General features: G+C 68.9%; 59 protein-coding genes and 2 tRNA genes (2 of these 61 only partly in view). 44 read left to right on the top strand and 17 right to left on the bottom strand.

Translation table 11 applies throughout. The features are described from left to right. Positions 1 to 836 carry the 3' portion of a ComEC/Rec2 family competence protein gene (locus D7I44_RS17325; RefSeq protein ID WP_120790627.1) on the top strand. The gene continues 1522 nt to the left of window position 1, outside the view, so 836 of the gene's 2358 nt are visible here — the last part of the coding sequence; its start codon lies beyond the left edge, outside the window; the stop codon is at positions 834 to 836. Further along, positions 805 to 1881, top strand: coding sequence for a DNA polymerase III subunit delta (gene holA / locus D7I44_RS17320; RefSeq protein ID WP_120790626.1), 1077 nt, complete (start codon positions 805 to 807; stop codon positions 1879 to 1881). Before D7I44_RS17325 ends, holA begins: the two co-directional genes overlap by 32 nt. A gap of 45 nt (positions 1882 to 1926) precedes the next feature. Here holA and rpsT read toward each other — a convergent pair whose 3' ends face one another. Further along, entirely contained in the window at positions 1927 to 2187 is a 261-nt protein-coding gene (gene rpsT / locus D7I44_RS17315) for a 30S ribosomal protein S20 (protein ID WP_120790625.1), read from the bottom strand. A gap of 148 nt (positions 2188 to 2335) precedes the next feature. On the opposite strand from rpsT, the gene D7I44_RS17310 reads away from it, so the two are divergent. Genes D7I44_RS17310 through hemW form a run of 4 tightly spaced genes read left to right on the top strand, consistent with a single transcriptional unit; the run spans position 2336 to position 7220 of the window. Further along, positions 2336 to 3478 carry a pyridoxal phosphate-dependent aminotransferase gene (locus D7I44_RS17310; protein WP_120790624.1) on the top strand — a complete coding sequence of 381 codons (1143 nt, stop codon included), beginning with the start codon at positions 2336 to 2338 and terminating at the stop codon, positions 3476 to 3478. A 16-nt stretch (positions 3479 to 3494) separates the two neighbouring features. After that, the gene (gene lepA / locus D7I44_RS17305; protein ID WP_120790623.1) at positions 3495 to 5348 is read left to right on the top strand and encodes a translation elongation factor 4; all 1854 of its coding nucleotides are present in this window, start codon (positions 3495 to 3497) and stop codon (positions 5346 to 5348) included. After that, positions 5345 to 6007 (top strand): DUF1990 domain-containing protein, encoded by a 663-nt coding sequence (locus D7I44_RS17300; RefSeq protein WP_245979784.1) that lies wholly within the window; start codon positions 5345 to 5347, stop codon positions 6005 to 6007. The genes lepA and D7I44_RS17300 overlap by 4 nt, the downstream gene beginning before the upstream one ends. Then, positions 5997 to 7220: a radical SAM family heme chaperone HemW gene (gene hemW, locus D7I44_RS17295; RefSeq protein ID WP_120790622.1), complete on the top strand. Its 1224-nt coding sequence runs from the start codon at positions 5997 to 5999 to the stop codon at positions 7218 to 7220. The genes D7I44_RS17300 and hemW overlap by 11 nt, the downstream gene beginning before the upstream one ends. On the opposite strand, the gene D7I44_RS17290 is transcribed toward hemW, so the two are convergent. From D7I44_RS17290 to D7I44_RS18345, 3 genes are all read right to left on the bottom strand, one after another. Then, positions 7213 to 7584, bottom strand: a complete 372-nt coding sequence (locus tag D7I44_RS17290; RefSeq protein ID WP_120790621.1) for a DUF4870 domain-containing protein — start codon at positions 7582 to 7584, stop codon at positions 7213 to 7215. The genes hemW and D7I44_RS17290 overlap by 8 nt on opposite strands. Before the next feature lie 94 nt (positions 7585 to 7678). Next, positions 7679 to 8155: a hypothetical protein gene (locus D7I44_RS18350; protein WP_162940349.1), complete on the bottom strand. Its 477-nt coding sequence runs from the start codon at positions 8153 to 8155 to the stop codon at positions 7679 to 7681. A gap of 11 nt (positions 8156 to 8166) precedes the next feature. Continuing rightward, the gene (locus D7I44_RS18345) at positions 8167 to 9222 is read right to left on the bottom strand and encodes a hypothetical protein (protein WP_162940348.1); all 1056 of its coding nucleotides are present in this window, start codon (positions 9220 to 9222) and stop codon (positions 8167 to 8169) included. A 905-nt stretch (positions 9223 to 10127) separates the two neighbouring features. On the opposite strand from D7I44_RS18345, the gene hrcA reads away from it, so the two are divergent. From hrcA to D7I44_RS17205, 17 genes are all read left to right on the top strand, one after another. After that, positions 10128 to 11171, top strand: a complete 1044-nt coding sequence (gene hrcA / locus D7I44_RS17285) for a heat-inducible transcriptional repressor HrcA (RefSeq protein ID WP_120790620.1) — start codon at positions 10128 to 10130, stop codon at positions 11169 to 11171. A gap of 23 nt (positions 11172 to 11194) precedes the next feature. After that, a complete protein-coding gene (gene dnaJ / locus D7I44_RS17280; RefSeq protein ID WP_120790619.1) occupies positions 11195 to 12304 on the top strand; it encodes a molecular chaperone DnaJ in 1110 nt (369 codons plus the stop codon). Between the two features lie 6 nt (positions 12305 to 12310). Beyond that, a complete protein-coding gene (locus D7I44_RS17275) occupies positions 12311 to 13039 on the top strand; it encodes a 16S rRNA (uracil(1498)-N(3))-methyltransferase (protein WP_120790618.1) in 729 nt (242 codons plus the stop codon). Between the two features lie 23 nt (positions 13040 to 13062). After that, on the top strand, positions 13063 to 13410 hold the full coding sequence (locus D7I44_RS17270) for a histidine triad nucleotide-binding protein (RefSeq protein ID WP_120790617.1): 348 nt from the start codon (positions 13063 to 13065) through the stop codon (positions 13408 to 13410). Between the two features lie 58 nt (positions 13411 to 13468). Further along, positions 13469 to 14476 carry a PhoH family protein gene (locus D7I44_RS17265; protein ID WP_120791045.1) on the top strand — a complete coding sequence of 336 codons (1008 nt, stop codon included), beginning with the start codon at positions 13469 to 13471 and terminating at the stop codon, positions 14474 to 14476. 7 nt (positions 14477 to 14483) lie between these two features. Beyond that, positions 14484 to 14945 carry an rRNA maturation RNase YbeY gene (ybeY, locus tag D7I44_RS17260; RefSeq protein WP_120790616.1) on the top strand — a complete coding sequence of 154 codons (462 nt, stop codon included), beginning with the start codon at positions 14484 to 14486 and terminating at the stop codon, positions 14943 to 14945. A gap of 6 nt (positions 14946 to 14951) precedes the next feature. Continuing rightward, positions 14952 to 16154, top strand: a complete 1203-nt coding sequence (locus tag D7I44_RS17255) for a hemolysin family protein (protein ID WP_120790615.1) — start codon at positions 14952 to 14954, stop codon at positions 16152 to 16154. Then, on the top strand, positions 16147 to 17070 hold the full coding sequence (gene era / locus D7I44_RS17250) for a GTPase Era (RefSeq protein ID WP_120790614.1): 924 nt from the start codon (positions 16147 to 16149) through the stop codon (positions 17068 to 17070). Before D7I44_RS17255 ends, era begins: the two co-directional genes overlap by 8 nt. Positions 17071 to 17144: 74 nt before the next feature. Next, complete coding sequence (locus D7I44_RS17245; protein ID WP_245979782.1) at positions 17145 to 18347, top strand: sensor histidine kinase; 1203 nt, start codon at positions 17145 to 17147, stop codon at positions 18345 to 18347. A 56-nt stretch (positions 18348 to 18403) separates the two neighbouring features. After that, positions 18404 to 19015: a LuxR C-terminal-related transcriptional regulator gene (locus tag D7I44_RS17240; RefSeq protein WP_425459336.1), complete on the top strand. Its 612-nt coding sequence runs from the start codon at positions 18404 to 18406 to the stop codon at positions 19013 to 19015. Between the two features lie 82 nt (positions 19016 to 19097). Continuing rightward, complete coding sequence (gene alr / locus D7I44_RS17235) at positions 19098 to 20222, top strand: alanine racemase (RefSeq protein ID WP_120790612.1); 1125 nt, start codon at positions 19098 to 19100, stop codon at positions 20220 to 20222. Beyond that, the gene (locus D7I44_RS17230) at positions 20219 to 21178 is read left to right on the top strand and encodes a D-alanine--D-alanine ligase family protein (protein ID WP_120790611.1); all 960 of its coding nucleotides are present in this window, start codon (positions 20219 to 20221) and stop codon (positions 21176 to 21178) included. The genes alr and D7I44_RS17230 overlap by 4 nt, the downstream gene beginning before the upstream one ends. Next, the gene (locus D7I44_RS17225) at positions 21175 to 21933 is read left to right on the top strand and encodes an ABC transporter ATP-binding protein (protein ID WP_120790610.1); all 759 of its coding nucleotides are present in this window, start codon (positions 21175 to 21177) and stop codon (positions 21931 to 21933) included. Before D7I44_RS17230 ends, D7I44_RS17225 begins: the two co-directional genes overlap by 4 nt. Further along, positions 21930 to 23327 (top strand): ABC transporter permease, encoded by a 1398-nt coding sequence (locus tag D7I44_RS17220; RefSeq protein ID WP_120790609.1) that lies wholly within the window; start codon positions 21930 to 21932, stop codon positions 23325 to 23327. Before D7I44_RS17225 ends, D7I44_RS17220 begins: the two co-directional genes overlap by 4 nt. A gap of 136 nt (positions 23328 to 23463) precedes the next feature. Next, positions 23464 to 25236, top strand: a complete 1773-nt coding sequence (gene leuA / locus D7I44_RS17215) for a 2-isopropylmalate synthase (RefSeq protein ID WP_120790608.1) — start codon at positions 23464 to 23466, stop codon at positions 25234 to 25236. A gap of 74 nt (positions 25237 to 25310) precedes the next feature. Further along, positions 25311 to 25943 carry a ClpP family protease gene (locus D7I44_RS17210; protein ID WP_120790607.1) on the top strand — a complete coding sequence of 211 codons (633 nt, stop codon included), beginning with the start codon at positions 25311 to 25313 and terminating at the stop codon, positions 25941 to 25943. Then, positions 25940 to 26527: a ClpP family protease gene (locus D7I44_RS17205; RefSeq protein ID WP_120790606.1), complete on the top strand. Its 588-nt coding sequence runs from the start codon at positions 25940 to 25942 to the stop codon at positions 26525 to 26527. Before D7I44_RS17210 ends, D7I44_RS17205 begins: the two co-directional genes overlap by 4 nt. 11 nt (positions 26528 to 26538) lie before the next feature. On the opposite strand, the gene D7I44_RS17200 is transcribed toward D7I44_RS17205, so the two are convergent. Then, positions 26539 to 26868, bottom strand: a complete 330-nt coding sequence (locus D7I44_RS17200; RefSeq protein WP_120790605.1) for a helix-turn-helix domain-containing protein — start codon at positions 26866 to 26868, stop codon at positions 26539 to 26541. A gap of 239 nt (positions 26869 to 27107) precedes the next feature. Here D7I44_RS17200 and D7I44_RS18665 point away from each other — a divergent pair, with 239 nt between their 5' ends. After that, positions 27108 to 28130: a glycoside hydrolase family 11 protein gene (locus tag D7I44_RS18665; RefSeq protein WP_120790604.1), complete on the top strand. Its 1023-nt coding sequence runs from the start codon at positions 27108 to 27110 to the stop codon at positions 28128 to 28130. A 45-nt stretch (positions 28131 to 28175) separates the two neighbouring features. Here D7I44_RS18665 and D7I44_RS17190 read toward each other — a convergent pair whose 3' ends face one another. Both D7I44_RS17190 and D7I44_RS17185 read right to left on the bottom strand, forming a co-directional pair. Further along, complete coding sequence (locus tag D7I44_RS17190) at positions 28176 to 28751, bottom strand: class I SAM-dependent methyltransferase (protein WP_120790603.1); 576 nt, start codon at positions 28749 to 28751, stop codon at positions 28176 to 28178. Then, the gene (locus tag D7I44_RS17185) at positions 28744 to 29517 is read right to left on the bottom strand and encodes a trimeric intracellular cation channel family protein (RefSeq protein WP_120790602.1); all 774 of its coding nucleotides are present in this window, start codon (positions 29515 to 29517) and stop codon (positions 28744 to 28746) included. The genes D7I44_RS17190 and D7I44_RS17185 overlap by 8 nt, the downstream gene beginning before the upstream one ends. Positions 29518 to 29564: 47 nt before the next feature. Here D7I44_RS17185 and recO point away from each other — a divergent pair, with 47 nt between their 5' ends. The 5 genes from recO to D7I44_RS17160 are packed head-to-tail and all read left to right on the top strand — an operon-like array spanning position 29565 to position 32828. After that, on the top strand, positions 29565 to 30305 hold the full coding sequence (gene recO, locus D7I44_RS17180) for a DNA repair protein RecO (RefSeq protein ID WP_120790601.1): 741 nt from the start codon (positions 29565 to 29567) through the stop codon (positions 30303 to 30305). After that, complete coding sequence (locus tag D7I44_RS17175; RefSeq protein ID WP_120790600.1) at positions 30302 to 31114, top strand: isoprenyl transferase; 813 nt, start codon at positions 30302 to 30304, stop codon at positions 31112 to 31114. Before recO ends, D7I44_RS17175 begins: the two co-directional genes overlap by 4 nt. Continuing rightward, positions 31111 to 31575: a DUF402 domain-containing protein gene (locus tag D7I44_RS17170; protein ID WP_120790599.1), complete on the top strand. Its 465-nt coding sequence runs from the start codon at positions 31111 to 31113 to the stop codon at positions 31573 to 31575. Before D7I44_RS17175 ends, D7I44_RS17170 begins: the two co-directional genes overlap by 4 nt. A 9-nt stretch (positions 31576 to 31584) precedes the next feature. Beyond that, complete coding sequence (locus D7I44_RS17165; protein ID WP_162940347.1) at positions 31585 to 32097, top strand: GNAT family N-acetyltransferase; 513 nt, start codon at positions 31585 to 31587, stop codon at positions 32095 to 32097. A gap of 38 nt (positions 32098 to 32135) precedes the next feature. Then, positions 32136 to 32828: a DsbA family oxidoreductase gene (locus D7I44_RS17160; RefSeq protein ID WP_120790597.1), complete on the top strand. Its 693-nt coding sequence runs from the start codon at positions 32136 to 32138 to the stop codon at positions 32826 to 32828. A 64-nt stretch (positions 32829 to 32892) separates the two neighbouring features. On the opposite strand, the gene D7I44_RS17155 is transcribed toward D7I44_RS17160, so the two are convergent. Continuing rightward, on the bottom strand, positions 32893 to 33381 hold the full coding sequence (locus tag D7I44_RS17155; RefSeq protein WP_120790596.1) for an aminoacyl-tRNA deacylase: 489 nt from the start codon (positions 33379 to 33381) through the stop codon (positions 32893 to 32895). Between the two features lie 94 nt (positions 33382 to 33475). Between D7I44_RS17155 and dusB the strand changes: the two genes are divergently transcribed. From dusB to D7I44_RS17115, 8 genes are all read left to right on the top strand, one after another. Then, positions 33476 to 34603: a tRNA dihydrouridine synthase DusB gene (gene dusB, locus D7I44_RS17150; protein WP_245979780.1), complete on the top strand. Its 1128-nt coding sequence runs from the start codon at positions 33476 to 33478 to the stop codon at positions 34601 to 34603. Continuing rightward, a complete protein-coding gene (locus tag D7I44_RS17145; RefSeq protein WP_181445583.1) occupies positions 34593 to 35864 on the top strand; it encodes a deoxyguanosinetriphosphate triphosphohydrolase in 1272 nt (423 codons plus the stop codon). The genes dusB and D7I44_RS17145 overlap by 11 nt, the downstream gene beginning before the upstream one ends. A gap of 62 nt (positions 35865 to 35926) precedes the next feature. Beyond that, positions 35927 to 37771, top strand: coding sequence for a DNA primase (gene dnaG / locus D7I44_RS17140; protein ID WP_120790593.1), 1845 nt, complete (start codon positions 35927 to 35929; stop codon positions 37769 to 37771). Between the two features lie 95 nt (positions 37772 to 37866). Further along, positions 37867 to 39513 (top strand): ABC transporter substrate-binding protein, encoded by a 1647-nt coding sequence (locus D7I44_RS17135; RefSeq protein ID WP_120790592.1) that lies wholly within the window; start codon positions 37867 to 37869, stop codon positions 39511 to 39513. A gap of 66 nt (positions 39514 to 39579) precedes the next feature. Beyond that, positions 39580 to 40680 (top strand): ABC transporter permease, encoded by a 1101-nt coding sequence (locus tag D7I44_RS17130; protein WP_120790591.1) that lies wholly within the window; start codon positions 39580 to 39582, stop codon positions 40678 to 40680. A 1-nt stretch (position 40681) separates the two neighbouring features. Next, positions 40682 to 41659, top strand: coding sequence for an ABC transporter permease (locus D7I44_RS17125; protein WP_120790590.1), 978 nt, complete (start codon positions 40682 to 40684; stop codon positions 41657 to 41659). Further along, positions 41656 to 43374 carry a dipeptide ABC transporter ATP-binding protein gene (locus D7I44_RS17120; RefSeq protein WP_120790589.1) on the top strand — a complete coding sequence of 573 codons (1719 nt, stop codon included), beginning with the start codon at positions 41656 to 41658 and terminating at the stop codon, positions 43372 to 43374. The genes D7I44_RS17125 and D7I44_RS17120 overlap by 4 nt, the downstream gene beginning before the upstream one ends. Positions 43375 to 43384: 10 nt before the next feature. Continuing rightward, on the top strand, positions 43385 to 44236 hold the full coding sequence (locus D7I44_RS17115; protein ID WP_342768619.1) for an ATP-binding cassette domain-containing protein: 852 nt from the start codon (positions 43385 to 43387) through the stop codon (positions 44234 to 44236). On the opposite strand, the gene D7I44_RS17110 is transcribed toward D7I44_RS17115, so the two are convergent. Both D7I44_RS17110 and def read right to left on the bottom strand, forming a co-directional pair. Next, positions 44198 to 44270 (bottom strand) — tRNA-Asn (locus tag D7I44_RS17110). The genes D7I44_RS17115 and D7I44_RS17110 overlap by 39 nt on opposite strands. Positions 44271 to 44344: 74 nt before the next feature. After that, positions 44345 to 44911 carry a peptide deformylase gene (gene def, locus D7I44_RS17105; RefSeq protein ID WP_120791042.1) on the bottom strand — a complete coding sequence of 189 codons (567 nt, stop codon included), beginning with the start codon at positions 44909 to 44911 and terminating at the stop codon, positions 44345 to 44347. Positions 44912 to 44951: 40 nt separating this feature from the next. On the opposite strand from def, the gene D7I44_RS17100 reads away from it, so the two are divergent. The 3 genes from D7I44_RS17100 (at position 44952) to D7I44_RS17090 (ending at position 47242) form a co-directional block, all read left to right on the top strand. Then, the gene (locus D7I44_RS17100; protein WP_245979779.1) at positions 44952 to 45869 is read left to right on the top strand and encodes a DMT family transporter; all 918 of its coding nucleotides are present in this window, start codon (positions 44952 to 44954) and stop codon (positions 45867 to 45869) included. 88 nt (positions 45870 to 45957) lie between these two features. Next, on the top strand, positions 45958 to 47178 hold the full coding sequence (locus tag D7I44_RS17095; protein WP_245979777.1) for a glycosyltransferase: 1221 nt from the start codon (positions 45958 to 45960) through the stop codon (positions 47176 to 47178). After that, positions 47169 to 47242: transfer RNA gene (locus D7I44_RS17090), tRNA-Ile, on the top strand. Before D7I44_RS17095 ends, D7I44_RS17090 begins: the two co-directional genes overlap by 10 nt. Positions 47243 to 47251: 9 nt before the next feature. Here D7I44_RS17090 and D7I44_RS17085 read toward each other — a convergent pair. Both D7I44_RS17085 and D7I44_RS17080 read right to left on the bottom strand, forming a co-directional pair. After that, positions 47252 to 47452 (bottom strand): PspC domain-containing protein, encoded by a 201-nt coding sequence (locus tag D7I44_RS17085; protein WP_120790588.1) that lies wholly within the window; start codon positions 47450 to 47452, stop codon positions 47252 to 47254. 76 nt (positions 47453 to 47528) lie between these two features. Beyond that, on the bottom strand, positions 47529 to 48437 hold the full coding sequence (locus tag D7I44_RS17080) for a LysM domain-containing protein (RefSeq protein WP_162940346.1): 909 nt from the start codon (positions 48435 to 48437) through the stop codon (positions 47529 to 47531). Positions 48438 to 48626: 189 nt separating this feature from the next. Between D7I44_RS17080 and D7I44_RS17075 the strand changes: the two genes are divergently transcribed. The 3 genes from D7I44_RS17075 to D7I44_RS17065 are packed head-to-tail and all read left to right on the top strand — an operon-like array spanning position 48627 to position 51702. Next, positions 48627 to 49139 (top strand): P-loop nucleotide/nucleoside kinase family protein, encoded by a 513-nt coding sequence (locus tag D7I44_RS17075; protein ID WP_245979776.1) that lies wholly within the window; start codon positions 48627 to 48629, stop codon positions 49137 to 49139. Positions 49140 to 49168: 29 nt separating this feature from the next. Then, the gene (locus D7I44_RS17070) at positions 49169 to 50836 is read left to right on the top strand and encodes a bifunctional 3'-5' exonuclease/DNA polymerase (protein WP_120790586.1); all 1668 of its coding nucleotides are present in this window, start codon (positions 49169 to 49171) and stop codon (positions 50834 to 50836) included. Positions 50837 to 50865: 29 nt separating this feature from the next. Further along, complete coding sequence (locus D7I44_RS17065) at positions 50866 to 51702, top strand: DUF1684 domain-containing protein (RefSeq protein ID WP_120790585.1); 837 nt, start codon at positions 50866 to 50868, stop codon at positions 51700 to 51702. A 129-nt stretch (positions 51703 to 51831) separates the two neighbouring features. On the opposite strand, the gene D7I44_RS17060 is transcribed toward D7I44_RS17065, so the two are convergent. After that, complete coding sequence (locus D7I44_RS17060) at positions 51832 to 52434, bottom strand: PadR family transcriptional regulator (protein WP_120790584.1); 603 nt, start codon at positions 52432 to 52434, stop codon at positions 51832 to 51834. A gap of 165 nt (positions 52435 to 52599) precedes the next feature. On the opposite strand from D7I44_RS17060, the gene D7I44_RS17055 reads away from it, so the two are divergent. Further along, entirely contained in the window at positions 52600 to 53112 is a 513-nt protein-coding gene (locus D7I44_RS17055; protein WP_120790583.1) for a DUF3145 domain-containing protein, read from the top strand. A gap of 10 nt (positions 53113 to 53122) precedes the next feature. On the opposite strand, the gene D7I44_RS17050 is transcribed toward D7I44_RS17055, so the two are convergent. The 4 genes from D7I44_RS17050 to D7I44_RS17035 all read right to left on the bottom strand — a co-directional run. Beyond that, positions 53123 to 54364, bottom strand: a complete 1242-nt coding sequence (locus D7I44_RS17050) for a beta-ketoacyl-[acyl-carrier-protein] synthase family protein (protein WP_120791038.1) — start codon at positions 54362 to 54364, stop codon at positions 53123 to 53125. 108 nt (positions 54365 to 54472) lie between these two features. Further along, entirely contained in the window at positions 54473 to 54721 is a 249-nt protein-coding gene (locus tag D7I44_RS17045) for an acyl carrier protein (protein ID WP_120790582.1), read from the bottom strand. A gap of 66 nt (positions 54722 to 54787) precedes the next feature. Beyond that, on the bottom strand, positions 54788 to 55786 hold the full coding sequence (locus D7I44_RS17040; protein WP_181445581.1) for a beta-ketoacyl-ACP synthase III: 999 nt from the start codon (positions 55784 to 55786) through the stop codon (positions 54788 to 54790). Continuing rightward, positions 55786 to 56382: the 3' portion of an ACP S-malonyltransferase gene (locus tag D7I44_RS17035; RefSeq protein WP_120791036.1), read on the bottom strand. The gene runs 318 nt beyond the window's last position; only the last 597 of its 915 coding nucleotides appear in the window; the start codon falls outside the window, past its right edge; it ends in the stop codon at positions 55786 to 55788. The genes D7I44_RS17040 and D7I44_RS17035 overlap by 1 nt, the downstream gene beginning before the upstream one ends.

Raw genomic sequence — 56382 nt, 5'->3', positions numbered from 1 at the left:
CGCTCGCTCTGCAGGCCGGGCCTGCCGTCGCCGCACGCGCCACGACGCCGCGCGACTGGGTGGTCGGGTTGTGCGACATCGGTCAGGGGGACGCCATCGTTCTGCACGACGGCGCGAGCTATGGGCTCATCGACACCGGGCCCGAGCCGAAGGCGCTGACGGCGTGCATGCGCCAGCTCGGCATCCGCCGTCTCGATCTGCTCGTGCTCACGCATTACGACGCCGATCACGTCGGCGGCCTCGGCGCCGTGGCGGGCATGGTCAGCACCGCGGTCATCGGCACGCCGCCGCCGGGCGATGCCGCGGCCGACCGCCGCGTCGACGAGCTGCATCGGCACGGCGTGTCCACCCGCTTCGGGCAGCGCGGCGATGAGGGCTCGCTCGGCGGCCTGCGCTGGCAGGTGCTCTGGCCGGACGGAGCCCACCCGGACATGTCGACGAGCAACGAGGGCGGCGTGACGCTCGAGGTCGAAGGCCATGGCATCCGCATGCTCTTCCTCGCCGACCTCGATGAGAAGGCGCAGGACGCGATCTTGGCCGAGGGCGCCCTGCCCCGTATCGACATCGTGAAGGTCGCCCATCATGGCTCGGCGGACCAGAGCGCCCGACTCTACGGCCTGATCCGCGCGAGGCTCGGCCTGATCTCCTGCGGTCTCGGCAACTCATACGGCCACCCGACCGCCAAGCTGCTCGGGCTGCTGCGAGCGGCCGGCACCCAACCCGCTCGCACCGACCTCGAGGGCATGGTGCTGGTGACTGCTCACGCCGGTTCCCTCGCACTGTGGACCCACAAGAAGGCGGCGGATGCCGCGCTGTGGACGCCTGCGCGGCGATGACGGCGCCCGCCGGCCGGTAGGCTCGAAGAGGCAAGGAGGACGAGTGGCCGCGAAGACCGCCATCCCGCAGTTGAGCTGGGCGCAGGTGCGCCCGGCGCCTGTGGTGCTCGTCTCCGGCACCGAGACGGTGCTGGCCGACCGGGCGATCCGCCTGCTGCGCGACCGGCTCAAAGAAGCAGACCCGAGCCTCGAGGTCAGCGACATCGATGCCGCCGATTACGCTCCGGGTGAGCTGGTCACGTTCGCGAGCCCGTCGCTGTTCGGCGAACCACGGCTGATTCGCGCCAGCAACGTCGAGAAGGCCTCTGACGCGTTCATCCTTGAGACCCTCGACTATCTCGCCGCTCCCGACGAGGGCGCAGTGCTCGTGCTTCGCCACGGCGGGGGAGTGCGGGGGAAGAAGCTGCTCGACGAGCTCCGCTCCGGCCGCGGCGATGGGGTCGAGATCGTGTGCGCCGAGCTCAAGCGCGACTCCGACAAGTTCGACTTCGCCCGCGACGAGTTCCGGCGGGCCGGCAAGAAGATCACTCCGCCCGCGTTGCGCGCCGTCGTCTCCGCGTTCGCCGACGACCTCGCCGAGCTCGCGTCCGCCTGTCAGCAGCTGATCAGCGACACGGCAGCCGAGATCGACGAGAAGATCGTCGACAGCTACTACGGCGGCCGCGTCGAAGTGAACTCGTTCGCCGTCGCCGACGCGGCGATCGCCGGGCGGTATGGCGAGGCGCTGGTCACTCTGCGGCACGCTCTCGCAAGCGGCGCCGACCCGGTTCCGATGGTCGCGGCCTTCGCGAGCAAGGTGCGCACCATGGCGAAGCTCAAGGGGTCCCGCGGCGCAGACGGCCAGCTCGCGAGCCGATTCGGCCTCTCGCCGTGGCAGGTGAAGCGCGCCCGCGAAGAACTGCAGGGCTGGGACGAGAAGGGTCTCGCCGTCGCGGTCCAGGCCCTCGCCGCGGCCGACGCCGAGGTGAAGGGCGGCGGCCGCGACCCGGTGTTCGCGCTCGAGAGACTCGTGCGCATCGTCGCAGCGAAAGGCCGGCAGGCATAGAAAAAGGCCCCGCCTCGGCGGGGCCTTGATCGTGGAGCAGGCTGCTTACAGGGTGGCGACCAGCTTGGCCAGGCCCGACTTGCGGTTCGCGGCCTGGTTCTTGTGGATGACGCCCTTGCTCACGGCCTTGTCGAGCTTCTTCGACGCGGTCTTGAGCGCGGCAGCCGCCTTGTCGGCGTCGCCGGCGGCGACGGCGGTGCGGGTCGCGCGAACGGCGGTCTTGAGCTCGCTCTTGATGGCCTTGTTGCGCTCTTCGGCCTTGCGGTTGGTCTTGATGCGCTTGAGCTGCGACTTGATGTTTGCCACTGATGTGCTCTTTCGGTTGAACGGACTGATAAAAAGCCACCAGGTGGTAGAGGGGCACCGGCGGCGATTCGCACGCGTGTGGGACACGTGCGCAAGCCAAGGACCAATGCTACCAGAGTGCCCTGGTCGCCCGGATAACCTCGAGGGCATGCCAGAGCTCGCGCGCCACATCGCCTCGGTCCCCGCCTCAGGAATCCGCCGCGTCTTCGAGGCCGCGCATCACCTGCCCGATGTGATCATGCTCGCGATCGGCGAGCCCGACGCCGAGCCCGCGCCGCACATCGCGGCGGCGGCCATGCGCGCCTGGGCGGACGGGTTCACCGACTACACGCCGAACGGCGGCGTCCTCGAGTTCCGCGAGGCGGTCGTCGACAAGCTCTCGCGGGTCAACGGCATCGATGTCGGCGTCGATCAGGTCTGGAGCACGATCGGCGCCACCCAGGCGCTCTACCAGGCGCAGGGTCTCGTGCTCGACCCGGCCGACGAGATCCTGGTGCCGGACCCCGGCTACACGACGTTCACGATGGCTGCGCGCATGCACAGCGCGGTCCCGGTGCGCTACGGCTTGAAGGCAGAGAGCGGATTCCTGCCGCAGATCGCCGACCTCGAGGCGCTCGTCACCCCGCGGACCCGGGCGCTGCTCGTCAACTCGCCGTCGAACCCGCTCGGCGTGGTCTTTCCAGAGCAGACCCTGCGCGACGTGCTCGCGTTCGCCGCGCGGCACGACCTCTGGGTCATCAGTGACGAGGTCTACGAGTACTTCGCGCACGGCGCGCCGCACGTCTCGATCGCAAGCCTCGACCGGGACGACCGGGTGCTGTCGGTGTTCTCGCTGTCGAAGACGTACGCCATGACCGGCATCCGCGCCGGCTATCTCGTCACCCCACCGGGCTTCGGCGACGAGCTGCGGCGTGTGCAGGAAGGGTCGATCAGCTGCATCAACGCGCCGGCGCAGTATGCGGCCGTCGCGGCGCTGACCGGCCCGCAGGATGCCGTGACCGATGCCGCCGCGCACTACCGCGACAATGTGGCGCGGGCGACAGCGCTGCTGCGCGAGCGCGGCATCCGCCACTACGAGCCGCAGGGCGCCTTCTATCTCTGGATCGATGTGTCGCACGCCTCCGGCGGCGACGTGCAGGCCTGGGCCGAGCGCTTCGTCACCGAGCAGCGTGTGGCCGTCGCGCCCGGCAGCGCCTTCGGCCCGTCGGGTGAGGGCTGGATCCGCGTGTGCGCCGCGAGCCCTACTTCCGACCTGCTCGAGGGGCTGAGCCGCCTTCCATCCGTGGTCTGAGAGAATCGTCGGTGACATGTCACCACGAGCCCAGACGGCCCTCCAGCCCGCAGCGACCGACCCGGCACGCATCCGCAATTTCTGCATCATCGCGCACATCGACCACGGCAAGTCGACCCTGGCCGATCGGATGCTGCAGCTGACCGGCATCGTGCAGGACCGGGACATGCGCGCGCAGTACCTCGACCGCATGGACATCGAGCGCGAGCGCGGCATCACGATCAAGAGCCAGGCGGTGCGGATGCCGTGGGAGCGCGACGGCGAGACCTTCGCGCTCAACATGATCGACACCCCTGGGCACGTCGACTTCACCTACGAGGTGTCCCGCTCGCTCGCCGCGTGCGAGGGCGCGATCCTGCTCGTCGACGCCGCGCAGGGCATCGAGGCGCAGACGCTCGCGAATCTGTACCTCGCGCTCGAGAACGACCTCGAGATCATCCCGGTGCTCAACAAGATCGATCTGCCTGCGGCCGACCCCGAGAAGTATGCTGCGGAGCTCGCGAATCTGATCGGCGGCAGCCCCGATGACGTGCTGCGCGTCTCGGGCAAGACCGGCCAGGGCGTCGACGTGCTGCTCGACCGGGTCGTCGAGCGCATCCCGGCGCCGAAGGGCGACGCATCCGCTCCCGCCCGCGCCATGATCTTCGACTCGGTCTACGACGCGTACCGCGGTGTCGTCACCTATGTGCGCATGGTCGACGGCAAGCTGACCCCTCGCCAGCGGATCCAGATGATGTCGACGCGCGCGACGCACGAGCTGCTCGAGATCGGCGTCTCATCGCCCGAGCCGACGCCCACCAAGGGGCTCGGCGTCGGCGAGGTCGGCTACCTGATCACCGGTGTGAAGGACGTGCGCCAGTCGAAGGTCGGCGACACCGTGACCGATGCGGTGAAACCGGCCAAGGACGCGCTCGCGGGCTACACCGACCCGAAGCCGATGGTGTTCTCCGGCCTGTACCCGATCGACGCGAGCGACTACCCCGAGCTGCGCGAGGCGCTCGACAAGCTGAAGCTGTCGGATGCCGCGCTGAACTACGAGCCCGAGACGTCGGTGGCCCTCGGCTTCGGGTTCCGCTGCGGTTTCCTCGGCCTGCTGCACCTCGAGATCGTGACGGAGCGCCTCGAGCGCGAGTTCGGCCTCGACATCATCACGACGGCCCCGAGCGTGATCTACGAGGTGACGACGGAGGACAAGAAGACCGTCACCGTCACGAACCCCTCCGAGTTCCCGACGGGGAAGATCGACACGGTTCGCGAGCCGATGGTGCGCGCCGCGATCCTCGCGCCGAAGGACTACGTCGGCACGATCATGGACCTCTGCCAGTCGCGCCGCGGTGCCCTGATCGGTATGGACTACCTCAGCGAGGACCGCGTCGAGATCAAGTACACGATGCCCCTCGGCGAGATCGTCTTCGACTTCTTCGACCAGCTGAAGAGCCGCACGCAGGGCTACGCGAGCCTCGACTACGAGCCCGCCGGCGAGCAGGAGGCCGACCTGGTGAAGGTCGACATCCTGCTGCAGGGCGAGCAGGTCGACGCGTTCAGCGCGATCGTGCATCGCGAGAAGGCGTACGCGTACGGCGTGCTCATGACCGGGCGCCTGAAGGAGCTCATCCCTCGCCAGCAGTTCGAAGTGCCTGTGCAGGCGGCCATCGGGGCACGTATCATCGCCCGCGAGTCGATCCGCGCGATGCGCAAGGACGTGCTCGCCAAGTGCTATGGCGGTGACATCACCCGCAAGCGCAAGCTGCTCGAGAAGCAGAAGGAGGGCAAGAAGCGCATGAAGATGGTCGGCCGCGTCGAGGTCCCGCAGGAAGCATTCATCGCCGCCCTATCCGGAGATACGGAGCGCAAGGAGAAGGACAAGTGAGCGCCCAGCGCCGCGGCCGCGAGGGGGCGCCGGAGTCCCCGGTGACCTACGGCGCGATCGGCGGCACGCAGGCGCTCGACCTGCTGCAGTACCCGCCGCCCGGCTTCAAGCCGATGGAGCGCAGCGTGCGCCTCGGCAGCGGCGACGAGCGCTGGGAGACCTCGAAGGCCGCCCTCATGTCGTGGGGCGTGCAGCGCGGCGCGGGCCTCAAGGTGACGCACGTCGACCTCGGCACGGGCGAGCAGTACGCCGGCATCCGCTACAGCGAAGACGGCACGCCGGTCGGCATGCGCGAGGCGGGCGGCGCCGAGGCGGTCTACAACGACGAGGGCGAGCCGCTCATCTCGAACGGCATGTCGGCCGTGCTCAAGACCAAGGTCGGCCCGATCACCGTCGACGCGCCGGTGCGCGTGGTCTACGTCATCGACGACCCGAAGCGCGTCGGCTTCGCCTACGGGACCTTGCAGGGGCACCCGCAGAGCGGCGAAGAGGCGTTCATCCTCGAGCACCGCGACGACGACTCCGTCTGGCTCACCGTGCGCAGCTTCTCGCGCGCCTCATCCTTCGGCTGGCGTCTGCTGACGCCCGTCGCGAGCAGTGTGCGCAAGGACATCACGGCGAAGTACCTGCGCGCGCTGCATCCGATCAATGCCGCCTAGCGCCCTTCCCCTCGGCGACCCGGCCCCTGCCGACGGCCTGCTTCCCGCGCAGGCCTCCGTCGGCGCGCACGCGCGCGACTTCGGCGTCTACCTGCACGTGCCGTTCTGCCGCGTGCGGTGCGGCTACTGCGATTTCAACACGTACACCGCGAGCGAGCTGCGCGGCGTGAGGCAGACGGATTACGCGGACCAGGCGATCGCCGAGGTCGAACTCGCCGCCCGGGTGCTCGAGGGCTCCGGCCTTCCGGCGCGCCCCGCTGCGACGGTGTTCTTCGGCGGCGGAACACCGACCCTGCTGCCCCCCGGCGATCTCGGCCGCATGCTCGCCGCCGTGCGCGACACCTGGGGTCTCGCGCTTGACGCCGAGGTGACGACCGAAGCGAACCCCGACTCGGTCGACGCGGCCGCACTCCAATCCCTCGCCGCAGCGGGCTTCACCCGCGTGAGCTTCGGCATGCAGTCCGCCGTGCCCAGCGTGCTCGCGACCCTCGAGCGCACGCACGACCCCGAGCGTGTTCCTCTCGTCGTCGAGTGGGCGCGCGACGCAGGCCTCGACGTCAGCCTCGATCTGATCTACGGCACGCCGGGGGAGACCATCGACGACTGGCGCCGTTCGCTCGACGCCGCCCTGGCGACGCAGCCCGATCACCTCAGCGCCTACGCGCTGATCGTGGAGGAGGGCACCAAGCTCGCCCGGCAGATCCGCCGCGGCGAGGTGGCGGAGCCGGACGACGACCTGACGGCCGACATGTACGAGACCGCCGATGCCACGTTCGCCGCCGCCGGCTACGGCTGGTACGAGGTGTCGAACTGGGCGAAGGGGCCGCAGCACCGTTCGCGGCACAACCTCGGCTACTGGCGCGGCGCCGACTGGTGGGGCATCGGCCCCGGCGCGCACAGCCACATCGGCGGGGTGCGCTGGTGGAACGTCAAGCACCCCGCGGCGTACGCGCAGCGCGTGCTCGCGGGGGAGTCGCCCGCGGCCGGCCGCGAGACCCTCGACGACGAGACGCGTCGCGTCGAGGACGTGCTGCTCAAGGTCCGCATCGTCGAGGGGCTGCCCGCCGCCGAGCTCGACGCCGACGCACGGCACGAGATCGCCGGGCTCATCGCCGAGGGGCTGATCGACGGCGCGGCCGCGATCAGCGGAAGCATCCGCCTCACCCTGCGCGGCCGCCTGCTCGCCGACGCGGTCGTGCGCCGGCTTACTTGAAAAACCTGATCGCGAGCGGGTAGTAGTACGGCTCGCCCCGGTTGGCCGCGAGTGCGCCCAGGATGCTGAAGATGATGTTCACGATCCAGATCGCCGCGAGCAGGAAGAACCCGATGATCGCGAGAGTGAGGATGAGCCCGATGATCTCGGCGATCACGAGGGTGATCTGGAAGTTGAGCGTCGTCGTCGCGTGCTGCCGGATGAACGGACCGCGGTCCTTGAAGACGACGTAGACGACGATCGCGCCGATGAGCCCGGCGAACAGGCCGCCGGTGATCAGGTTGAGGCCGCCCGCGATGACGTGCACGAGGATCGCCCACGTGCGCTCTTCGTCGGCTCGCAGGGGCGGGGGCGTGTACGACATCGGGTGCGTCCTTTAGCTTGTTGCGAATTTTTCCCCGTTAGCTTGACACAGACTAAACGGCCGGGGGCGACTGTCGGGCTCGTCGGCCAGCTACTCACCAGTTCACCAGGTTAACTACCGCAAATGGCACGCCCAATTGGCCCATTGAGAGCCACGTGCATCCCAAGGTCGAGGAGAGCCTCGGCATGGTCCGAAGCGACGGATAAAGGGATCCACTGACCGCACCGATCACAGCGCCGCATACCAATCCGAATATCCATGCCGCTGCGCTCCCGTCGACCAGTAGGCCCACGATAGCGAAAGGAATTGCCAAAAAACTTCCACCCGTAGCGAAAACAAACGCACGACCAACAGGCGGTGGCGCCACGGGGGCTATCAACGACTCAAGTTTCACGGCACCAAATGTGAGAACAATCCCGAGAACGTCCAAATATGCAAAATAGACCAAAATGCTGACCGGATTAATCGCGATGCTAGGCAGGGCGCCCATGAAGGCAATCAATGCGGCGCCGGTGAGCACAGAGCACATCATCGGCCAGATCGCGACCGCCTTTGTCTCTTGAGTGCTCACCGGCTCCTTCCTCATCGTGACTGCGACGTAATGATGTCGTCCGGGGTGCACCCGCCAGAGAGGCAGTCAAACCCCTTATTATCGCGATTGAACATCGTTACCCAGAATTCCGAACCGGTGTTATTGAAGCGAGCGTATCCCTCATGATCGGGCACCGGCGCGCGAGAACCGACCACCTCGACAGTACCGCTTCGGTAGAAATTGATGTTTGCGTTGTACTTGATCGACCCTGCCGAGCAAAATGGGTTCCCGACGTCATGATTGAGCCGCACGCTTGCGAAGTTCCCACTATGCTGAACATTTGTGAATGTCATACCGTCAGCCGACGCTGTTTCGGTATCAACGAGGACACCATCGTCGTACTTTGTCGAAGCATTTACATACTTGCCGAGATAGAAATCATATGGAGACGGGTTATCCCAGTTGACGTTGACAAACATTTGAGTACGGTAGTCTGGTGTCTCATTTGGCGTCGAAGAATTGGGTGTCTGATATCCCCGATTATCTCCGCCGAATTGCACTCCGCCGTCTCCGATCGCCCCGCAGGAAATCGTCGCAAAGAAATCGAGATCAACTCGACTCTGAGGAATAAACGTCTTCCACACGAATGCTGTGTCATATGGCTGGTTAGTAAATGGAACAACGGATCCGTTCGAAGAGCGTTTGAGTTGGTTCCCAGCCGTCTGTATTTCTACTGTTCGGGCGCTTAGTTGTGTGGGCAGTCCGTCATCGCTCACGCCAGAAGCCGAGAGCTGGTATTCGTACTCTGTCGCGGGGGCAAGGTCTGTGTCGTGAAATGAGTCTTCGCCGCTATTGAGACGCACAAGGACGATCCCATTTCGCGATACCGCGTACTGCTCCGCTCCCGTGATCGGCGCCCAGGTTAAGGTCACTGTTGACGGAGTGACTCCGTAGGCAAACTTTGGCTTGAAGGTGCTGAAGTCTGTGGCAGACCCGTTGACCCCTTCTTCGATCGCGATTGTCCCGTCGGCGCGTACCTCGCGTGGGTCCGCGATCGGTGGCGCCGCACTCCCATCTCTTGAGTCCTGGGCGGGCAGCTCGGGCACGGTCTCAAGACTGTCTGGCGCCCCCTGAATGACAGCACTGAACGGTATACCTGAGGGCGTTTCTCCGGCCCAAGTCTGTTCTGCCTCGTCACCGGTGTGCGACAGCACTGTCACAGATCTTCCGGTTGAGTCACTCACAGCGAGAGCGAGATCGTCAATGGCCCATCGGACCCGGTCGGCGAAGCTCCAATTCCGACAGCCGCTGCAAGCAAGACGAGCGCCAGCCCGGATGAAGCTTTTCTTCGAAAGCCGAATGGAATATGCAACTCATTCCCCCCAATTGAACGATATGACCGGCGTGTGCGTCAGCCATGACAAACATATGACTCGCCTATTCCGAATGGGAAGCTTTTGTGGTGGTACCTGTCGATCTTGACCACTGTCGGCACGGGTCCGCGGAACCTCCTCGGGCAAACGAGCCCACCGCCGCTCGGGGATGTTGGCGGCGGGGACGACCGGAGCTAACCCTGTGGGGCGAAGGTCGCGCGTGCGGCTTCGATCAGCTCAGGCGGAACAGGCTCGCCCGGGTACGGGGCGATCGCTTCCAACGCGTCGTAAGCGGCCGGGCTGAATCCCATGTGCTCCGGCCGTATACACACCGGTAGCCCACAGGACGAAGTGCCTCCAGACAGTACTCCTGAGATGAGCCCGGGCGAGGCGCCAAAACTCGGCGTCCGTGATCGACAGGGGGTCCACGCGCACCGCGACAGAAGCAGGACCGTGCACGGCAACCTCATCACGCACCTTGCGAATCACGCATTCGGGGCCGAAGCCATACATCACAGCGGCGCGGCGCTTCTCTATGGAACTCATGAGTGCGTCGAAGATCGATAGAGAGCGCGACACCACTGGTATCGTTGGCACTCATAGGTCTTGAGTGCCAGTCGCGGAAGGGAGCATCGTCGATGGTTTCTGAACGTGGACTCGCGGTGCTCCGCGCCATCGTGCAGGACTACGTCTCGACGCGCGAGCCGGTCGGCTCGAAGAGCATCGTCGACAAGCACCGCTTCGGGGTCTCGGCCGCGACGATCCGCAACGACATGGCCCTGCTCGAAGACGAAGAGCTGATCGCGGCGCCCCACACCTCGTCCGGCCGTGTGCCGACCGACAAGGGCTATCGGGTGTTCGTCGACCAGCTGACCGACGTGCGGCCGCTCACCTCGGCGCAGCGCCACGCGGTCGAGATCTTCCTCGGGGCCTCGGTCGACATCGACGATGTGCTCGCGCGCACGGTGCGCGCCCTTGCGCAACTGACCCACCAGGTCGCCCTCATCCAGTACCCGTCGGTGTCTCGCGCTCGCATCCAGCATCTCGAGTTCGTGGCGCTCGCGCCCCGTCGCGTGCTCGCCGTGCTCATCGCCGACACCGGCGTCGTCGAGCAGCGAGTGGTCGAGCTCGCCGTCGATCACGACGACGCGGTGCTGCGCACCCTGCGTGACGCGGCCAACGACACGCTGGCGGGCATGCCCATGGCGGATGCCGCAACCGCGCTCCCCGCCCTCGCCGAGCGCTTCCCAGACGCCTCCCGGCCGCTCGTGACCGAGCTGCTCGCCTCGGTCGCCGGCATCATCGGCTCGACCAGGCAGGAGCGCCTGATCATGGCAGGCACCGCGAACCTGGTGCGCACCGAGCACGACTTCACCGGCAGCATCTACCCGATCATGGAGGCCATTGAAGAGCAGGTCGAGCTGCTCAAGCTCTTCGGCGAGATGGCAGCCGAGCAGCACGGTGTCGTCGGCAACCGCGACGTCAGCGTGTCGATCGGGCGCGAGAACGAGCCGTTCGGGCTCGCGGAGACGTCGGTGCTGACCACGGGCTACGGCACAGCGGGCGGCGCGATCGCGCGCCTCGGCGTGCTCGGCCCGACCCGCATGGACTATTCGACGAACATGGCCGCCGTGCGCGCCGTCGCCCGCTACCTGAGCCGTGCACTCGGCGACCAGGCCTGAACTGAACTAAGGAGCCGCCACCAGTGGCAGCAGACCACTATGAAGTCCTCGGCGTCGAGCGCGAGGCCAGCCCCGACGAGATCAAGAAGGCGTACCGCCGGCTCGCGCGCGAGCTGCATCCCGACGTGAATCCGAGCCCTGAAGCCGCTGAGCGGTTCAAGCTCGTCACGCACGCCTACGACGTGCTGTCGGACCCGAAACAGCGCGAGCAGTACGACCTCGGGCCCCAGGCGGGCCCGTTCGGCGGCGGCCAGGGCTTCGGGGGGTTCGAGGACATCTTCTCGACCTTCTTCGGCGGCGGGGGTGGCAGTCGAGGCCCGAAGTCGCGCCGCGAGCGCGGCCAGGACGCGTTGCTGCGCGTCGAGATCGATCTCGCCGACGTGATCTTCGGCGCGCATCGTGACCTCGACGTCGACACCGCCGTGCTCTGCGATCGCTGCCAGGGCTCGTGCTGTGAGCCGGGCACCCACCCGGTCACCTGCGACATCTGCAACGGCACCGGGTCGATCCAGCGCTCGGTGCGCTCGCTGCTCGGCAACGTCATGACCTCGAGCCCGTGCGGCACGTGCCGCGGCTACGGCACGATCATCGCGACGCCCTGCGTCACCTGCCAGGGCCAGGGCCGGGTGCGCGCCCGCAAGTCGATCCCGGTCGACATCCCCGCCGGAGTGGACACCGGCCTGCGCCTGCAGCTGCCGGGCCACGGCGAGGCCGGCCCCGCGGGCGGCGCAAACGGCGACCTCTACCTCGAGATCAAGGTCAAGCACGACGACGTCTTCAGCCGCGACGGCGACGACCTGCTCGCGACACTCGAGGTCTCGATGGCCGATGCGATCCTCGGGACGACGACCGAGTTCGCCGGCCTCGACGGCCAGGTCGACGTCGACGTGCACGCAGGCACCCAGAGCGCGGAGATCATCACCGTCAAGAACCGCGGCATCACGCACCTGCGCGGCAACGGCAGAGGTGACCTGCGCATCGGCATCCAGGTCGTCACACCCACCAAGCTGGGCCGAGGCGAGCGCGAGCTGATCGAGCGCTTCGCCCAGCAGTACAAGGGTGACAAGCCGCGCCTGTCCCAGTTCCAACAGGGGCTGTTCGCGAAGATCCGCGACCGGTTCTTGAACCTCTGAGCCTCCGTGGCGAACTTCTACCTGCTCGAAGAGCTCGCCGATGCGCCCGTCGGCGGCCTCGTCGAGGTGACCGGCGCCGAGGCGAAGCACATCGCCGCGGTCGCGCGCACCCGAGCGGGCGAGCGACTGCTGGTCGGCAACGGCCGCGGCCTGGTCATCGAGGGCACGGCAGAGCAGGTCACGCCGGCTGCGGTCTCGGTGCGGGTCGAGCAGGTGAGGCGAGCGGATGCCGCGAGCCCGCGCGTCCTGCTCGCACAGGCGCTCGCGAAGGGCGATCGCGACGAGCTCGCCGTTCAGGCGGCGACCGAGCTCGGCGTCGACGGGGTGATCCCGTGGCAGGCAGAGCGCTCGGTGTCGCGCTGGTCGGGCCCGAAGCTCGAGAAGGGGCGCGACCGCTGGGCCGCGATCGTCCGCGAGGCGGCGAAGCAGTCGATGCGGCCCTGGCTGCCCGAGGTCGCGGCGCTCGCGTCGACGAAGGACCTCGTCGGGCTCGCCGCGACCCACCGCGTGCTGGTGCTCGAGCCATCGGCGCGGCATCCGCTCGCCTCTGTCGTGCCTGACGCGCGCGAGCTGGTCCTCGTCGTCGGCCCTGAGGGCGGCATCGCCCCCGCCGAGCTGGCGGCGCTCGAAACCGCCGGCGCCGAATCCGTGCGCCTCGGCGACACCGTGCTGCGCACCTCGACGGCGGGCCCTGCTGCCATCGCCGTGCTCAACGCGGCCCTCGGCCGCTGGTGACCGCTGATCTCTAGACTGAGAGCATGAGCGAATCCCCGTCGGTCTTCTCGCGCATCATCGCGGGCGAGATCCCCGCAGACGTCGTCTACGACTCTGAGCGCGTGATCGCCTTCAAAGACATCGCGCCGCAGGCCCCCGTTCATCTGCTCGTCGTCCCGAAGACCGAGGAGTACGCGAACGTGGGCGAGCTTGCCGCGGGCGACCCCGAGCTGCTGGCCGAGGTCGTCGAGACGGCGCAACGGCTTGCAGACGAGCACGCCGACGGCGACTTCCGCCTCGTCTTCAACACCGGCCCCGGCGCCGGGCAGACCGTGTTCCACGTGCACGCGCACGTTCTCGCCGGCGGTCTCACGGAAGGATCCCTTGTCTGATCAGCCCGCATCCGATCCTCGGCAGGCCGAGGCGCACCTCGAGGTCGACGGCGTCGCGATGGTCCGCCTGCTCGGGCCGCAGGACCGGCTGCTGAGCACGCTCGAGAAGCAGTATCCAGCCGTGCAGGTGCACGTGCGCGGCAACGAGCTCACCCTCGCAGGCGACCCCGAGCAGGTCGCGAGCGCGCGCACGCTCGTCGAAGAGCTCATCGCCCTCGTCAAGAACGGCCACGACCTGCACCCGGCCGAGGTGAGCCGCGGCCGCCAGATGGTCGACGCCGGCCTCAGCCCGAGCGCGGTGCTCGGCGAGTCGATCCTGCAGGTGCGGGGCAAGACGATCCGGCCGATGACGCCTGGGCAGGCCGACTACGTGCACGCGATCGACGACAACACCATCGTCTTCGGCATCGGCCCTGCGGGAACGGGCAAGACCTACCTCGCGATGGCGAAGGCCGTGCAGGCGCTGCAGCGCAAGGAGGTCGACCGGATCATCCTGTCGCGGCCCGCCATCGAGGCGGGGGAGCGGCTCGGCTACCTGCCGGGCACGCTGACCGACAAGATCGACCCGTACCTGCGCCCGCTCTACGACGCGCTCAACGAGATGCTGGATCCCGAGCTCGTGCCCAAGCTGCTCGCAGCGGGCACCATCGAGGTCGCGCCGCTCGCCTACATGCGCGGCCGCACACTCAACTCGTCGTTCGTCGTGCTCGACGAGGCGCAGAACACGACGCCGGAGCAGATGAAGATGTTCCTCACGCGCCTCGGGTTCGGCTCGCGCATGGTGATCACGGGGGATGTCACGCAGATCGACCTTCCCGCAGGCGCCTCCGGCCTGCGCCTCGTCACCCGCGTGCTGAAGGACATCGACGACATCGAGTTCTCATACCTGACGAGCGCAGACGTCGTGCGGCACAGCCTCGTCGGCCGCATCGTCGACGCGTACACCGAATACGACCAGAAGCAGCAGGCGCAGCATTTCGAGCGCGAGCAGGCGCGCGACTTCGCGAACCGTGCGGAGCGGCGCGCAGCCGACCCCAATCTCCGACCCCGCCGCCCCAAGAACTGAGCGACACATGACCATCGAGGTAAACAACGAGTCCACGATCGCGGTCGACGAGGCCGCCCTGCAGCGGCTGGCCGCCTATGCGCTCGACGCCATGCATGTGAGCCCGGAGGCCGAGCTCGCGATCCTGCTGGTCGACGAGGCCGCCATGGAGCAGCTGCACGTGCAGTGGATGGACGAGCCGGGCCCGACGGATGTGCTGAGCTTCCCGATGGACGAGCTGCGCCCAGGCACCGAGGACCAGCCGAGCCCCCCAGGCCTGCTCGGCGACGTCGTGCTCTGCCCGCAGGTCGCGCAGACACAGGCTGACAACGCGGGCCACGGCGTGCAGGAGGAGCTGCAGCTGCTGACCGCCCACGGCATCCTGCACCTGCTCGGCTTCGACCACGCGGATCCCGCTGAGGAGCGCGAGATGTTCGGGATCCAGCGCGACATCCTCGTGGGGTTCGCCCTGCAGGAACGGCGCCGGTAGGCGAGCTTGTTCGCCGCCATCCTCTTCGTCGGCGCGTTCCTGCTCGTCGCGCTCGGCGGGTTCCTCGCCGCGCTCGACGCGGCCCTCTCTGTCACCGGCGGCGACATCCGCGACCAGAACTCGGTCAACTTCCTGCGTGTCGTCGCCGAGACGACCGCCGCGGTGCTCGTCACGCTGGGCTTCGTCATCGTGCTCGATCACTGGTGGCTCGCCCTGGTCCTGAGCGCGCTGATCATGACCGGTGCGAGCTTCGTGCTCGTCGGCACGAGCCCGCGCAGCGTCGGCCGCGCCCACCCCGAGGCGCTGCTCAGGTTCGCACGCCCGCTGCTCGTCGGCCTGCGCGCCGTGCTCGGCCCCGTCGCCGACCTGCTCGTCGCCCTCGGCGACCGCGTCACGCCGATGCGCGCCCGCTCGACGGTCGGCAGCGAGGAGCAGCTGCTGAACCTCGTCGACGACGCCGCAGAGCACGACGTGCTCGAAGAGGGCGACGCCGAGCTGATCCACTCGGTCTTCGAGTTCGGCGACCGGCTCGTGCGCGAGGTGATGGTGCCGCGCACCGACATGGTGACGGTGGATGCCGACGCGACCGTCGCCGCGGCGATGAGCGTGTTCCTCGGCCGCGGCGTCTCGCGTGTGCCGGTGATCGGCGAGGGCCCTGACGACGTCACGGGCGTGCTGTACCTGCGCGACGTGGCACGGCTCGTCTACGAGCGCCCGCGCGGGGCGGATGCCGCCGCGGCGGCCTCCCTGCAGCGCCCCGCCGTCTTCGTGCCGGAGTCGAAGGCCGCCGACGCCCTGCTGAGGCAGATGCAGCTCGAGAAGAACCACCTCGCGCTCGTCGTCGACGAGTACGGCGGCATCGCCGGCCTCGTCACGATGGAGGACCTCATCGAAGAGCTCGTCGGCGAGATCACCGACGAGTACGACAAAGGCGCGCCGCTCATCGAGCCGCTCGAGGGTGACGGCGGATTCCGCGTCTCGGCGCGCCTCGGCGCCGATGAGCTCGGCGAGCTGTTCGACATCGAGCTCGACGACGAGGACGTCGACTCCGTCGGCGGACTGCTCACGAAGGCGCTCGACCGCCTTCCGGAGCCGGGCGACTCGGCCGAGGTCGCCGGTCTCGAGCTCACGGCCGATCGCACCGAGGGCCGGCGTGGCCGCCTCACGACGGTCGTCGTCAGGCGTGCCACCATTGAAGGCGATGACTAGTCACAGCAGAGCCGACGACAGCGGGGATCGCCCGTTCAGATCCGGGTTCGTCAGCTTCGTGGGCCGCCCGAACGTCGGCAAGTCGACGCTGACCAACGCGCTCGTCGGCGAGAAGGTGGCCATCACCTCGTCGAAGCCGCAGACCACCCGGCGAGCGATCCGCGGCATCGTGAACCGGCCCGACGCACAGCTCGTCATCGTCGACACGCCGGGTGTGCACCGCCCGCGCACGCTCCTCGGCGAGCGACTGAACGCGGTCGTCGAAGAGACGCTCGCCTCGGTCGACGTCATCGGCATGTGCTTCCCCGCCGACGAGAAGGTGGGCCCGGGCGACCGCTTCATCGTCGAGCGCATCGAGGGCGCACCGCGCGCGAAGAAGGTCGCCATCGTCACCAAGACCGACACCGCGAGCAGAACGGCCGTGGCCGAGCAGCTGCTCGCGGTGAGCGCATTGCGCGACTGGGACGCGATCATCCCGATCTCCGCGGCGAAGGGCCGTCAGCTCGACGACCTCGTCGACGAGCTCGTGAAGCTGCTGCCGGAGTCGCCGCAGCTCTACCCGACGGGTCAGCTCACCGACGAGGCCACGATCGACCGCATCGCCGAGTTCGTGCGTGAGGCCGTGCTCGAGGAAGCGCGCGAGGAACTGCCCCACTCGCTCGCCGTCACTGTCGACGACATGGTCGAACGCGAAGACAAGGACCTGGTCGAGATCTACGCCAACCTGTTCGTCGAGCGCGACAGCCAGAAGGCGATCGTCATTGGCCGCGGCGGTGCGCGCCTCAAGCAGATCGGCGCCGATGCGCGCGCGCAGATCGAGGGCCTCCTCGGCCGCAAGGTGTTCCTGTCGATCCATGTGAAGGTCGCGAAGGACTGGCAGAGCGACCCGAAGCAGCTCGGCCGCTTGGGCTTCTGAGCCGGGGTACATCCGGAGGATGATTCCGCGGCAGTCGTCGCGATGAGCCGGACCGTGCCGTCTACCGTTGGTACGTGCGCACGATCACCGGCCGGCAGCTCGGCTTCGATGTCGCGCTCGCCGGGCTGTTCGCCCTGGCGTGCGTGTTCATCATGGTCGCCGGGCTGAGCGGGCTCGGCTCGGAGCGCCTCCAGTTCCTGCCTCTGCTGTTCGTCACGGCAGCCATCGCCGTGCGCCGCCTGTCGCCGGGTGCAGCTCTCGCACTCGCCTGGGTGTCGGCGGCAGCGCAGCTCGGCTCCCGCCTTGATCCGTCGATCCACAACCTCGGCATCTGCGCCGTGCTCTACGCGACGGCCGCATACGGCGGCCGCCTGGTGCGCTGGCTCGGCCTCGCGTCGGCCATCGCAGGCGCCCTCGTCGCCACGCTCTACCTGGTCGTGCTGCGCAGCTGGTTCGGCGGCGTCTCGTACTTCCCGATCATGTTCCCCGGGCAGGCCCGCGACTTCTCCCTGCTGTTCTTCGGCTCGCTCGCGCTGCTGACGCTCTCGTGGGTCTCCGGCCTGCTCATCCGCTCGACGCGCGCCGGCCGCGAAGCGCGTGAGCGCGAGGCCGCAGCACTGCACGAGGCCGATCTCGCCGAAAGCCGCGTCGTCCTCGAGCAGGAGCGCAACCGCATCGCCCGCGACATGCACGACGTCGTCGCGCACACGCTCGCGGTGGTGATCGCGCAGGCGGACGGGGCCCGGTTCGCGGCATCCGCCCGCCCTGCCGTCGCCGTCGGAGCGCTTGAGACGATCTCGTCCGTCGCGCGCGACGCGCTGGGCGATGTGCGGATGCTTCTGGCCGAACTGCGCCACGACGAGGGCTCGACCCCGCAGCCGGCCGTCGCCGACTTCGACGCGCTGTTCGCCCAGCTGCGGGCGGCCGGCCTCGACCTGCGGCTGCGAGAGACGGGCGAACGCGTCGCCCTCGGCGCCGGGCACGAGATCGCCGCGTACCGGATCGTGCAGGAAGGCCTCACGAACGCGCTGCGCCACGGCGCACCCGGGCAGCCCGTGGCGCTCGAACTGGATTGGGGCGCCGACGCGTTGGAGATCGAGCTCTCGAACGAGCTGAAGGAGGCAGGGGCCACCGGGCCGGTGCCGATCGCGGGGCGCGGGCACGGCCTGCCCGGCATGCAGGAGAGGGCGCAGCTCGCGGGCGGCGTGCTGAGCGCAGGCGCCGAGAGCGGGCGGTTCGTACTGCGCGCCGTGATCCCGGGCGGAGTCGCCGCGTGAGCGCGATCCGGATCGCACTGGTCGACGACCAGGCGCTGTTCCGCGCCGGCGTTCGCATGCTGCTCGAGTCGCAGGCGGACCTCGCGTTCGCGGGCGAAGCCGGCGACGGTGCCGCTGCCCGTGAGCTGGTGGCGCGCACCCGGCCCGACGTGGTGCTGATGGATGTGCGGATGCCCCGGGTGGACGGCATCCAGGCGACGCGCGACATCTTGGGCGACGCCGCCGACGGGGGCTACCCGCCGCCGCGGGTGCTCGTGCTCACCACCTTCGACCTCGACGAGAACGCGGCGCGGGCGATCCGTGCGGGGGCGAGCGGGTTCGTGCTGAAGGACGCCGATCCCGACTTCCTGCTCGCCGCCGTGCGCACCGTGCACCAGGGCAACTCGGTGATCGCCGCGAACGCGACACGCGAGCTGTTCGCCCACGTGGACCGCGGCCGCGAGCGGCGCTCAGCGCCGCCGAGCTGGGCAGAGCTGACCCAACGCGAGCGCGAGATCTTCCGGCTTGCGGCCCGCGGCCTGTCGAACGCCGAGATCGCGGGCGCGGAATTCCTGTCCGAGGCCACCGTGAAGACCCACATCAGCCGGGTGCTCGCGAAGCTCGGTCTGCGCGACCGCGTGCAGCTCGTGGTGTTCGCCTACGAGCACACGCTTCCCACCGAGGACTGACGCCGCGTCATCCGCTGGGATGACCTGGAAGCAGTCTCGCGGCCGACGCGGCGCAGGCGCAGGCATCCGTAGCGTCGCAGACATGACAACCCGACTGCTCGTCGACACCGACGCGATCGCCGCCAACACGCGCCTGTTCGCGATCCTCGCACCCGGTGATCTGATGGCCGTGGTGAAAGCGCAGGGGTACGGCGCCGGCGCCGAGCTCGTCGCCAGAACGGCGCTCGGGGCAGGCGCCTCACGGCTCGGCGTCACGAGCATCACCGAGGCGCTCGCGTTGCGGCTGGCGGGCCTCGAGGCGCCGATCCTGAGCTGGCTCAACCCCGTCGACGCCGACTTCGAGGCGGCGCTCGATCACGACATCGACCTGGCCGTCCCCGGGGTCGCCCACCTGGACGCGATCTGCCGGGCGGCGCGCAGGCACCGCCTCGTCGCCCGCGTGCATCTGCAGATCGACTGCGGCCTGGCGCGCGAGGGCTGCCCGGCCGAGCTGTGGCCGCAGTTGCTCGCCGTCAGCGCCGCCGCGGCCGTTCGCGGCGAGATCGAGGTCGTCGGCATCATGGGCCACCTGAGCTCGGCCGACGACCCGGCCGACCCCGCCAACCGCCGCGAGCGCACCCGTTTCGCCCACGCGCTGCGGCTTGCCCGCGCCGCCGGCCTGTTCGTACCGCTGCGGCACCTCGCCGCGACCTCGGCCGCACTCACCCAGCCCGGCGCGCGCCACAGCCTGTGCCGCGTCGGCGCTGGGCTGGTCGGCATCGACCCCACCGGCACGCACCGGCTGCGCGGCGCACTCACACTCGAGGCGCAGATCGTCGACGTGCGCGCCATCGCCGCGGGCACGCCCGTCGGCTACGGTCACGGCTGGCTGGCGCCTCGTTCGACACGGCTCGCGCTGGTGGCTGCGGGTTACGCAGACGGCGTGCCGCGCACGCTGGCGACGGATGCCGAGGTGCTGGTCACCGGCACCAGACGCCGCATCGTGGGGCGCGTCTCGATGGACCAGTTCGTGGTCGACCTCGATGGCGCCCCCGCCGCGCCGGGGGAGTACGTCACGGTGTTCGGGCCCGGCGACCGTGGCGAGCCCACCGTCGCCGACTGGGCGCGCTGGTGCGGAACGATTCCGAACGAGATCGTCACGGGCGTCGGCCCGCGCGTCGAGCGCGTTCCGGTCGCGGCATCCACCGCAGTGGCGGCCGCACGATGACCGCGCGCACCCGCGTCGCCGTGATCGGCGGCGGAGCGAACGGAGAGCACGAGGTGTCGCTCGCATCCGCCGCAGCGGCCGTCACGGCGCTCGACCCGCAGCGCTACGACCCGATCTCGTTCACGATCGGCCGCGACGGCGCCTGGCTCGTGGCAGGCGAGCCGCTGAGCTTCGCGGCTGCGGTCGCCGAGCTGTCCGACTGCGACGTGGTCCTGCCGCTCGTGCACGGCGCGCCGGGGGAGGACGGCACGCTCGCGGCGCTCTGCGAGCTGGCAGGCGTGCGCTACGTCGGAAGCGGCGTCGGCGCGGGAGCACTCGCGATCGACAAGCACGCGACGAAGCTCATCGCACAGTCCGTCGGACTGCGCACGGCAGCGGCCGCTTTGCTGACACCCGCCACCCGCGACGCCTACGGCTGGAGCGGCCCCGTCGTCGTCAAGCCGGCCGGCGCGGGCTCGAGCCGCGGCGTGACGGCGGTGCATGAGGCATCCGAGCTGGCCCGCGCACTGGACGCGGCCTTCGCGTGGGACGCGCGCGTGCTCGTCGAAGACATGATCATCGGCCGAGAGATCGACATCGCGGTCTTCGAACCGCGCACCGCCGCGGGCGAGCCGCTGATCAGCCCGCCGCTCGAGATCCGCTCAGAGGGGATCTTCGACTACGACGCGAAGTACGGCGATCGCCACAGCACCGACGTCGTCTTCGAGGTGCCCGCGCGCCTCACCTCGCTCGAGCTGCGCCGCCTCGAGCAGGGCGCGCTCGCGCTCTACCGTGCGCTCGGCTGTCGCGGCGTCGCCCGGCTCGACTTCTTCCTCGCCCGCGACGGCTGGGTGCTGAACGAGGTGAACACCGTGCCCGGCTTCACCGCCGTGTCGCAGGTGCCGCAGATGCTCGCCGCCGCCGGAATCGCCTACCCCGATCTTCTCGACCTGCTCATTCAGGAGGCTCTCGCATGACGACCCCGCCCACCCCTGTCGCCCGCGTCGCCGGGCTCACGCGCTCATACGGCAGCGGCTCGGCCGCCGTCGCCGCGCTCGACGGTGTCGACCTCGAGCTCGCCCGCGGCGAGTTCACCGCGATCATGGGCCCCTCAGGCAGCGGCAAGTCGACGCTCATGCACATCATGGCGGGCCTCGACTCCGCCACCTCGGGTCGCGTCTGGCTCGGCGAGACGGAGATCACGAGCATGACGGATTCCGCACTCACGCTGCTGCGCCGCCGCAGAGTCGGGTTCGTGTTCCAGGCCTTCAACCTGCTGCCGACGCTCGACGTGCGCGCCAACGTGCTGCTTCCCTTCGAACTGGACGGGCGCCGACCCACCGCTGCCGAGTCCGCCTGGATCGACACCCTGCTCGACACCCTCGGCCTGCGCGCCCGGCTCGCCCATCGCCCGCACGAGCTCTCCGGCGGCCAGCAGCAGCGCGTCGCCATCGCCCGCGCGCTGGCGACGCGCCCCGAGGTCGTGTTCGCCGACGAGCCCACCGGCAACCTCGACTCCCGCACGGGCCGGGAGGTGCTGCGGCTGCTCGCCGATGCCGCGCGCAGCGACGGCCAGTCGATCGCGATGGTCACGCACGACCCGATCGCCGCCAGCTACGCCGACCGCGTCGTGTTCCTCGCCGATGGGAAGGTCGTGCGCGACGAGCCTCGGCGCACCGCCGAGCAGCTCTCCGCGATCATGCTCGCGATGGAGAGCGAGGCCGTCGCATGAGGACCACCCTGCGCGATCATGCGCCCACCCTGCTCGTCGCCGCCCTCGCGGCGGGCTTCGGAACGGCGCTGCTTCAGATCACGGGCGTGCTCGCGGCCGTCATCCGCCGCAATCCGCTGCTCGGCGACCACGAGACCACCACGATCATGCTGAACATCACGGCCTACGTCTTCATCGTCATCGCCGTCTACGTCGGCGGCGTGGTCACGACGAACACGGTTGCGACCGTGGTCGCGGGGCGCCGCCGCACGATCGCCCTGCTGCGCCTCATCGGCCGCGGCGCCGCGCAGGAGCGGGCGCGGATCGCGCGCGAAGGCGTCACGATCGGCGTCGCAGGCGCGGTGATCGGATGCCTGGTCGGAACGGCCTTCGCCGCGGCGGTCGCGGCCGTGGCCGTCCACGCCGGCCTCTTCCCGCCGCCGCACTACTCCTACGCGAACCCCGTCGTCCTCATCGCTGTGACCGGCGTCGCCCTCACGACCTGGCTGGCCACCTGGGTGGGATCGCGGAGGGTGCTCGCCGTGCGCCCGACCGAGGCGCTCGGCAATGCCGTCGAGCAGGACTCGGAGCGGGCTGCGGGCGGCCGGGGCCGCCTCGCCGCCGCGATCGCGCTCACGGCGCTGGGGGTCGCGGCGCTCGGCGCCGGCCTCGCGATCGGCCAGCTGTCGCCGCTCGGAGTCCTGGCGGCACTCGCGGGCGGCCTGCTCTCGTTCACCGGCATCGTCCTCGAGTCGGCGCGCTTCATCCCGCCGGTCCTGCGCCTGGTCGGTCGCCTCTTCGCACGTACCCAGGCCGGCCGGCTCGCTGTCGAGAACGCTCTGCGCCACCCCGAGCGCAGCGCCCGCATGACGATCGGGCTCGTCATCGGCGTCACGCTCGTGACCACCTTCGCCGTGACGATGCAGTCGTTCCGCGACCTGATCGCGGCGGCGCAGCGTGCGCAGCCCGAGGTCTACGAGGGCACCGGACAGATCCTCGACGCGATCACCGCCGTCTTCACCGTGCTGATCGGCTTCAGCGCGCTGATCGCGGCCGTCGGCCTCGTCACGTCGCTCTCGCTCAACGTGCTGCAGCGCACGCGTGAGCTCGGGCTGCTCAGAGCCCTCGGCACCGCCGCCGCACAGCTGCGCAGCATGATCCTCGCCGAAGCGGCGGCGCTCACGCTGACCGCGCTCGTCATCGGCCTCGCGCTGGGCTTCGCCTACGGCTGGGTCGGGACGCAGTCGCTGATCGGCTGGATCAAAGGGTCGCCCGGGTTCATCGCGCCCGGGGTGCCGTGGGGGATGCTCGCGGGGCAGCTCGCCGCCGCCGTGGTGCTGACACTCGCGGCGTCCGTCGCCCCCAGCCGCCGCGCGACCCGTGTCTCGCCCATCGCCGCGCTCGCTGTCGACTGATCTCGCGTGTTAGCCTGAAACCGATGTTCGGTCAGCTCCTCCTTAGCTGCCGCGCCGAGTCCTCCATCTGAGGCCAGACTCGTCGCGGAGTTTTCTGTCGGCTTCTTCCATCCACAGAAGCAAGAGAGTCAGAGCGATGAAGAACAACCAGAAGCCGAGCACGATGCCGATCCACCGGTATCGCCCGTTCCACGAGCAGATCAAGGTCAACCTGCCCGACCGGACCTGGCCGACGAAGCGCATCACCGAGGCTCCGCGCTGGTGCGCGGTCGACCTGCGCGACGGCAATCAGGCGCTCATCGACCCGATGAGTCCCGAGCGCAAGCGCATCATGTTCGACCTGCTCGTGAAGCTCGGCTACAAGGAGATCGAGGTCGGCTTCCCGAGCGCGAGCCAGACCGACTTCGACTTCGTGCGCAGCCTCATCGACGAGGGCGCCATTCCCGACGACGTGACGATCCAGGTGCTGACCCAGAGCCGCGAGCACCTGATCAAGCGCACCTACGAGGCGATCGCGGGTGCGAAGCAGGCCATCGTGCACCTCTACAACTCCACCAGCATCCTGCAGCGCGATGTCGTGTTCCGCACCGACGTGCAGGGTGTCATCGACATCGCCCTGCAGGGTGCCAGGCTGTGCCGCGAGTTCGAGAAGACCGTCCCCGAGACGCAGGTGTTCTACGAATATTCGCCGGAGTCGTACACCGGCACCGAGCTCGAGGTCGCTGCCCGCATCTGCAACGAGGTGCTCGAGGTGTTCGAGCCGACGCCCGAGCGCAAGGTCATCATCAACCTGCCCGCCACGGTCGAGATGGCGACGCCGAACGTCTACGCGGACTCCATCGAGTGGATGTCGCGCAACCTGAACCACCGCGAGAACGTCATCATCTCGCTGCACCCGCACAATGACCGCGGCACCGCCGTCGCGGCGGCCGAGCTGGGCTACCTGGCCGGCGCCGACCGCATCGAGGGCTGCCTGTTCGGGAACGGCGAGCGCACCGGCAATGTCGACCTGGTGACGCTGGGCGTCAACCTGTTCACGCAGGGCATCGACCCGCAGATCGACTTCAGCGACATCGACGACATCAAGCGCACGGTCGAGTTCTGCAACCAACTGCCGGTCGGCGAGCGGGTGCCGTGGGGCGGCGACCTGGTCTTCACCGCGTTCTCGGGCTCCCACCAGGACGCGATCAAGAAGGGCTTCGAGAAGATGGCGGCGGATGCCTCGGCCGCCGGCGTCACCGTGAACGAGCTCGAATGGGCCGTGCCCTACCTGCCGGTCGACCCGCGCGACCTGGGCCGCAGTTACGAGGCGGTCATCCGCGTCAACTCGCAGTCCGGCAAGGGCGGCGTCGCCTACCTGCTGAAGACCGACCACGCCCTCGACCTGCCGCGCAGGCTGCAGATCGAGTTCTCCGGCGTGGTGCAGGCCAAGACGGATGCCGAAGGCGGCGAAGTCTCGAGCGACGAGCTGTGGGCCGTCTTCCAGGACGAGTACCTGCCCGCCGCCGACGCCGACGACAAGTGGGGCCGCTTCGAGCTGCTCGGCACGAAGATCGACAGCGAGTCGACGGGGGAGTGCTTCTTCACCGCTCGCCTCCGCGACGGCGACGAGACCGAGATCGCGAGCGGCGAGGGCAACGGTCCGATCGACGCGTTCATCCAGGTGCTGTCGCAGCGCGGCATCCAGGTCTCGCTCTACGACTACGTCGAGCACACGATGAGCGCGAGCGGCTCGGCGAACGCCGCGTCGTATGTCGACCTCGACGTGAACGGCACGCGGCTGTGGGGCGTCGGCATCGATGGGAACACGTCGATCGCGTCGCTCAAGGCGATTGTTTCTGCCGTGAACCGGGCGATCCGCGCGCAGCAGTCGGCCCCCGAGGCCGAGACCGAGCTCGTCGGCGCCTAGCCTTCTGCTTTCGGCAGATCGGCCCTCGGCAGAAAACGCCGAGGGCCGATGTCGTTCCGGGCGACAGTGGGCTCATGACAGACGAAGCCCCCAAGATCCCGGTCTTCACCGAACGCGCCCGCCGCGAGCTGTACGAGCAGCGCGTGCTCGTGCTCGACGGCGTGCTCGACGACGACAATGGCACGCTTCTCGCGACAGACCTCATGGCGCTCGCGGCCGCCGACCCGGCATCCGACATCGCCCTCTGGATCCACTCGCCGGGCGGCTCGGTGCCCGCCATGCTCGCCATTCGCGACGTGATGCGCCTCGTGCCGTGCGATGTCTCGACACTGGTGCTCGGCATGGCGGCCAGCGCGGGGCAGTTCCTGCTCTCGGCCGGCGCGCCGGGGAAGCGGCGGGCGCTGCCGCACTCGCGGATCCTCATGCACCAGGGCTCGGCCGGCATCGGCGGCACCGCGGTCGACGTCGAGCTGCAGGCCGACGATCTGCGCCGCATGCGCGACACCGTGCTCGGGCTGATCGCCTCCGACACCGGCCAGTCGTTCGAGCGCGTCTTCGAGGACTCGCTGCACGACCGCTGGTACACGGCCGAGCAGTCGCGGGACTACGGATTCATCGACGAGATCGTGTCGCACTTCGACGTGCTGCTGCCGCGCGGACGCGACCGCGCCGGGTTCCACGCCGAGACGGTGGGGGCAGCCCGATGAGCTCCTACACGATTCCGAACGTGATCGCCCGCGACGTGCGCGGCGAGCGGATCATGGACGTCTACTCGCACCTCTTGACCGAGCGCATCGTCTACCTCGGCACCGCCATCGACGCCGGAGTGGCGAACGCGCTGATCGCGCAGCTGTTGCATCTCGAGGCCGACAACCCTGAGAGCGACATCCAGCTCTACATCAACTGCGAGGGCGGGGACCCGAGCGCGATGCTCGCGATCTACGACACGATGCGCTACATCCGCCCCCAGGTGGCGACCACCTGTGTCGGGCAGGCGATCGCCGTCGGCGCCGTGCTGCTGGCGGCCGGCGCACCGGGCAAGCGCGCGGCGCTGCCGCACACCCGGGTGATCCTGCATCAGCCTGCCGCGCAGGGGCGCGGAGCGATCCCCGATCTCATCCTGCAGGCCGACGAGGTGGTGCGGATCCGGGCGGATCTCGAGGCGATCCTGTCACGGCACACCGGCCAGAGTGTCGAGGCGCTGCGTGCGGACACCGACCACGACCGCATCTTCACAGCGGAAGGAGCGCGCGCGTACGGGCTGCTCGACCACGTCATCGAGCAGCGGTGACGGATGCCGGTTCAGGCGGCCAGCGCGAACATCGACGGACCGTGTGGGGCGTGCACCGGCGCGGCCTGGCTCTCGCGCAGCCCGTCGGCAACCGCGATCGTGAGGTCGAGCAGCGTGACCTCGAGCGCGGTTGCGACCGCGGCGATGACCTCGCTCGACGGCTCCTTCGCGCCGCGCTCGATCTCGGAGAGGTACTGCGTCGATACCCCGGCCCGCTTCGCGGTCTCGGTCAGCGTCTCGCCACGCCTGTGCCGCAGTGCGCGCAGACGGTCACCGAGCATGTGCCGCCATAGCGGCTGACGGTCGAAGCGAGACGTCGGTTCTGGCATGGGCTCAGACATGGCCTCATGCTAGGCGGCCGTCTCGGCGCCGTCTCCGCCGTTCTGCTCAGAGCAGAACGGCGCCAGTGCGTGATCGACGCGAGCGAGATCTCCGATGAGAACATGAGCTGAACTCACAATTTGATGCGACCGGCAACAAACCCCTTGCGCAATGGATAACGTTTTCGGAAACATGTGCACCAACGCTGAGGGCTCTGTGAAGAGAGCAGCGTCCCGGCGTTTCGTACAAAGGAGTACAAATGCACAGTGCGCAGAGAACACCACAGCGCCGGACCCGCCGTACCGCGGTCGGCGCTCTCGCCGGCCTCGGCTTTGCCACGGCCTTGACCGCCGCAGCACTCGTCACACCGCAGGTGCCGGCTCACGCCGCCACTACGGTCACCTCCAACACGACGGGAAGCGACGGGCTCTGGTACTCGTTCTGGACGGACAGCCCGGGAACGGTGTCCATGACGCTCAACGGAGGCGGCTCGTATTCAACCAGCTGGTCGAACACGGGCAACTTCACTGCGGGTAAAGGTTGGCAGACCGGGGGGCGCAAGACCGTCAACTACTCGGGCAGCTTCAACCCTTCGGGCAACGCCTATCTGTCGCTCTACGGCTGGACGACGAACCCGCTGGTCGAGTACTACATCGTCGACAACTATGGCACCTATAAACCGACCGGAACGTACAAGGGCACCGTCACCTCTGATGGCGGCACCTACGACATCTACGAGACAACGCGAACGAACGAGCCGTCGATTCAGGGCACAGCCACGTTCAACCAGTACTGGGCGGTCCGCCAGTCGAAGCGCACGGGCGGCACGATCACGACGGGGAACTTCTTCGACGCATGGGCGAAGTACGGCATGAACCTCGGCACCTTCAACTACATGATCCTCTCGACCGAGGGGTACCAGTCTTCCGGAAGTTCGAATATCACCGTCTCGGAGGGCAGCTCAAGCAGCTCAGGCGGATCAGGGTCGAGCGGCGGAACCGGCTCGACCGGAGGGGGATCGAGTTCGGCGTGTCAGGTGACCGTCTCCAAGAGCACGGAATGGTCCGATCGGTTCAACGTCAACCTTTCGGTCACGGGGAAGACCGGTTGGACCGTCAAGATCAATCTGGGCAGCGGGCAGACCCTGCAGAGCAGCTGGAACGCGACCCTCAGCGGCAGTAGCGGCACTCTCACCGCCACCCCCAACGGGAACGGCAACAGTTTCGGCATCACGGTCTACAAGAACGGCAATACGAGCGTTCCGACCGCCAGCTGTCAGTAGCTGGCCCCCGCCGACGGGAGGACGCCGGTTGTCGGCGTCCTCCCGTCATCCCCGCGCCGCGATCGAGAACGTCATCGGCACGCGCTCGCGCCCCACTGGCAGCACCCAGCTGCCGTCGAACGGCCCACCGGGGTCGGCTTCGACCATCGAAGGCAGCATCTTCCACGGCAGAGAGTCCTGTTCACCGAACGCCTCGATCACCAGACCCTCGTCAAGCAGCGCGCCGATGCTGGTGTAGACGACGTCGAACTGCTCGTCGACGGCGATGGGTGCCTCTTCGACGGTCGACTGCACGAAGCGGCCATCGAGCCCGGCCCGCTCGGCGACCTCGCGCGCCGCCGCGATCGCCTCGCCCGAGAAGTCGACGCCGGTGACCTGGGCACCGAGTCGCGCGAAACTGAGGGTGTCGGTGCCGATGTGGCACTGCAGGTGCACAAGCGAGAGGCCCGTCATCGACCCGTTCGGCAAGTGCGGCGCCATGAGCTTCAGATCGTCGCGCACGACCGTCGAGATGCGCGAGGCATCCGCCGCGAATCCCGCGACGTCATAGCCGATGAGGTGTCCGGCGACGCGCTCGTCCCAGTTGGCGCGGTTCGCTTCGAGGTGCGACCGGTCAGTCATCCGCCCGCTCCTTGCTGTCGCCGCGTTGCACGACCTTGTAGACGGGCACGGTGCCTGTGGCCGTCGCGACGTACTCGCGCGGCGCGCTTTGACGCCGCCGCAGCAGCCCGAAGCCGACGCGAGCCCGCGAGAGCTCAAGCGTGCGCTGCTCGGGCAGGCTCCAGCCGAAGACGACGGCGAGCAGGCGCACGGCGAAGGTGACGGCCGCGCAGATCGCGGCCGAGAGGAACACGGAGACGTTCGCGTCGTGCAGCACCACGAGCGTCACGGTGCCGGCGCCCGCCGCGACCGCGTAGAGCGAGCCGACGTGCATGACCGTGATGGGCATGTTGAGCAGGATGTCGCGCAGCATGCCCCCGCCCACCGCTGCGATCAGGCCGACGAAGGCGGCCGGCACCTCGGGCAGGCCGAAGGCGAGCGCCTTCGTCGTGCCGATCGCACCGAACAGGCCGAGGGTGAGGGCATCGAGCACGGTGATCACAGGGTCGATGCTCGAGAACAGGCGCGCGAGCAGCATTCCGGCGAGAGCGGCGGCGATCGCCACCGGGATGTACCAGTTGCTGCTGAGGGCGACAAGAGCGGTGCCGAGCGAGACGTCACGCAGGATGCCGCCGCCGAGCCCCGTCGCGACGCCGATGAACGCGACGCCGAACAGGTCGATGCGCCGCTCGCGGAAGCCGCTGGCGTACGCGGCCCCCTGCACACTGCCGACCGCGACGGCGGCGAACTCGGCCCACGCCGGAATGGTGAAGATCGCGCCGCCCACGGCCTCGATCCTCCCATGCGCCGATGCCGCGGCTGAGATAATCGACTGTGCCTGTTTACCGTGATGAGGCCGTCGTGCTGCGCACCCACAAGCTGGGTGAGGCCGACCGCATCGTCACGATGCTGTCCAGGCGGCACGGGAAGATCCGGGCGGTCGCGAAGGGCGTCAGGCGCACGGGGTCGAAGTTCGGCGCACGGCTCGAGCCGTTTATGGTCGCCGACCTGCAGCTCTACGAGGGCCGCAGCCTCGACGTGATCCAGCAGGCGGAGACCCTGGGGGCGTACGGCGCCGAGATCGCAGGCGACTATGCGAGTTACACCGCGGCGAACGCGATGGTCGAGACGGCTGACCGGCTCACCGAGGCCGAGGGGTCGCTGCAGCAGTACCTGCTGCTCGTCGGTGCGCTGCGCTCGCTCAGCCGCCGCGAGCACACACCGGCGCTCACGCTCGACTCGTATCTGCTGCGCAGCCTCTCGATCGCCGGCTGGGCGCCGTCGTTCGGAAACTGCTCGCGCTGCGGCAAGCCCGGCCCGCATGACCGCGTCGTGCCGCAGCTCGGCGGGGTCGTCTGCGAGGACTGCGCCCCGCCGGGCACCGCCCACCTCGACGCGGCCACCCTGGGGCTGCTCGGGGCGCTGCTCGCAGGCGACTGGGCGTCGGCCGAGGCATCCGGCGAATTCTCCCGATCGAAAGCGAGCGGTATCGTCGCCGCCTACCTGCAGTGGCATCTCGAGCGCGGCCTGCGCTCGCTGAGCCACGTGTCTCGAGAGGTCCCGCCCGCACTGTGACTCCGAAGCCGTTCACCCACAAGGACGCCATCGCCTATCGCCCCGTCGACTGGACGGGGATCTACCCGCCCGCTTTGGCCGCGGCAGCGGTGCCCGACCATGTCGCGATCGTGATGGACGGCAACGGGCGCTGGGCGAACCGGCAGGGGCTGCCGCGCATCGAAGGGCATCGCGCCGGCGAGGCCGCGCTGCTCGACGTCGTCGCCGGGGCGCTGCAGCTCGGCATCAAGCACCTCAGCGTTTACGCGTTCTCGACCGAGAACTGGGTGCGCTCGCCCGACGAGGTGCGCTTCCTGATGGGCTTCAACCGCGACGTGCTGCACCGCAGGCGCGACCAGCTCAACGAGTGGGGCGTGCGGGTGCGCTGGGCGGGGCGGCGCCCCCGCCTATGGGCGTCGGTCATCAAGGAGCTGCAGTACGCAGAGGAGCTCACCAAGCGCAACGACAGGCTCACTCTCACCATGTGTGTGAACTACGGCGGCCGCACCGAGCTCGCCGACGCGATGCGCGGTATCGCCGACGACGTCGCGGCCGGGCGGCTGCGGCCCAGCGCGGTGAACGAGAAGCTGATCCAGCGCCGGCTCTATCTGCCCGACCTGCCCGACGTCGACCTGTTCGTGCGCTCGAGCGGCGAGCAGCGCACCTCGAACTTCCTGCTCTGGCAGTCGGCGTACGCCGAGATGGTGTTCCTCGACACGCTCTGGCCGGACTTCTCGCGCACCGAGCTGTGGGAGGCCGTCGAGATCTTCGCGCGCCGCACCCGCCGATTCGGGGGAGCGGTCGACGCGCCGACGGGCGGCGCATCGTGATCGTCCGCTTCGAGGAGTTCGACAACACCCCGCTCGAGACGCTCACCTGCGAAGCACGAGGTGCGGACTCGCGCGGCGCGTGGTTCACGATCGATCCGGATTCCGCGCTGTTCGTGCCGTGGAACGCCGACTGGTGCGTGCGCTTCTATGCCGGTGATGCGGGCGGCCTCGAGGTGTTCGCCCAGGCGGTGAAGCCGGTGCGCATCTCGGGCGAGCTGATCGAGTTCATCGCGCTCGACCTCGGCGTCGAGGTCGAAGACGGCGCGGTGCGGCTCACCGGCGAGGACGAGTTCGAGTGGAACCAGGTCGCGCAGGACTACCCGGCCGAGCTCGTCACACGCGCCCAGCGCGCCGTCAACGAGGCGTTCGAGCGCCTCATGCTCGCGGAGTACCCCTTCGACCGCTCGGCTGCCGAGATCATCGGGACCTTGCGTAATGTGCAGGACACATCGACTGAATAGGCTGATCACGTGGAGATCAGACTGCGAACGGATGCCGATATGCCGGCCCTGCTCGCCGCGCTGAAGGCCACGCACGAGGTCGACAAGTACCCGGTTCTGCCGAACCACGTCACCCGTGAGTGGCTGCTCGACGGTGACGATGGCATGGCCTGGGTGGCGGAGGACGGCACCGACGTCGTCGGCCACGTGGCCGTCGCCGAGACGGAGGAGGACCCGTACTCGCTGAGTGTGCATCGGCTCTTCGTCAGGCCGACCGCCCGCGGGCACGGCGTCGCGAGTGCGCTGCTGACCACCGTCGAGACGTACTCGAAGCTGCTCCGTCAGGATCTGTTCCTCGAGGTGCTCAGCCACAACGTCGACGCGATCCGCCTCTACGAGAGCCGCGGGTGGTACCGGGCGGGCGGCTACACCGCTGTGTGGACGGGGCCGGAGGGCACGCACCCCGAGATCAACCTCTACGCGTCACCGAACAACGACCGCTCGCACGTGATCCGCCTCGGCGCCGGTCGCCCGACGGAGTAGCGCGGAATAGCCGGGAGCACCTGCCGGTTGCCGAATGCATGAGCTCTGAGACCCCTCCCATCAAGGTCGATGTCTGGTCAGACGTGGCGTGCCCCTGGTGCTACATCGGCAAGCGCAAGTTCGAGGCGGGCAGCGGACTGTTCGCGGGCGGCGGCGAGGGCCGCGGCGTCGAGATCGAGTACCACTCGTTCGAGCTGAGCCCTGACACGCCCGTCGACTTCCAGGGCGGCGAGGCCGAGTTCCTCGCGACGCACAAGGGCATTCCTGAAGCGCAGGCGCAGCAGCTTCTCGACCGGGTGACCGGCATCGCAGCATCCGTCGGCCTCGACTACGACTATGACCGCCTGCAGCACACCAACACGGTGCTCGCGCACGAGGCGATCCACTTCGCGAAGTCGCAGGGCCGCCAGCTCGACTTCATGGAGCGCCTCTTCAAGGCCTACTTCATCGATGGCCGCCACGTCGGCAAGGTCGACGACCTCGCGGACCTCGGCGCTGAGATCGGCCTCGACCGCGCCGAGCTGAAGTCAGCGCTCGAAGAGCACACGCACCTCGCCGACGTCCGCGAAGACCAGCAGGCGGCCGTCGAGTACGGCATCCAGGGCGTGCCGTTCTTCGTGATCGACGGCAAGTACGGCGTCTCCGGCGCGCAGGAGGCGCAGACGTTCGCCCAGGTGCTGGAGCAGGTCTGGGGCGAGCGCAGCGCAGCGCCCGAGGAGGTCAGCGCATGAAGTTCGTGCAGTTGGGCGAGACGGATGCCGCAGCCTGCGTCGACGGCGTGTGCGAGATCCCGGCTTATTCCGGCTCGGTGATGTCGGCGACGACCGCGCCGAACGACGAGATCAGTGCGTCGGCGGCTACGAAGGCCGAGTAGCCGTGGGCGCCGGCGCCCATCGCGACCCTCTGCCCGATGAGCGTCTCGTCGGCATAGACCGGCCACTCGCGGGCCGACCCGAGCGGCGTGATCGTGCCCCGCTCGTAGCCCGTCGCCTCGAGCGCGAGCGACGCGTCGGGCAGCTGCAGCTTGTTGACGCCGACGAGCGCGCGCAGCTTCGGCCACGAGATCTTCCGGCCGCCAGGAACGAGCGCGAACAGGAAGTCGCCGTCGTGGCGCTTCACGACGAGCGTCTTCACGATGCCGGACGGCTCGATGCCGAGCAGGTGCGCAGCTTCGACCAGCGAGTTCGCGGCGGGGCGCGAGACGACCTCGACGTCGAGGCCGCGGGCTGCGGCATCCGCCTCGACCCTCGCTGTGCCGATCAGCCCGGAGAAACGGTCATCCACAGGCCGCACGCCCTTTCAGCATCCATCTGAGAAACTTGGAGAGATGTCAACCGCCACACTAGTTGCCCCACAGGCACGGGCCGCCAAGCCCCTGATGCTGGGCGAGCACCAGATCGACGTTCCCGTCGTGCTGGCGCCGATGGCGGGCATCACGAACACGGCGTTCCGGCGCCTGTGCCGCGAGTTCGGCGTCGGCCTCTACGTCAGCGAGATGATCACGAGCCGCGCGCTCGTCGAGCGCAACGCCGAGACGATGCGGCTCATCGGGCACCACCCGAGCGAGACCTTCCGCTCGGTGCAGCTCTACACGACCGACCCGGTGACGGTCGGCGACGCGGTGCGCGTCATCGTCGCCGAGGGTCTCGCCGACCACGTCGATCTGAATTTCGGATGCCCGGTGCCGAAGGTCACCCGCAAGGGCGGCGGCAGCGCGCTGCCGTGGAAGCTCGGGCTGTTCCGCGAGATCGTCGAGAGCGCGAAGTCCGCGGCCGAGCACCTGCCGCTCACGGTCAAGATGCGCAAGGGCATCGACGACGAGCACCTCACCTACCTCGACGCGGGCCGCATCGCGCAAGACGCGGGAGTCGCCTACGTCGCCCTGCACGGCCGCACCGCCGCCGACATGTACTCGGGGCACGCCGACTGGTCGGCGATCGCGAACCTCAAGAACGCCCTCGACATCCCGGTGCTCGGCAACGGCGACATCTGGTCCGCCGACGACGCGCTGCGCATGATGCGCGAGACTGGCGCCGACGGCGTGGTTGTCGGGCGTGGGTGCCTAGGGCGGCCCTGGCTCTTCGGCGACCTCGCCGCGGCGATGCAGGGGGAGTGGCACGAGGGCGCCGGGATCCATCCGTCGCTCGGCGCCGTTGCTCAGGCCTTCCGCCGGCATGCCGAGCTGCTCGTCGAGTTCTTCGAGGACGAGGGGCGCGGCTGCCGCGACATCCGCAAGCACGTCGCCTGGTACTTCAAGGGCTACCCGGTCGGCGGCGAGCTGCGCGCCAAGCTCGCGACCTCGTCGAGCCTCGCCGAGATCGACGAACTGCTCGCGACGCTCGACTGGAACGCACCGTACCCGGGCGAGGGCGCGGAGGGTGCCCGCGGCCGACAGGGCAGCCCGCGCATCCCGTCGCTGCCCGACCGCTGGCTCGAATCGCGCGAGCTCGACGGCGTGACGCGCGCTGACATGTCCGCCGCCGAGGTGCACAACAGTGGCGGCTGAGCCGCGCGCCGCCGGGCCGTCCTCCTCCTACGGCGAGTTCGACACCGAGAGGTGGCTGCCCGAGGAGCACTCCAACCGCCGCAGCGACTTCGCCCGCGACCGGGCCAGGCTCTTCCACTCGAGCGCGCTGCGTCGCCTGGCCGCCAAGACCCAGGTGCTCAGCCCGACAGTGGGCCTCGACTTCGCCCGCAACCGGCTCACGCACTCGCTCGAAGTCGCCCAGATCGGCCGCGAGCTCGCGACGAACCTCGGCCTCAACCCCGACGTCGTCGACACGGCCTGCCTCGCGCACGACCTCGGCCACCCGCCGTTCGGCCACAACGGCGAGCGGGCGCTCTCGGAGTGGGCCGAAGACATCGGCGGGTTCGAGGGCAACGCGCAGACGCTGCGCGTCGTCACCCGCCTCGAGCCGAAGGTGTTCGGCCACGACGGGCACCCCTACGGGCTCAATCTGACCCGCGCGAGCCTCGACGCGTCCACCAAGTACCCGTGGCCGATCCAGCAGGCCGTCGAAGACCCGTCCGGCCGCGCGAAGTTCGGCTTCTACGCCGATGACACCGCGGTGTTCGAGTGGCTCCGCGTCGGCGCGCCCGACCGGGTGCGCTGCATCGAGGCGCAGGTGATGGACCTCTCCGACGACATCGCCTACTCGGTGCACGATTTCGAGGATGCCGTGGTGAACGGCTTCATCGACGTGGACGTGCTGGCCTCGGCATCCGATCACAACGCTCTGATGCGCAAGGTCAAGGAATGGGTGGGCAACGAGTTCACCCTCGACCAGCTGGAGGCCGCGTATCAGCGGCTGCGCGCCATGGAGCAGTGGATCCACTCGTGGGACGGCTCGCGGCTCGCGCAGGCGCAGCTCAAGAACCTCGCCAGCCAGCTGATCGGCCGCTTCGCCCGCAATGCGACGGTCGCCACCCGCTTGGCCTACCCACGGCCCAGCCTCACGCGCTACGGGGCGCAGATGGTCGTCCCCGCCGACGAGGCCGCCGAGATCGGCGTGATGAAGGGCCTCACCGCCGCGTTCATCATGAGCAACAACGACCGCCAGCCCGTCTACCGACGTCAGCGCGAGCTTCTCACCGGCCTCGCCGACGCTCTGCTCGCGACCGGCCCGCAGAACCTCGACCACGGCTTCGCCGAGGACTGGGCGAAGGCGGCCGACGACGCAGGACGCAAGCGGGTCGTGGTCGATCAGGTCGCGAGCCTGACCGACCAGAGCGCGATCGCCTGGTTCGAACGCCTCGTGCAGCAATGACCGGTCGCCGAGGACCCGCGTAGCGGCGTCTCCAAACGACCACCGACCGTAGGATCGAACTCATGCCCGGCCTCATCCGTCACAGCGACATCGATGAGGTCAAAGCGCGCACGAACATCGCCGACGTCATCGGCGAATACGTCTCGCTGAAGCCGGCTGGTATCGGCTCGCTGAAAGGCCTGTGCCCGTTCCATGACGAGCGCAGCCCCAGCTTCAATGTGCGGCCCCAGCTGGGCTTTTACCACTGCTTCGGCTGCAACGAGTCCGGCGATGTCTACAAGTTCATCCAGACGATGGACCACGTGCCGTTCGCTGAGGCCGTTGAGCGGCTGGCCGCCCGCATCGGCTACCAGCTCAGCTACGAAGACGGCGGCAACGCGAGCGAAGACCGCGGCACGCGGGCACGGATTCTTGCGGCGAACAAGGCCGCAGAGGAGTTCTACACCGCCCGCCTGACCGCCCCGGACGCCGAGCCCGGCCGCCGCTTCCTGGGCGAGCGCGGCTTCGACGCCGCCGCGGCCGCCCGCTTCGGCGTCGGCTACGCCCCGAAGAGCTGGGACGAGCTGACCAACCACCTCAAGGGCAGAGGCTTCAGCCTCGACGAGCTCGCCGCAGCGGGCCTCGTCTCGCAGAACGACCGCGGGGGAGCGTACGACCGCTTCCGCGGCCGCGTCGTCTGGCCGATCCGCGACGTCACGGGCACAACCCTCGGCTTCGGGGCGCGACGCCTGTTCGACGACGACAATGGCCCCAAGTACCTCAACACGCCCGAGACGGCGGTCTTCCACAAGGCGCAGGTGCTCTACGGCCTCGACATCGCCAAGCGCGACGTCAGCAAGGGCAAGCAGGTCGTCGTCGTCGAGGGCTACACCGACGTGATGGCATGCCACCTCGCCGGCATCACGACAGCGGTCGCCACCTGCGGCACCGCGTTCGGCGCCGACCATGTCCGGCTGCTGCGCCGCGTGCTCGGCGACGAGGGCGGCGAGGGGCAGGTGGTCTTCACCTTCGACCCCGACGCCGCAGGGCAGAAGGCCGCCGAGCGGTCCTTCACGGTGCTGCAGGAGCAGCGCATCGCCGCGCAGACCTACGTCGCCGTCGGACCGGACGGGCTCGACCCGTGCGACCTGCGGCTCGCGAAGGGCGACCAGTCGGTCGTGCAGATGATCGCCGACAAGAAGCCGATGTTCGAGTTCATGCTGCGCCAGGTGGTGGCACGCTTCGACCTCGACACCGTCGAGGGCCGCGTGGGCGCGCTGCGTGCAGGGGCGCCTATCGTGGCAGGCATCCGCGACCCTGCGCTGCGCCCCGGCTACACCCGGGAACTCGCGCGTATGACCGGCGCCGAGCTGAGCGAGGCCCAGAGCGCCGTGCGCGCGTTCTCGAATCGGGCGAGGCAGGCGACGGATGCCGCACCGCAGCTGCCGACGGAGACGGTGACACTGGCCGACCTCGGCCGCGACCCGATCACGACGACCGAGCGCCAGGCGCTCATGGCCGTTCTGCAGCTGCCAGAGGCGGTCGGCCGCGACCTCGTGGGCCGCGCGGTGCAGGCGCGCTTCTCGAACCCGACGCTTGAGCTCGTGAAGAGCGCGGTCGCCGCGAACGTGGACGCGTTCGGCGCGGCCGACTGGTTCGCGCGCATCCGCGCAGAGCTGCCCGATCAGTTCCGGCCGATCGTCGAGCAGCTTGCGCTGTCGCCGATCCCGGAGCGCAGCGAGGAAGCCGCGAAGGTGTGGGCGAAGGCGATCGTCGGCTCGCTCATCGAGAAGGACATGGTGACGCTCAAGGCCGAGCTGCAGAGCCGGCTGCAGCGCACGGACCCGTCCGATTCCGACTCGCGCATCGCGATCAGCCGGGCCATGGCAGAGCTCGAACTCGAGCGCAGGCGGCTGCGCGGGGAGTAACGGTCCCGCATCCGGTTAACAGGCACGAAACAAGGTCGCGCTTATGGTGTGAAGATCACATTCCTCACCAACACCTAGAAAGTGAGTCCTGCGGCATGAATTCCGTTTCGGCTCGTCGCGCCCGTTTCGTGGTCGCGACCGCCTCTCTCGCAGCGGCGACGCTCATCCTCACCGGCTGCTCCGGTGGCAAGTCCGGAGGCTCGAGCGACTCGGGCTCTGCGGCGAAGAGCATCACGGTCGGCACGACCGACACGATCACCTCGCTCGATCCGGCCGGCTCGTACGACAACGGCTCGCTGTCGGTGCAAGTGAACGTCTTCCCGCTTCTCTTCGACTCGCCCTACGGCAGCCCCGACGTGAAGCCCGACATCGCCGAGAGCGGCAGCTTCGTCGACCCGAACACCTTCGAGGTCAAGCTCAAGCCGGGCCTCAAGTTCTCGAACGGCCACGACCTGACCGCGTCCGACGTGAAGTTCACGTTCGACCGTCAGCAGGCGATCGGCAAGTCGGGCGCCGACGGCGGCAACGGCCCGAGCTCGCTGCTCGCGAACCTCGACACGACCACCGTCAAGGACGACTCCACGGTCGACTTCCACCTCAAGGTGCCGAACGACCAGACCTTCGAACAGGTGCTGTCGAGCGAGGCCGGCTTCATCGTCGACGAGCAGGTGTTCAGCCCGACGAAGCTCACCCCCGACAACGACATCGTCAAGGCCGACGCGTTCGCCGGCCAGTACAAGATCACGAGCTACAAGGTCAACCAGCTCATCGAGTACAAGAAGTACTCGGGCTACAAGGGCCTGCTCGCCCCCGCAAAGACCGACACGATCATCGCCAAGTACTACAAGGACGCCTCGAACCTGAAGCTCGACGTGCAGAGCGGCAACATCGACGCCGCCTATCGCAGCCTCTCCGCGCAGGACGTCGACTCGTTGAAGAGCAACAAGAACGTCACGGTCACCACCGGCCCCGGCGGCGAGATCCGCTACATCGCGTTCAACTTCAAGACGCAGCCCTTCGGCACCGGCCAGACCGACGCCGACCCGGCCAAGGCTCTCGCCGTGCGCCAGGCCGTCGCCGACCTCGTCGATCGCGACGCGCTGAGCAAGCTCTACAAGGGCACCTACACCCCGCTGTACTCCTACGTTCCGGACGGCCTGACCGGCGCCAACACCGCCCTCAAGGGCCTGTACGGCGACGGCAACGGCGGCCCCGACAAGGACAAGGCGGCCGCGACCCTGAAGGCTGCGGGCATCACCTCGCCCGTCAAGCTGGACATCACCTACAACAGCGACCACTACGGCCCCCAGTCCGGCGACGAGTACGGCCTGATCAAGGACCAGCTGGCCTCGAGCGGCCTGTTCGACGTGACCGTCGCGGGTGTCGAGAACGTGCAGTTCTCGAAGGACGCCCCGAACGACGGCTACCCGGTCTTCCAGCGCGGCTGGTTCCCGGACTACGCCGACGCGGACAACTACCTGACCCCGTTCTTCCCCCAGGGCGGCTTCCTGCACAACCACTACGACAACCCGCAGGTCGACGCGCTCATCACCAAGGAGCTCGGCGACACCGACAAGGATTCCCGCGCCAAGACCATCGGCGACATCCAGGACCTCGTCGCGAAGGACGTCGACACCGTGCCGCTGCTGCAGGGCACCCAGGTCGTCGTGACCGGCAAGGACGTCAAGGGCGCCGTGCTCGACGCCTCGTTCAAGTTCCGTTACGCGACGCTGAGCAAGTAAGACAAACTGTGCCTGGGGGCGGCCGTCAGGCCGCCCCCTTGCACTGCCCCGGAAGGACCCGTGTCTATGACGACACAGCCAGACAGCATCCCCTCGCCGCTCGCCCCGGCACCCGCGCAGCCGCGCGGCGCCGCGCTGCGCAGCGGCGGCGGACTGATCCGCTACCTTGTGGTGCGGTTCCTGCTGATCTTCCCGACGATCTTCATCCTCGTGACGGTCGTGTTCTTCCTGATGCGGGCCACAGGCGACCCGATCACGGCGGCGCAGGGCGGCCGCCTCGCGCCTGCCGAGCTCGCGCGGCGCATCCACGCCGCCGGCTACGACCGCCCGCTCATCGTGCAGTACCTCGACTTCCTCGGCGGCATCGTCCACGGCGACTTCGGCACCACCTACTCCGACCACCAGCCGGTGACCACCGTGCTGGTCACGTACGGCACCGCGACGCTCGAGCTCGCGTTCTACGCCCTCATCGTGGCGTTCATCGTCGGCATTCCGCTCGGCATGCTCGCCGCCTCGATCCGCGACCGCTGGGGCGACGCGATCCTGCGCGTGCTCGCGATCGTGTTCTACGCGACCCCGATCTTCTTCTCCGGCCTGCTGATGAAGCTGGTGTTCGCGATCAAGCTCGGCTGGCTTCCCGTCGACGGGCGCGCCTCGACCGGCACCGAGCTCGAGCTGCAGCTGCTGCCGCACCCGACAGGCATCTACTTGATCGACGCGTTCCGCACCGGCGACCCGGACGCCGTGGGCGACGTGCTCATGCACGCGATCCTGCCCGGCGTGGCTCTCGGCCTGCTCACGGCCGGCGTCTTCCTGCGCCTCGTGCGCACCAACGTCATCGGAACGCTCAACACCGAGTACGTCACCGCGGCGCGAAGCCGCGGCGTCAGCGAGTTCCGCCTGGTCACCAAGCACGCCTACCGGCCGGCGCTCATCCCGATCATCACGGTCATCGGCCTGCAGATCGCGATGCTGCTCGGCGGCGCGGTGCTCACCGAGACCACCTTCGAGTGGAACGGTCTCGGCTACCAGCTGAACCACTACCTGCAAGCTCGCGACTTCGTCGCCGTTCAGGGCATCGTCGCCCTGCTCGCCGTCATCGTGGCCGTCGTCAACTTCATTGTCGACGTGATAGCCGCGTTCATCGACCCGAGGGTGAGGTACTGAGATGACCAGCATCCTCATCAAGCGCCGCGGCGCCTGGCTCGACAGCGTCCCGCTCGCGAAGCAGGTGCGCCAGAGCGTCGGGGTGCAGCGCTTCATGCTCGTCACGGGCATCACGATCACCGGCGTGTTCGTGCTGATCGCGATCTTCGCGCCGCTCATCGCCCCCTACGGCTTCGCCCAGCTGCGCGATTCCCACGGCGTCTTCCCGCAGCAGGCGGCCCCGTCGGCCGCGCATCCGTGGGGCACCACGGTCGCCGGCTACGACGTGCTGAGCCGCACCCTATGGGCATCTCAGACCGCGCTGCTCGCGATCATCGTCGCGGTCGTGCTCTCGCTCGTCCTCGGCGTGCTGCTCGGCCTGCTCTCCGGCTATTTCGGCGGCCCACTCGACCGCGTGCTCGTCGTCGTGTGCGACGCGATCTACGCGTTCCCGACCCTGCTGCTCGCGATCATCGTGTCGATCATGATCAGCCACGGCCAGTCGGGCCTGTGGAACGGCGTGTTCGCGGCGGGCATCTCGATCACGGTCGTCTATATCCCGCAGTACTTCCGCGTCGTGCGCGCGGAGGTCGTGCGCATCAAGGCCGAGGCCTACGTCGAATCCGCCAGGGTCCTCGGCACCAGCAATTTCCGCATCATCTTCCGCCATGTGCTGCGCAACTCGGTGCGCACCCTGCCGCTCATCATCACGCTGAACGGCACGGATGCCTTCGAGACGCTCGCCGGCCTGGGCTTCCTCGGCCTGGGCATCGAGCCGACGGCGGCGGCCGAGTGGGGCTACGACCTGCAGAAGGCCGTGTCCGATGTGACGAGCGGAATCTGGTGGACCGCGCTGTTCCCGGGCCTCGCGATCGTGCTGCTCGCCCTCGGCATCTCGCTCATGGGCGAGAGCCTCAACGACCTCGCCGACCCGCGGCTGCGCCGCCGTGGGGCCGCGAGCGAGGCGGCCGAGGCCGATGAAGAGGAGGTCATGCTGTGAGCAGCGTCGTCGACATCACCGATCTGACCGTCCGATTCGCGACGGATGCCGGATCGGTCGCCGCGGTCCGCGGCGTCAGCCTCTCGGTCGAGCCGCGCGAGATCGTCGCGATCGTGGGCGAGTCCGGTTCGGGCAAGTCGGTCACCGCCAAGACGATCCTGGGCATGCTGCCCGAGACCGCGACCACCGGCGGCGCCGTCGTGCTGCGCGGCCGCGACTCCGAACTCGGCGTCGACATCGTGCGCCTCGACAAGAACCGGCTGCGCAGCATCCGCGGCCGCGACGCCGCCATGGTGTTCCAGGAGCCGTCCACCGCGCTCAACCCCGTCTACCCGATCTGGTGGCAGATCGCAGAAGGGTTGCGCGCACACGGCAGAGTGAGCCGCAGGCAGGCGCGCGAGCGCTCGATCGAGATCCTGCGCCGCGTCGGGATCCCGGAGCCGGAGAAGCGCATCGACTACTACCCGCACGAGTTCTCGGGCGGCCAGAAGCAGCGCATCGTCATCGCGATGGCGCTCATCCTCAACCCGAGCCTGATCATCGCCGACGAACCGACCACGGCGCTCGATGTGACGGTGCAGGCCGAGATCCTCGACCTGCTGCGCTGGTGCCGCGACGAATACGGCTCGTCGATCGTGCTCATCACCCACAACATGGGCGTCGTCGCCGACCTCGCCGACCGCGTCGCGGTGATGTACCAGGGCGAGATCGTCGAGCAAGCGGACGCCACGACGCTGTTCGCCGCGCCGCAGCATCCGTACACCCAGTCCCTGCTCGCCGCCGTGCCGCGCGTGGGCGCCGGTCATTCGCAGCTGACGGTGAGCGAGAGAGCGGCGGATGCCTCGGCCGCAGCCCCCTCCGCCGACGCCGTCGTCCGCGCCCACGAGCTCGAGATCACCTACCCTGGGCGCCTCGGCCGCGCGGGCTTCCGCGCCGTTCGAGGGGTCGATTTCGCGATCGCACCCGGCGAGGTGCTGGGACTGGTGGGGGAGTCCGGCAGCGGCAAGACGACCATCGGCCGCGCGATCGCGGGTCTCACCCGCGTCACAGGCGGCTCGCTGTCGGTGCTGGGGCACGAGATGCTCGGCATCCACGAACGGGACTTCCGGCCGGTACGCAAGGACATCGGCTTCGTGTTCCAGGATCCGGCCTCGAGCTTCAATCCGCTGCTCACCATCGGCGACGCCATCGCCGAGCCGATGCTCGTGCACCGCTCGGTGTCGTCTGCGGCGGCAGCCAAAGCGCGCGCCCGCGAGCTGCTCGGCGCGGTGCAACTGCCGGAGGAGTACGCCGACCGCTTCCCGCACGAGCTCTCCGGCGGTCAGCGGCAGCGCGTCTCGCTCGCCCGCGCCCTTGCGCTCCGGCCGAAGCTCGTCATCTTCGACGAGCCGACCTCTGCGCTCGACGTGTCGGTGCAGGCGCGCGTGCTGGAGCTCATCACGCGGCTGCAGGCCGAGTTCGGCTTCGCGGGTTTGTTCATCAGCCACGACCTCGCCGTAGTCGACCTCATCGCGACCCGGATCGCGGTGATGCACACGGGTGAGATCGTCGAGTCGGGACCCAACGCGCAGGTGCTCGGCTCACCTCAGGACCCGTACACGCAGAAGCTGCTCGCGTCGCTGCCCGTCCCCGACCCGGTCGCCCAGGCGGCGCGCCGGGCCGAGCTGAAGGAGCTCGCGGCCCAAGCGGCTCACGTCGTTGGATCGGCTCAGTAGTCTCGGAAGCGTGAAGACGCACCCGAGGGCGGACCGGAGCCCGATCGTCGTTCAGGACCTCTCGGCGCAGTACGGCACCAAGGGGAGGGTTGGCGGCTATGCCCTGCGCGGCGTGAGCTTCGAGGTGCGGGCCGGCGAGGTGCTGGGGATCCTGGGGGAGTCCGGCGGCGGCAAGAGCACGCTTGCGCGCATCCTCGCCGGAGAGCTCGTGCGGAAGGGACCCGGCGGCCACGACATCCGCATCTCAGGCGGGGATGCCTTCGTGAACGGGGTGGCGCTGCGTACGATCTCGCAGGTCAAGCGGAACCGGCTGACGTTCCACACGGCGTATCTGCCGCAGGATGCGAACGACCGGCTCGAGCGCACCTCGACGGTCGCCGAGTTGATCCAGCAGCCGATCTTCGCCCGTGACAAGCGCTTCGACCCGCAGTCGGCGCAGAACCGCGCTCTCACGGTTCTCGATGCGGTGGGACTTCCGCTGGCCGTCATGGACAGGTACCCGTACGAACTGTCCGACGGGCAGCGGCAGCGCGTCGCGTTCGCTCGCTCGTTGGTGCTCGGACCGAACGTGCTGATCGCTGACGAGCCCACGGCCGGCATCGACGTCACGGTGCGCGACACGGTGCTGCGGGTGATCACGCAGCTGCGGCAGGACCCGAAGTTCGCCGGCATCGTCATCACGCACGATCTCGCGGTGCTGCGACAGCTGGGCGCGAAGGTCGCTGTCGTGCACGACGGCGTGATCGTCGGCTACGGCGAGATCGCTGCGGTGTTCGGAAACCCCGAACACGCGTACGTCAGGAAGCTGGCGAGAGCCCTAGGGCTCCCCGGCTTGGACTCGAACCAAGAACCTATCGGTTAACAGCCGATTGCTCTGCCAATTGAGCTACCGAGGAATGCGGCCCGAGAGACCGGGCAACGACGACTAGCTTAACCGGTCGAAACCGCGCTCTCCAAATCGGGCACGCGCTCAGCCTTCGAGCTGATCGACGCCCGGCTGCCACGCCTGGCCCGGCACGCCCCAGCCGCGCTTCTTGCTGATCTTCGACCACTCCTTGTCGAACGGGCGGGGCAGGCGGTCGAGGTACAGGATGCCGTCGAGGTGGTCGTATTCGTGCTGGAAGATGCGGGCGAGCCAGCCCTCCGCCTCGATCTCGAACGGTTTGCCGTCGAGGTCGACCGCGCGCAGGATCGCGGCGGGGGAGCGCCGCAGGGGGAACCGCTCGCCGGGGAACGAGAGGCAGCCCTCGATCTCCTCCTCGTCATCTGCAGCGCCGACCGGCGTCGGCTGGATCCACAGCACGGGGTTGATCGCGACGCCGCGATGCTCGACGTCGTCCTCGTCGGTCCAGCCGAACACGAACAGCCGCTTGTTCACCCCGACCTGGGGCCCTGCGAGGCCGACGCCGGGCGCGGCATCCATCGTCTCGTACATGTCGGCGACCAGCCTGCGCAACTCCTCGTCGAACTCGGTGACGGGCTCGGCGGGCGCGTGCAGCACGGGCTCACCCTGGATTCGGATCGGGAGTACGGCCATTCGCCCAGGATATCGGCGGTGCGTCCGGTACCTTTCTCACGTGTTTGCCGCTGATATCGGGCTCGAACCTCTCGGCCTTGACCCCCGACAGTTCATCGGCATACCCATCGCGCTGGTCGGCGCGGTCTTCCTGTCGATCGGCGCGCAGCTGCAGCATCGCGGTGTCGCGAAGGTCGAGGCGGCGAGCGATGCGGATGCCGCGCAGGGCGGGCTCAACTTCGGTCAGTTGCGGATGCTGCTCGGCCGCCCCAGCTGGGTGACCGGCACCCTGATGCTGGGCGCGGCGATCGTGCTGCAGCTCACGAGCCTCGCATTCGCACCGCTCATCGTCGTGCAGCCGCTGGGGGCGTTCGCCCTGGTCGTCACGGCGATCGTGAACTCGCGCGTCACGAAGCAGAAGCTCAACCCGCTGACCATCCTCGCGATCTGTCTGTGCGTCGCCGGCGTCGGCGCATTCGTGCTCGTCGCGGCGTTCCAGGCGCGCGAGGTGCCGATCACCGAGCGCGAGCTGGTCCAGGTGCTCGTCATCCTGTGCTGCGTGCTCGTGCTCGCGGCCGTCATGTTCGTCGTCTTCCGGAAGCGGATGCGCGCCCTCGTGTACGTGATCGGCGCAGGCATCCTCTACGGATTCGTCGCCACACTCGCGAAGGTCGTCATCGCGCGTGTCGAGCAGCGGGAGTTCGATCTGCTCACCGGCGTGTGCATCGTGGCGCTCCTCGCCGCGGTGGCACTGGGCGCCTACTTCGTGCAGAACGCCTACGCGTCCGGGCCGCCCGACCTCGTGATCGCGGGGCTCACCGTGATCGACCCTCTCGTCGCGGTCACCATCGGTATCGCGATCCTCAACGAGGCCGCACAGGTGGAGCTGTGGGCAGCGGTCGTGTGGATGGTCACCGGCGCGATCGCCGTCGCCGGCGTGTTTCTTCTCGCCCGTCACCACCCCCAGATGTCGTCATGATCAGGGGTGTCCCCGAGGTGCCCGGCGAAACACGTGCCTAGACTGGTGCGCCATAACCCCTAGTCCCACCCCCAAGAGGTTTCCCTACGTGACCGATTCGAGCGACGAGCAGTCGCAGCCGCTGACGATCCTGCTGGGCTGTGACACCTTCGCCCCCGATGTGAACGGCGCCGCCCGTTTCGCCGAGCGCCTGGCCGCAGGACTCGTGGAGCGCGGCCACACCGTGCACGTCATCGCGCCATCGCAGACTGTGTTCCGCACCGGTCATTGGGATGAGACGCACGCGGGCGCACGCCTGCACATGCACCGGCTGTTCAGCCTGCGCTGGTACCCGCACCCGTGGCTGCGCTACATGATGCCGTGGACGATCCGGCGCAACACGTCGCGCATCCTCGACCAGATCAAGCCCGACGCTGTGCACTTCCAGTCCCACTTCGTCGTCGGGCGCGGCTTGTCGGTGACGGCGCGCTCGCGCGGCATCCGCGTGGTCGCGACGAACCACACCATGCCCGAGAACATGATCGAGCACACGACGCTGCCGAAGTTCATGCAGCCGGCGCTGCTCAAATGGGCCTGGTGGGACGCGACGAAGATCCTGAAGCGCGCGGATGCCGTCACAACGCCCACCCGGCGCGCGGCCGACTACCTCGAAGAGGCGACCGGGATCACCGGTGTGCATGCCATCGGCAACGGCGTGCGCGTCTCCGACTACACCCCCGATTTCGAGCACCGCGGAAGCCGCATCGTCTTCGTCGGCCGGATCACGGGCGAGAAACGGCTCGAGGTCCTCGTGCACGCGGTCGCGCTGCTTCCCAAGTCGCTCGACTGGTCTCTCGAGATCGTCGGCGACGGCGAACAGCGGCATCATCTCGAGCGGCTGGCCGCGCAGCTCGGGGTGGGCGAGCGGGTGACACTCGCCGGCCTCGTGTCGGACGCCGAGCTCAAGCAGGCGTACACGCGTGCTGACGTGCTTGCGATGCCGTCGACCGCCGAGCTGCAGTCCATCGTCACGATGGAGGCGATGTCGTCGGGTCTGCCCGTCGTCGCGGCCGACGCGATGGCCCTGCCTCACCTCGTCCATGACGGCGAGAACGGATTCCTGTTCCGGCCCGACGACGCGCAGGACCTCGCCGCGAAGCTCGAGAAGATCCTGACGCTGCCCGACGAGGAGTTCACCCGTATGAAGAAGGCGTCGCTGCGGCTGATCCAGGCGCACGACATCGAGCGGACGCTAACGACCTTCGAGTGTCTGTATCGTGGAAAGCCGGTGGTCGACCCTGTAACCGAGGAAGTCACCGAGGGGCGGTAGCTCAGCCGGTTAGAGCAGGGGACTCATAATCCCTGGGTCGCGGGTTCAAGTCCCGCCCGCCCTACATCCCTCCCTAGACGGCGAGAGGCTGCCGGTGCTCGGAAGGGATGAGCACCCACATCGCCAGGTAGATGATGAACTGCGGGCCCGGCAGCAGGCACGACAGCAGGAACAGCACCCGGACGGTGGTCGGGCGGATGCCGAAGCGGCGGGCGAGCGCGGCGCAGACGCCGGCGATGATGCGGCCCTCAAATGGTCGTTCGAGATTGTTCATGACTACAGCTTCGTCACGACCCGGTCACGCCACCATCCGGGAAACCCCCTAGCGCACCCCGATCTTCTCCGAGCCCTCAGAGGCTGTCCGGGTCGAGGTTCAGCGTCGTGTCCTCATAGAGGTACTGCTGGGCGCCGAACACCTCGAGGTTCTTGTTGAGCCAGATCAGGTCCTCGACCGAGATGCCGAAGCGCGCCGCGACGACCGAGGTGACGTCGCCGTCCGCGACCTTGTAGGACTTCGGGGCGCCGCTGGCGGTCTTCGCGGTGACGGCTCCCGCGGCATACGTTCGCGCACCGCCGTCGACCGGGTGCACGTTCGACTGCCGCACGGGAATCGACCAGTGCAGCGTGTTGACGGCGAGCACCTTGTTCGGGCCGAGTTCGATCGGCACCCCGTCGGGGGACGCCACCGACGAGTACGTCACGAGGGTGGTCAGATACTTCGGCTGGCCGACTGAGCCGAGGGATGCGGTCGTCGAGGTCGCCGAGCTGGTGGGGCCGCCGAGCTGGTGGTCGCCGACTCCGTGCCAGGTGAGTCCGTCGCCCACCTTGGGCGGGATGTCGATGAGCGTCGCCGAGACCGGCACGGGCACCGTCGACGTGAAGCCCGAATACTGCGCAGAGTAGGTGTTGTCGCCGTTCGCGACGACCCGATAGTGGTAATGGATGCTGCCCTTCGGCGACGCGACATCGCCCTGCGCGACGACGGTTCCGGCGGGGACCGGCGTCAGTGTCGGCGCAGGAACCGGCGTCGAGGCGGGCTCGGGCGTGGCAAGGTGCGACATCGCCGGGTTCGGCGCCTCGGTGGGCGTGAGCGACGGTGTCGGCGTCGCAGACGGAGTCGCGGTCACGTGCACGGTCGGGCTGTGAGCGGTGGTCTTCGCGTGGCTCGGAGCGGCGAAGCATCCGGCAAGTGCGATCGTGACCGCAGCCGCAACGGCGACCGCGAGCACACCACGTCGCGTCGCTGCGCCGAACCTCATTCGTCCCACATCTTCGGATCCTAGTCGGGCGACTATGCGGGCAGGCGAGTGTGTTGCATCAGTTCACATAACCGGAACGAAATGCCTATTGGGTGTCCTCCTAATAGGGGCCATTCCGATAGCCCGGTTCTTCGAGGACGAACATGACCCAGCGCCCGCGCATGCGCACGCCTTGCTACCGTGGCGGGCATGCTGATCGCGATGGCCGGCCTCCCCGGAAGCGGGAAGAGCGCCATCGCATCTGAGCTCGCCCGGCGACTGCCCGCCACCCACCTCGCCGTCGACGAGCTTGAGGACGCCATGCTGCGGGCGGGTCTGCGCAACAGCTACGAGGTCGGGCTCGCGGCATACCTCGGCGCAGAAGCGCTCGCAGAGGCCAACCTGCTCACCGGCGCCCACGTGGTCGTCGACGCGGTCAACGACCACCCGTATGCGCGTGGCCAGTGGTTCCAGCTCGCCGAGCGTGCCGCCGTGCCGCTCGCATTCGTCGAGGTGCTGTGCAGCGACGTCGAACTGCACCGCCAGCGCCTGGAGCACCGGCAGCGTCCGTTCACGGCGCTGCCGGAGCCGACGTGGGAGTCCCTGCTGCCGCGGCGCGCCGCGCTCGAGCAGTGGGGCGACGACCGCATCAGGGTTGACACGGCCAACGGCAACCCTGCGGCGCTCGCGACACGGATTCTCGAGCGGCTCGCCCAGCACTGAATGTCGGTGATGTGTTCGATAATTGAACCGTGCACATTGTCCTCGACCGGCGCCCAGACGGCGGGGTGGCGGCGACCGAGCTCGACGCGGCCGCGATGCCGCACAAGGCTGTCGAGCTTGAGGCATCCGCCCTCATCGCCTATGTGCGCGATCGCGAGGCCGAGCATCCGCGCTGGGTCTGGTCGAGCACGGCGCACTGGTATCCGGCCCTGCTCGCTGCCGGTGTGCGGGTACAGCGCTGTGTCGATCTCGCGCTGAGCCATCGGATTCTGCGCACGTCGCTCCTGTCTGCCGCGTCCGAGCTGGCCGGCGAGGCCGCCACCAGCTGGGACGACATCGCCCGCCTGGCCGCCGCCCCGCTCGCTGAGCCGTCGGCTCCGGCGCTGTTCGACGTCGTCGAGCCCGCGACTGCCGAATCGCTCGACCCGGTGCGCGAGTTCCAGGCGCAGCAGGCCGCGACACCGGGCGGCCCGCTGCGCCTGCTGCTCGCCGCAGAGTCCGCGGGGTCGCTCGTCGCGGAGGAGATCAGGTTCACCGGCATGCCGTGGCGAGCCGACGTTCACGACCGCGTCCTGACCGAGTCGCTCGGGCCGCGCGCGTTCGACGGTCGCCGCCCGGCGCGGCTCGAGGCGCTTGCTGCGCAGATCCGCGAGCTGCTGGGTGCCCCCGGTCTCAATCCCGATTCGCAGCCAGAGCTGCTCGCGGCGCTGCGCCGAGTGGGGCTCGATGTCACCTCGACGAGGAAATGGGAGCTGCGCGAGCTCGACCACCCGGCCATCGCGCCACTGCTCGAATACAAGAACCTCTACCGGCTCTTCACGGCCAACGGCTGGGCATGGCTCGACACCTGGGTGCGCGACGGGCGGTTCCGCCCCGATTACGTCGTGGGCGGCGTCGTGACCGGCCGCTGGGCGACGAGCGGCGGTGGGGCGCTGCAGCTGCCGAAGAACATCCGGCGCGCTGTCGTGGCCGACCGCGGGTGGAAGCTCGTCGTCGCCGATGCGGCGCAGCTCGAGCCGCGTGTGCTCACTGGGTTGGCGTCGGATGGGGCGATGGCGGATGCCGGGCGCGGCCGTGACCTCTACGACTCGGTCGTCGCTGCCGGCGTCGTCACGAGCCGTCACGAGGCGAAGGTCGCGATGCTCGGCGCGATGTACGGCGCGACGACAGGGGATTCGGCCCGGCTGATGCCGGGTCTGCGGCGCGCGTTCCCGCGCGCGATCGCCCTCGTCGACCACGCTGCGGAGCAGGGCGAGCGCGGCGAGCAGGTCGTGAGCAGGCTCGGGCGCACCTCGCCGCGGCCGGGCGCGTCATGGCGCGAGGTGCAGGAGCGCGCCAGCCAGCCCGGCGCGTCGGCTGCCGACGAACGCCGCGCACGGTCGCAGGCGCGCGACTGGGGCCGCTTCACGCGCAACTTCGTCGTGCAGGCATCGGCCGCGGAATGGGCCCTGTGCTGGATGGCGGAGCTCCGCCTCAGGCTCGCCGAGGTCGGCGACGGCAGCCTCGACGGCGCGCCTCATCTCGTGTTCTTCCTGCACGACGAGATCATGGTGCACACGCCTGAGCAATTTGCGCCGCAGGTCGAGCGGCTCGTGCGCGGGGCCGCTGCGCAGGCGGGGCGCCTGCTGTTCGGAACATTCCCCGTCGACTTCCCGTTGCAGATCGCGACGGTCGACACGTACGCAGATGCGAAGTGACCGCGCCACCCCGACCTAGGATCGAGCCCATGACTGACCTCACCCCCGCAGAGCGCCTGGCCACCTTCCGCAGCCGCCGTGAGCAGTCGGTCAAACAGCCGCAGGGCAGCCTCGCGCTCGTGAACACGCAGTGGATCACGGGCGACCCCGAGGGCGCCCAGACCGTCTACGGCGTTGCGGGCACCTACTATCCGTTGCCCGCCGGCGAGAAGGGGCTGCGCCTCGTCGCGACGGCCGCCGACGGCATCCGCGTCGACGACGAGCCCGTCGACGGTGAGCTGATCATCTCCGCCAAGGACGGCGAACGCCCAAGCGCCATCGTCTTCGACGACCACACGACGGGCACGGTCATCGTGAACGAAGCCGGCACCGAGTACGCGTTGCGGGTGTGGGACGCGAAGTCCGAAGACCTCGAGAACTTCGGCGGCATCGATGCCTACGGCTACGACCCCGAGTGGGTCATCACGGCGAAGTTCACTCCGGTCGAGGGCCTTTCGGTCGGCTTCGAGCACATCAAGGACGAGGGGGAGGAGCGCGAGACCGCGATCCCCGGCGAGATCACCTTCGAGAAGGACGGCGTGGCCTACAACCTTGCGGCCTTCAAGTCGGGCCGCGCCCTGCAGCTCGTCTTCGCCGATGCGACCAACGACGTCGAGACCTATTCCGTCGGCCGGTTCCTGTTCGTCGCCCCGAACCCTGACGGCACCATCACCCTCGACTTCAACCTCGCGATCCTGCCGCCATGCGCGTTCAGCTACCAGTTCAACTGCCCGCTTCCGCCGAAGCAGAACCGCTTCACCGTGCCGATCCGCGCCGGCGAGAAGAACGCGCTCAACAAGGCGGGCGAGCTGCTACACGCGTTCTGAGCGCTCACGCGCAGCGAGAAGTGCCGAAGTGCTGTCTCACTCGATGCTGGACGACATCGCGGCACTTCTCGGGGTGGCGTTCAGTCTGCCCGGGTGACTGACCTCTGTCGAGGTGAAGAACCCGAGTGCTCACGACTGCACCGCCTTTGCCGGGCGGCCGCGTTTCGGTACCTCGGTGTTGAGCGGCAGCGGCCCCGCGACCCCTGCGGCGACCGCGCGGGCGAGGCGCCCCTCGGCGTGGTCGAGCCAGCCCAGCTCGCCATCGATCTGGAAGATCTGCGCGTCGACGAGCAGCAGGTACGCGAGGTCCTCGGGCGACTTCGGCTCGTCGATCGCGTCCTTCGTGCGCGTCAGGTCGCGCAGCAGCGTGAGCGTAGCCGCCCGCTGCACCTGGATGACCCGGGCCACGTCGACCCCCGGCAGGGTCGCCGCGACCGCCAGCTTGATCGCGAGCTCGTCGCGTGCGGCCGTCTGACGCTCGACGGGGGAGGACAGCCAGGATGAGACGGCGTCGCGCCCGGCATCCGTGATCTCGTAGTAGGCGCGGCCCTCACGATCGCTCTCGCCCTTGGCGACCAGACCGTCGCGCTCGAGCCGTTCGAGGGTCTGGTAGATCTGACCGACGTTGAGCGGCCAGGTTCCGCCGGTGCGGCGGTCGAACTCGGCGCGCAGCTGGTAGCCGTAGCACGGCCCCTGATCGAGGATGGCGAGCAGGCTCTGACGAACTGACATGAGGTATGTATATACCGAGTAATTGCATACCGGCAATGCCGACACGCATGCCACGCGAATTACGCGCTTGGAATTCGTGTCCGTGCTATGTGACAATGCCCATGTCGACATCGACGCCGTTCATCGGTCGGAGGGGAAGCCGCACCGGAACGAACGGAGAATGCGATGACGGCACTAACTGCACAGGCCAGAGGGGTGCTCTTCGTGCACTCCTCACCCCGCGCGCTCTGCCCTCACCTCGAATGGGCGGCAGGCCGCGCGCTCGGTCGCGCTGTGAACTTCGACTGGGCCGAGCAGCCCGTGCTGCCCGGCACCATGCGCGCCGAGTTCTACTGGGAGGGCGACATCGGTACCGGCGCCGCCCTCGCGAGCGCGCTGCGCGGCTGGGACGACGTGCGCTACGAGGTCACTCAGGACCCGACCGCGTCGACCGACGGCGCGCGCTACCTGCACACCCCGGCGCTCGGCATCCACTTCGCCCAGACCGACACGGCGGGCAACGTCGTCATCCCGGAGGACCGGATGCGCTACGCGATGGAGCTCGCGGGAAGCGACGCGCTCGCTCTGCACCGCGAGCTGCACGCCGCGCTCGGGCAGGCGTGGGACGACGAGCTCGAGGCGTTCCGGCACGCGAGCGACGACAACCCGGTGATCTGGCTGCACTCGTTCGCGGGCTGACCCACGCGGGCTACACGCTCTTGAACGCCACCACCGCGTTGTGGCCGCCGAAACCGAACGAGTTGCTCACCGCGGCGAGATCGCCGGCCGGCAGCTCGCGCGGCGAGGTGACGACGTCGAGCACGATGTCGGGGTCCTGGTTCTCGAGGTTGATCGTCGGCGGCGCGATGCGATCGCGGAGCGCCAGCACCGTGAACATCGCCTCGAGCGCGCCGGTGCCGCCGAGCAGGTGACCGGTCGACGCCTTGGTCGCGCTGACCGCGACCGAGTCGAGGTGGTCGCCGAAGATCGCTCGCAGCGCCTTGTACTCGGCGATGTCGCCGACGCCCGTCGAGGTGGCGTGCGCGTTGACGTGGACGATGTCCGAGGTCGAGAGACCGGCCTGCTCGAGCGCGAGCTTCGTGGCGCGGGTGGCGCCGAGGCCCTCGGGGTCGGGCGCGGTGATGTGGTACGAGTCGCTCGTGATGCCGCCGCCGGCGACCTCTGCGTAGATCTTCGCGCCGCGCGCCGTCGCGTGCTCCTCGGTCTCGAGGATGAGAGCCGCAGCGCCCTCGCCCATGACGAAGCCGTCGCGGTCGCGATCGTAGGGCCGCGAGGCGCGGGCCGGGTCGTCGGCGCGCGTCGAGAGCGCGTGCATGGCGGCGAACGACGAGACGGTGATCGGGTGGATGCAGGACTCGGAGCCGCCCGTGATGACGATGTCGGCAAGCCCTTGCTGCAGATGGTCGTAGGCGTTGGCGAGCGACTCGGTGCTCGACGCGCAGGCCGAGACGACGGTGCGGGCGCCCGCGCGGGCGTTGAGGTTCATCGAGACCGCGGCGGCCGGGCTGTTCGGCATGATCATCGGCACGGTCATCGGCATGACGCGGCGGGGGCCGCGCTCGCGCAGCACGTCCCATGCGTCGAGCAGCGTCCACACGCCGCCGATGCCGGTGGCCCAGTCGACGAGCAGGCGGTCGGGGTCGAAGTCCTCCACACCGGCGTCCGCCCATGCCTCACGCGCCGCGATCAGCGCGAACTGGGCGGACGGGTCGAGGCGCTTCAGCTCGACACGCTCCATGACTTCCTCGGGGCGCACGAGCGCCTCCGCCGCGAAGTTGACGGGCACCTGGTACTTCTCGACCCACTCGTGCTGCATGGTGCGCGTGCCTGAGGCGCCGGCCAGCAGCGCCTGCCACGATTCGGGCGCGGTGCCGCCGAGCGGTGTGGTCGCGCCGATTCCGGTGACGACGATCTTCTTCGGTCCCACGATGATCCTTACTGCGTTGCTGACGGACTGCCCACCGCGCGCGGTGCGCAAACGACGACGCGGTCGACTCTGACGCCCGTCAGACGCCGACCGCGTGCGAAGTGATGGGGCTCAGGCCCCGGCCTTGACGATGTAGTCGACGGCGTCGCCGACGGTCTTGAGGTTCTTCACCTCGTCGTCGGGGATCTTCACGTCGAACTTGTCCTCGGCGTTCACGACGATCGTCATCATCGAGATCGAGTCGATGTCGAGGTCGTCGGTGAACGACTTGTCCAGCTGAACGGAGTCGGTGGCGATGCCGGTCTCGTCGTTGATCAGCTCGGCCAGGCCGGCGAGGACATCTTCGGTGGACAGTGCCATTTGGGTTCTCCTTGGTGGTGTCGTGTGACCGCCCACAAGCTTAGTGAACGGCAGATGTTTGAACGGCTAGGGCAGGACCACGACCTGCGCCGCGTAGGCGAGGCCGGCGCCGAATCCGATCTGCAGGGCGAGCCCGCCCGACAGCTCGGGGTGCTCGGCGAGCAGCCGATGGGTCGCGAGCGGGATGCTGGCGGCGCTCGTGTTCCCGGTGGTCGCGACGTCGCGCGCGATGACGACTGACGCGGGCAGGGCCAGCTGGTCGGCGAACTCGTCGATGATGCGCATGTTCGCCTGGTGGGGGATGAAGGCGGCGAGATCGGATGCCTGGATGCCGGCCGCCTCGAGGGCGCGGCGTGCGACCTTTGCCATCTCCCACACCGCCCAGCGGAAGACGCTTGGGCCCTCCTGGCGGATGTGCGGCCAGCCCGCCGTGCCGTCGCGGAACTCGAGCAGGGTGTTGCTCATGCCGACCGCGCCGGCGCGCGAGCCGTCCGAGCCCCACACGGTCGCCGAGATGCCGGGGATGTCGCTCGGACCGATCACGGCGGCCCCGGCGCCGTCGCCAAGCAGGAACGAGATCGAGCGGTCGGCGGGCTCGATGATGTCAGAGAGCTTCTCGGCCCCGACGACGAGCACATGCTTCGCGGCGCCTGCGCGGATCAGCGCATCGGCCTGAGCGACCCCGTAGGCGTATCCGGCGCATGCGGCGCCGAGGTCGAACGCGGCGGCCGGGGTCGCACCCACGCGATCGGCGAGCACAGCCGCCATCGAGGGCGTCTGCACCGGGTTGCTGATGGTCGCAACGAGCACCGCGCCGAGCTCGGAGGCAGGGACACCGCTCTTCTCGATGGCTTCGCGCGCGGCATCCGTCGCCAGATCCACCGCCTGCACCTCACGCGAGGCCCGCACACGGGTCTCGATGCCGGTGCGCTGCCTGATCCACTCGTCGGAAGAGTCGATCGGCCCGACGAGGTCGTCGTTGGGGACGACCAGATCGCCGCGCGCGGCGCCGACGGCGAGGATGCGCGTGAACCGCGGCCCCGTCGACTGGACGAGGGTCGGCATCAGGCGCTGCCCTCGATGAGCTCGACGGCTGCCGTGATGTCCTCGGGGGCCTTGATGGCGACGGTCGGCACGCCCTTCAGGCCGCGCCGCGCGAGGCCGACGAGTGCGCCGCCCGGGGCGAGCTCGATGAGGGCGGTAGCTCCGGCCGCCGCGAAGGCCGCCATATCGAGGTCCCAGCGCACCGGGCTCGCGACCTGGCCGACGAGCAGCTCGAGGAAGGCGGAACCGGAGGTGACGACCGAGCCGTCCTTGTTGGTCCACAGCGTGATCGCGGGATCGGCGGGGGTGAACGCGGATGCCTGTGCGCGCAGCACCTCGCGAGCGGGCGCCATGAAGCGGGTGTGGAAAGCGCCGGCGACCTGCAGCGGCACGACGCGAGTGCCGCGCAGCGGCTCGTCGGAGAGCTTCGCGAGCGCGCTGAGCTCACCCGCGACGACGATCTGCCCGCCGCCGTTGTAGTTCGCGGCCTCGAGCCCGAAAGCCGTGACGTGCTCGACGACCGCGTCCTGATCGCCGCCGAGGACGGCGCTCATGCCGGTCGGCACCGCGGCCGCGGCATCCGCCATCGCCAGCGCGCGGGTGCGCACGAAAGCGAG

It is taken from the genome of Gryllotalpicola protaetiae (assembly GCF_003627055.1).
GTDB classification, from domain to species: domain Bacteria; phylum Actinomycetota; class Actinomycetes; order Actinomycetales; family Microbacteriaceae; genus Gryllotalpicola; species Gryllotalpicola protaetiae.
This window is presented reverse-complemented; position numbering and strand designations above follow the sequence as displayed.

Coding starts and splice junctions, on each gene's coding strand:
- holA (WP_120790626.1), top strand. CDS start 805: ATGCCGCGCTGTGGACGCCTGCGCGGCGATGACGGCGCCCGCCGGCCG.
- D7I44_RS17310 (WP_120790624.1), top strand. CDS start 2,336: ATGCCAGAGCTCGCGCGCCACATCGCCTCGGTCCCCGCCTCAGGAATC.
- lepA (WP_120790623.1), top strand. CDS start 3,495: ATGTCACCACGAGCCCAGACGGCCCTCCAGCCCGCAGCGACCGACCCG.
- hemW (WP_120790622.1), top strand. CDS start 5,997: ATGCCGCCTAGCGCCCTTCCCCTCGGCGACCCGGCCCCTGCCGACGGC.
- D7I44_RS17290 (WP_120790621.1), bottom strand. CDS start 7,584: ATGTCGTACACGCCCCCGCCCCTGCGAGCCGACGAAGAGCGCACGTGG.
- hrcA (WP_120790620.1), top strand. CDS start 10,128: ATGGTTTCTGAACGTGGACTCGCGGTGCTCCGCGCCATCGTGCAGGAC.
- D7I44_RS17270 (WP_120790617.1), top strand. CDS start 13,063: ATGAGCGAATCCCCGTCGGTCTTCTCGCGCATCATCGCGGGCGAGATC.
- D7I44_RS17265 (WP_120791045.1), top strand. CDS start 13,469: ATGGTCCGCCTGCTCGGGCCGCAGGACCGGCTGCTGAGCACGCTCGAG.
- ybeY (WP_120790616.1), top strand. CDS start 14,484: ATGACCATCGAGGTAAACAACGAGTCCACGATCGCGGTCGACGAGGCC.
- era (WP_120790614.1), top strand. CDS start 16,147: ATGACTAGTCACAGCAGAGCCGACGACAGCGGGGATCGCCCGTTCAGA.
- D7I44_RS17240 (WP_425459336.1), top strand. CDS start 18,404: ATGCTGCTCGAGTCGCAGGCGGACCTCGCGTTCGCGGGCGAAGCCGGC.
- alr (WP_120790612.1), top strand. CDS start 19,098: ATGACAACCCGACTGCTCGTCGACACCGACGCGATCGCCGCCAACACG.
- D7I44_RS17230 (WP_120790611.1), top strand. CDS start 20,219: ATGACCGCGCGCACCCGCGTCGCCGTGATCGGCGGCGGAGCGAACGGA.
- D7I44_RS17225 (WP_120790610.1), top strand. CDS start 21,175: ATGACGACCCCGCCCACCCCTGTCGCCCGCGTCGCCGGGCTCACGCGC.
- D7I44_RS17220 (WP_120790609.1), top strand. CDS start 21,930: ATGAGGACCACCCTGCGCGATCATGCGCCCACCCTGCTCGTCGCCGCC.
- leuA (WP_120790608.1), top strand. CDS start 23,464: ATGAAGAACAACCAGAAGCCGAGCACGATGCCGATCCACCGGTATCGC.
- D7I44_RS17210 (WP_120790607.1), top strand. CDS start 25,311: ATGACAGACGAAGCCCCCAAGATCCCGGTCTTCACCGAACGCGCCCGC.
- D7I44_RS17205 (WP_120790606.1), top strand. CDS start 25,940: ATGAGCTCCTACACGATTCCGAACGTGATCGCCCGCGACGTGCGCGGC.
- D7I44_RS17200 (WP_120790605.1), bottom strand. CDS start 26,868: ATGTCTGAGCCCATGCCAGAACCGACGTCTCGCTTCGACCGTCAGCCG.
- D7I44_RS18665 (WP_120790604.1), top strand. CDS start 27,108: ATGCACAGTGCGCAGAGAACACCACAGCGCCGGACCCGCCGTACCGCG.
- D7I44_RS17190 (WP_120790603.1), bottom strand. CDS start 28,751: ATGACTGACCGGTCGCACCTCGAAGCGAACCGCGCCAACTGGGACGAG.
- D7I44_RS17160 (WP_120790597.1), top strand. CDS start 32,136: ATGAGCTCTGAGACCCCTCCCATCAAGGTCGATGTCTGGTCAGACGTG.
- dusB (WP_245979780.1), top strand. CDS start 33,476: ATGCTGGGCGAGCACCAGATCGACGTTCCCGTCGTGCTGGCGCCGATG.
- dnaG (WP_120790593.1), top strand. CDS start 35,927: ATGCCCGGCCTCATCCGTCACAGCGACATCGATGAGGTCAAAGCGCGC.
- D7I44_RS17135 (WP_120790592.1), top strand. CDS start 37,867: ATGAATTCCGTTTCGGCTCGTCGCGCCCGTTTCGTGGTCGCGACCGCC.
- D7I44_RS17130 (WP_120790591.1), top strand. CDS start 39,580: ATGACGACACAGCCAGACAGCATCCCCTCGCCGCTCGCCCCGGCACCC.
- D7I44_RS17125 (WP_120790590.1), top strand. CDS start 40,682: ATGACCAGCATCCTCATCAAGCGCCGCGGCGCCTGGCTCGACAGCGTC.
- def (WP_120791042.1), bottom strand. CDS start 44,911: ATGGCCGTACTCCCGATCCGAATCCAGGGTGAGCCCGTGCTGCACGCG.
- D7I44_RS17085 (WP_120790588.1), bottom strand. CDS start 47,452: ATGAACAATCTCGAACGACCATTTGAGGGCCGCATCATCGCCGGCGTC.
- D7I44_RS17080 (WP_162940346.1), bottom strand. CDS start 48,437: ATGAGGTTCGGCGCAGCGACGCGACGTGGTGTGCTCGCGGTCGCCGTT.
- D7I44_RS17075 (WP_245979776.1), top strand. CDS start 48,627: ATGCTGATCGCGATGGCCGGCCTCCCCGGAAGCGGGAAGAGCGCCATC.
- D7I44_RS17065 (WP_120790585.1), top strand. CDS start 50,866: ATGACTGACCTCACCCCCGCAGAGCGCCTGGCCACCTTCCGCAGCCGC.
- D7I44_RS17060 (WP_120790584.1), bottom strand. CDS start 52,434: ATGTCAGTTCGTCAGAGCCTGCTCGCCATCCTCGATCAGGGGCCGTGC.
- D7I44_RS17055 (WP_120790583.1), top strand. CDS start 52,600: ATGACGGCACTAACTGCACAGGCCAGAGGGGTGCTCTTCGTGCACTCC.
- D7I44_RS17045 (WP_120790582.1), bottom strand. CDS start 54,721: ATGGCACTGTCCACCGAAGATGTCCTCGCCGGCCTGGCCGAGCTGATC.
- D7I44_RS17040 (WP_181445581.1), bottom strand. CDS start 55,786: ATGCCGACCCTCGTCCAGTCGACGGGGCCGCGGTTCACGCGCATCCTC.